The sequence below is a fragment of the Mesorhizobium loti genome, from assembly GCA_014189435.1.
GTDB classification, from domain to species: domain Bacteria; phylum Pseudomonadota; class Alphaproteobacteria; order Rhizobiales; family Rhizobiaceae; genus Mesorhizobium; species Mesorhizobium loti_G.
Map to the genome: position 1 here is coordinate 403699 of CP050295.1, position 57671 is coordinate 461369.

Annotated in this window: 50 protein-coding genes and 8 pseudogenes (2 of these 58 only partly in view); 29 read left to right on the plus strand and 29 right to left on the minus strand. The window is 60.9% G+C overall.

The genetic code is table 11. The features are described 5' to 3' along the window. Positions 1–249 carry the 3' portion of a hypothetical protein gene (locus tag HB777_38915; GenBank protein QND69570.1) on the plus strand. 168 nt of this gene lie to the left of the window's left edge, so only the last 249 of its 417 coding nucleotides appear in the window; its start codon lies off the left edge, out of view; the stop codon is at positions 247–249. Then, entirely contained in the window at positions 246–2573 is a 2328-nt protein-coding gene (locus HB777_38920; GenBank protein QND69571.1) for a relaxase/mobilization nuclease domain-containing protein, read from the plus strand. Before HB777_38915 ends, HB777_38920 begins: the two co-directional genes overlap by 4 nt. 412 nt (positions 2574–2985) lie before the next feature. Here HB777_38920 and HB777_38925 read toward each other — a convergent pair whose 3' ends face one another. Both HB777_38925 and HB777_38930 read right to left on the minus strand, forming a co-directional pair. Then, positions 2986–3387 carry a type II toxin-antitoxin system HicB family antitoxin gene (locus tag HB777_38925; GenBank protein QND69572.1) on the minus strand — a complete coding sequence of 134 codons (402 nt, stop codon included), beginning with the start codon at positions 3385–3387 and terminating at the stop codon, positions 2986–2988. Between the two features lie 5 nt (positions 3388–3392). Beyond that, positions 3393–3581 (minus strand): type II toxin-antitoxin system HicA family toxin, encoded by a 189-nt coding sequence (locus HB777_38930; GenBank protein ID QND69573.1) that lies wholly within the window; start codon positions 3579–3581, stop codon positions 3393–3395. Between the two features lie 355 nt (positions 3582–3936). On the opposite strand from HB777_38930, the gene HB777_38935 reads away from it, so the two are divergent. Both HB777_38935 and HB777_38940 read left to right on the plus strand, forming a co-directional pair. Further along, the gene (locus tag HB777_38935; GenBank protein ID QND69574.1) at positions 3937–4212 is read left to right on the plus strand and encodes a DUF1778 domain-containing protein; all 276 of its coding nucleotides are present in this window, start codon (positions 3937–3939) and stop codon (positions 4210–4212) included. Then, positions 4209–4727, plus strand: a complete 519-nt coding sequence (locus HB777_38940; GenBank protein ID QND69575.1) for a GNAT family N-acetyltransferase — start codon at positions 4209–4211, stop codon at positions 4725–4727. The genes HB777_38935 and HB777_38940 overlap by 4 nt, the downstream gene beginning before the upstream one ends. Positions 4728–4871: 144 nt before the next feature. Here HB777_38940 and HB777_38945 read toward each other — a convergent pair whose 3' ends face one another. The 13 genes and pseudogenes from HB777_38945 to HB777_39005 form a co-directional block, all read right to left on the minus strand. Beyond that, positions 4872–7007, minus strand: a complete 2136-nt coding sequence (locus HB777_38945) for a type IV secretory system conjugative DNA transfer family protein (GenBank protein QND69576.1) — start codon at positions 7005–7007, stop codon at positions 4872–4874. Next, the gene (gene virB11, locus HB777_38950; GenBank protein QND69577.1) at positions 6985–8043 is read right to left on the minus strand and encodes a P-type DNA transfer ATPase VirB11; all 1059 of its coding nucleotides are present in this window, start codon (positions 8041–8043) and stop codon (positions 6985–6987) included. The genes HB777_38945 and virB11 overlap by 23 nt, the downstream gene beginning before the upstream one ends. Next, positions 8003–9362: pseudogene (locus HB777_38955) on the minus strand (TrbI/VirB10 family protein). Before HB777_38955 ends, virB11 begins: the two are co-directional and overlap by 41 nt. 6 nt (positions 9363–9368) lie before the next feature. Next, positions 9369–10184, minus strand: coding sequence for a P-type conjugative transfer protein VirB9 (gene virB9, locus HB777_38960; GenBank protein QND69578.1), 816 nt, complete (start codon positions 10182–10184; stop codon positions 9369–9371). Then, on the minus strand, positions 10181–10900 hold the full coding sequence (locus HB777_38965) for a virB8 family protein (protein ID QND69579.1): 720 nt from the start codon (positions 10898–10900) through the stop codon (positions 10181–10183). The genes virB9 and HB777_38965 overlap by 4 nt, the downstream gene beginning before the upstream one ends. Continuing rightward, positions 10897–12033, minus strand: coding sequence for a conjugal transfer protein TrbL (locus tag HB777_38970; GenBank protein ID QND69580.1), 1137 nt, complete (start codon positions 12031–12033; stop codon positions 10897–10899). Before HB777_38970 ends, HB777_38965 begins: the two co-directional genes overlap by 4 nt. 202 nt (positions 12034–12235) lie before the next feature. Next, positions 12236–12427: a hypothetical protein gene (locus HB777_38975; protein QND69581.1), complete on the minus strand. Its 192-nt coding sequence runs from the start codon at positions 12425–12427 to the stop codon at positions 12236–12238. A 54-nt stretch (positions 12428–12481) separates the two neighbouring features. Further along, positions 12482–13201: a conjugal transfer protein gene (locus HB777_38980; GenBank protein QND69582.1), complete on the minus strand. Its 720-nt coding sequence runs from the start codon at positions 13199–13201 to the stop codon at positions 12482–12484. A 9-nt stretch (positions 13202–13210) separates the two neighbouring features. After that, the gene (locus tag HB777_38985; GenBank protein QND69759.1) at positions 13211–14077 is read right to left on the minus strand and encodes a hypothetical protein; all 867 of its coding nucleotides are present in this window, start codon (positions 14075–14077) and stop codon (positions 13211–13213) included. Between the two features lie 26 nt (positions 14078–14103). Beyond that, positions 14104–16515, minus strand: coding sequence for a VirB4 family type IV secretion/conjugal transfer ATPase (locus HB777_38990; GenBank protein ID QND69583.1), 2412 nt, complete (start codon positions 16513–16515; stop codon positions 14104–14106). A gap of 9 nt (positions 16516–16524) precedes the next feature. Further along, entirely contained in the window at positions 16525–16821 is a 297-nt protein-coding gene (locus HB777_38995; GenBank protein QND69584.1) for a conjugal transfer protein, read from the minus strand. Between the two features lie 10 nt (positions 16822–16831). Next, positions 16832–17143 (minus strand): conjugal transfer protein TrbC, encoded by a 312-nt coding sequence (locus HB777_39000; protein ID QND69585.1) that lies wholly within the window; start codon positions 17141–17143, stop codon positions 16832–16834. Between the two features lie 11 nt (positions 17144–17154). Then, positions 17155–17817 carry a lytic transglycosylase domain-containing protein gene (locus tag HB777_39005; GenBank protein QND69760.1) on the minus strand — a complete coding sequence of 221 codons (663 nt, stop codon included), beginning with the start codon at positions 17815–17817 and terminating at the stop codon, positions 17155–17157. Between the two features lie 194 nt (positions 17818–18011). Here HB777_39005 and HB777_39010 point away from each other — a divergent pair, with 194 nt between their 5' ends. The 8 genes and pseudogenes from HB777_39010 (at position 18012) to HB777_39045 (ending at position 22486) form a co-directional block, all read left to right on the plus strand. After that, the gene (locus tag HB777_39010) at positions 18012–18515 is read left to right on the plus strand and encodes a hypothetical protein (protein ID QND69761.1); all 504 of its coding nucleotides are present in this window, start codon (positions 18012–18014) and stop codon (positions 18513–18515) included. Continuing rightward, a pseudogene (locus HB777_39015) lies at positions 18515–19051 on the plus strand (thermonuclease family protein). The gene HB777_39010 and the pseudogene HB777_39015 overlap by 1 nt, the downstream one beginning before the upstream one ends. Before the next feature lie 55 nt (positions 19052–19106). Further along, positions 19107–19445, plus strand: coding sequence for a single-stranded DNA-binding protein (locus HB777_39020; GenBank protein ID QND69586.1), 339 nt, complete (start codon positions 19107–19109; stop codon positions 19443–19445). After that, the gene (locus HB777_39025) at positions 19429–20028 is read left to right on the plus strand and encodes a nuclease (GenBank protein QND69587.1); all 600 of its coding nucleotides are present in this window, start codon (positions 19429–19431) and stop codon (positions 20026–20028) included. The genes HB777_39020 and HB777_39025 overlap by 17 nt, the downstream gene beginning before the upstream one ends. Continuing rightward, a complete protein-coding gene (locus tag HB777_39030; GenBank protein ID QND69588.1) occupies positions 20028–20582 on the plus strand; it encodes a hypothetical protein in 555 nt (184 codons plus the stop codon). Before HB777_39025 ends, HB777_39030 begins: the two co-directional genes overlap by 1 nt. A gap of 222 nt (positions 20583–20804) precedes the next feature. Then, positions 20805–21269, plus strand: a complete 465-nt coding sequence (locus tag HB777_39035) for a hypothetical protein (protein QND69762.1) — start codon at positions 20805–20807, stop codon at positions 21267–21269. Positions 21270–21368: 99 nt separating this feature from the next. Next, positions 21369–21803, plus strand: coding sequence for a hypothetical protein (locus tag HB777_39040; GenBank protein ID QND69589.1), 435 nt, complete (start codon positions 21369–21371; stop codon positions 21801–21803). After that, the gene (locus HB777_39045; GenBank protein ID QND69590.1) at positions 21800–22486 is read left to right on the plus strand and encodes an acyltransferase; all 687 of its coding nucleotides are present in this window, start codon (positions 21800–21802) and stop codon (positions 22484–22486) included. The genes HB777_39040 and HB777_39045 overlap by 4 nt, the downstream gene beginning before the upstream one ends. Before the next feature lie 22 nt (positions 22487–22508). On the opposite strand, the gene HB777_39050 is transcribed toward HB777_39045, so the two are convergent. The 4 genes from HB777_39050 to HB777_39065 form a co-directional block, all read right to left on the minus strand. Next, positions 22509–22754, minus strand: coding sequence for a hypothetical protein (locus tag HB777_39050; protein ID QND69591.1), 246 nt, complete (start codon positions 22752–22754; stop codon positions 22509–22511). A 286-nt stretch (positions 22755–23040) separates the two neighbouring features. After that, on the minus strand, positions 23041–23913 hold the full coding sequence (locus HB777_39055; protein QND69763.1) for a phosphoenolpyruvate phosphomutase: 873 nt from the start codon (positions 23911–23913) through the stop codon (positions 23041–23043). After that, a complete protein-coding gene (locus tag HB777_39060; protein QND69592.1) occupies positions 23888–25126 on the minus strand; it encodes a pyridoxal phosphate-dependent aminotransferase in 1239 nt (412 codons plus the stop codon). Before HB777_39060 ends, HB777_39055 begins: the two co-directional genes overlap by 26 nt. A gap of 125 nt (positions 25127–25251) precedes the next feature. Then, positions 25252–26163: a LysR family transcriptional regulator gene (locus HB777_39065; protein QND69593.1), complete on the minus strand. Its 912-nt coding sequence runs from the start codon at positions 26161–26163 to the stop codon at positions 25252–25254. A 331-nt stretch (positions 26164–26494) separates the two neighbouring features. On the opposite strand from HB777_39065, the gene HB777_39070 reads away from it, so the two are divergent. The 7 genes from HB777_39070 to HB777_39100 all read left to right on the plus strand — a co-directional run bounded on the left by HB777_39070 (position 26495) and on the right by HB777_39100 (position 34936). Then, entirely contained in the window at positions 26495–27940 is a 1446-nt protein-coding gene (locus HB777_39070) for an oligopeptide ABC transporter substrate-binding protein (GenBank protein ID QND69764.1), read from the plus strand. Continuing rightward, positions 27940–29013, plus strand: a complete 1074-nt coding sequence (locus HB777_39075) for an ABC transporter ATP-binding protein (GenBank protein QND69594.1) — start codon at positions 27940–27942, stop codon at positions 29011–29013. Before HB777_39070 ends, HB777_39075 begins: the two co-directional genes overlap by 1 nt. Further along, positions 29010–30002, plus strand: coding sequence for an ABC transporter ATP-binding protein (locus HB777_39080; protein QND69595.1), 993 nt, complete (start codon positions 29010–29012; stop codon positions 30000–30002). Before HB777_39075 ends, HB777_39080 begins: the two co-directional genes overlap by 4 nt. Next, positions 30002–30937: an ABC transporter permease gene (locus tag HB777_39085; protein QND69596.1), complete on the plus strand. Its 936-nt coding sequence runs from the start codon at positions 30002–30004 to the stop codon at positions 30935–30937. Before HB777_39080 ends, HB777_39085 begins: the two co-directional genes overlap by 1 nt. 9 nt (positions 30938–30946) lie before the next feature. After that, positions 30947–31810, plus strand: a complete 864-nt coding sequence (locus tag HB777_39090) for an ABC transporter permease (protein QND69765.1) — start codon at positions 30947–30949, stop codon at positions 31808–31810. A 293-nt stretch (positions 31811–32103) separates the two neighbouring features. Continuing rightward, the gene (locus HB777_39095; GenBank protein ID QND69597.1) at positions 32104–33570 is read left to right on the plus strand and encodes an alkaline phosphatase family protein; all 1467 of its coding nucleotides are present in this window, start codon (positions 32104–32106) and stop codon (positions 33568–33570) included. A gap of 286 nt (positions 33571–33856) precedes the next feature. Continuing rightward, on the plus strand, positions 33857–34936 hold the full coding sequence (locus tag HB777_39100) for an IS5 family transposase (GenBank protein QND69598.1): 1080 nt from the start codon (positions 33857–33859) through the stop codon (positions 34934–34936). Positions 34937–35804: 868 nt separating this feature from the next. On the opposite strand, the gene HB777_39105 is transcribed toward HB777_39100, so the two are convergent. The 4 genes from HB777_39105 to aepX form a co-directional block, all read right to left on the minus strand. After that, positions 35805–36905 carry a histidinol-phosphate aminotransferase family protein gene (locus HB777_39105; protein QND69599.1) on the minus strand — a complete coding sequence of 367 codons (1101 nt, stop codon included), beginning with the start codon at positions 36903–36905 and terminating at the stop codon, positions 35805–35807. 250 nt (positions 36906–37155) lie between these two features. Then, positions 37156–38046, minus strand: coding sequence for a phosphocholine cytidylyltransferase family protein (locus tag HB777_39110; protein QND69600.1), 891 nt, complete (start codon positions 38044–38046; stop codon positions 37156–37158). A 4-nt stretch (positions 38047–38050) separates the two neighbouring features. Beyond that, complete coding sequence (locus HB777_39115; GenBank protein QND69601.1) at positions 38051–39277, minus strand: aminotransferase class I/II-fold pyridoxal phosphate-dependent enzyme; 1227 nt, start codon at positions 39275–39277, stop codon at positions 38051–38053. Positions 39278–39316: 39 nt separating this feature from the next. Continuing rightward, positions 39317–40279, minus strand: a complete 963-nt coding sequence (gene aepX / locus HB777_39120; protein QND69602.1) for a phosphoenolpyruvate mutase — start codon at positions 40277–40279, stop codon at positions 39317–39319. A gap of 461 nt (positions 40280–40740) precedes the next feature. On the opposite strand from aepX, the pseudogene HB777_39125 reads away from it, so the two are divergent. The 10 genes and pseudogenes from HB777_39125 (at position 40741) to HB777_39170 (ending at position 48783) form a co-directional block, all read left to right on the plus strand. Next, positions 40741–41122: pseudogene (locus tag HB777_39125) on the plus strand (IS6 family transposase). Positions 41123–41264: 142 nt separating this feature from the next. After that, a pseudogene (locus HB777_39130) lies at positions 41265–41372 on the plus strand (phosphoenolpyruvate phosphomutase). Positions 41373–41405: 33 nt separating this feature from the next. Then, positions 41406–42626 carry an aminotransferase class I/II-fold pyridoxal phosphate-dependent enzyme gene (locus HB777_39135; GenBank protein QND69766.1) on the plus strand — a complete coding sequence of 407 codons (1221 nt, stop codon included), beginning with the start codon at positions 41406–41408 and terminating at the stop codon, positions 42624–42626. A 45-nt stretch (positions 42627–42671) separates the two neighbouring features. Continuing rightward, positions 42672–43388 (plus strand): annotated as a pseudogene (locus HB777_39140) (phosphocholine cytidylyltransferase family protein). Between the two features lie 47 nt (positions 43389–43435). After that, the gene (locus tag HB777_39145; GenBank protein ID QND69603.1) at positions 43436–44044 is read left to right on the plus strand and encodes a hypothetical protein; all 609 of its coding nucleotides are present in this window, start codon (positions 43436–43438) and stop codon (positions 44042–44044) included. Positions 44045–44629: 585 nt separating this feature from the next. After that, positions 44630–44909: pseudogene (locus HB777_39150) on the plus strand (IS6 family transposase). 174 nt (positions 44910–45083) lie between these two features. After that, entirely contained in the window at positions 45084–45275 is a 192-nt protein-coding gene (locus HB777_39155) for a hypothetical protein (GenBank protein ID QND69604.1), read from the plus strand. Between the two features lie 1192 nt (positions 45276–46467). Beyond that, complete coding sequence (locus HB777_39160; protein ID QND69605.1) at positions 46468–46764, plus strand: co-chaperone GroES; 297 nt, start codon at positions 46468–46470, stop codon at positions 46762–46764. Between the two features lie 65 nt (positions 46765–46829). Continuing rightward, a complete protein-coding gene (gene groL, locus HB777_39165) occupies positions 46830–48485 on the plus strand; it encodes a chaperonin GroEL (protein QND69606.1) in 1656 nt (551 codons plus the stop codon). 163 nt (positions 48486–48648) lie between these two features. Next, positions 48649–48783, plus strand: a pseudogene (locus tag HB777_39170) (sulfite exporter TauE/SafE family protein). A 371-nt stretch (positions 48784–49154) separates the two neighbouring features. On the opposite strand, the gene HB777_39175 reads toward HB777_39170, so the two are convergent. From HB777_39175 to cadA, 6 genes and pseudogenes are all read right to left on the minus strand, one after another. After that, complete coding sequence (locus tag HB777_39175; GenBank protein ID QND69607.1) at positions 49155–51062, minus strand: EAL domain-containing protein; 1908 nt, start codon at positions 51060–51062, stop codon at positions 49155–49157. A gap of 238 nt (positions 51063–51300) precedes the next feature. After that, positions 51301–52482 carry a 5-demethoxyubiquinol-8 5-hydroxylase UbiM gene (gene ubiM, locus HB777_39180; GenBank protein QND69608.1) on the minus strand — a complete coding sequence of 394 codons (1182 nt, stop codon included), beginning with the start codon at positions 52480–52482 and terminating at the stop codon, positions 51301–51303. A 256-nt stretch (positions 52483–52738) separates the two neighbouring features. Continuing rightward, positions 52739–54636, minus strand: a pseudogene (locus HB777_39185) (glycoside hydrolase family 127 protein). Then, positions 54633–55106 carry a substrate-binding domain-containing protein gene (locus tag HB777_39190; protein ID QND69609.1) on the minus strand — a complete coding sequence of 158 codons (474 nt, stop codon included), beginning with the start codon at positions 55104–55106 and terminating at the stop codon, positions 54633–54635. The pseudogene HB777_39185 and the gene HB777_39190 overlap by 4 nt, the downstream one beginning before the upstream one ends. 297 nt (positions 55107–55403) lie before the next feature. Then, positions 55404–55559 (minus strand): cbb3-type cytochrome oxidase assembly protein CcoS, encoded by a 156-nt coding sequence (gene ccoS / locus HB777_39195; GenBank protein ID QND69610.1) that lies wholly within the window; start codon positions 55557–55559, stop codon positions 55404–55406. After that, positions 55556–57671: the 3' portion of a cadmium-translocating P-type ATPase gene (cadA, locus tag HB777_39200; GenBank protein ID QND69611.1), read on the minus strand. 170 nt of this gene lie beyond the right edge of the window; only the last 2116 of its 2286 coding nucleotides appear in the window; its start codon lies off the right edge, out of view; the stop codon is at positions 55556–55558. The genes ccoS and cadA overlap by 4 nt, the downstream gene beginning before the upstream one ends.

Below are 57671 nucleotides of genomic sequence, written 5' to 3' on the forward strand. Positions count from 1 at the left end.
GCCGAGAACACTGTGGTCATCGTGGATCTCGCCTACCAAGTCCGGATGGTTGGGCGCAATCTCTCCCAGGTCTTGAAAGCGATCCACCGTGGCCAGGCCGTGCGCATCGAGGACACGGAGGCCGTGTGGCGCGGCTTGTACGAGGTGATCGCGACGATCAATGAAGAGCTCACCGAGATGACCGTCGCCTATGGCTCCAAGCTTCGACGTGTTGCGAAGCTTACACTGTCGGAGGAAGTCCGCTCTTGAGCCGGGCCGCTCAAATCGGATGGTGGCTTGAGCAGGTCAATGCTGCGCGGCGGGCCGTCGAAACGGCACGCGAGGAACGCGGGCGGCCACGGGTATCGAGGCCGATTGACGAGGAGCGCCAACCGAAAGCCAAGCGGGTTTCGTCGCTACCAAGTACGTCGTCTCAGGCAGACATTCGTGGCGCGACGATCTCGGGCGGACAGGACGAGGAGCGGCGTCGGTTGCTGCCGGCGGCGGCCAGGGGAGGCGCTGGCGGGCTGGCGGGGAACACCGGATCTGGGTCGCCGACGGCGCCGATCGCTGGAAATCTTTCGAGCAGTGGTGGAGCGCAGGGTGGTGGGGCTATCGGCCGTGCCCGGCAACTGGCGGCGGGCTATCAGCCGGCGGTCATCAAAGTGGTGTCCTACGCCCGGGGCGTCGCGCGCGTCACGGCAACGGGCCAGTATGTGCAGCGCGAGGAGGCGGCGCTTGAGACCCACGATGGGCGCATGCTTGGCGATCGTGAAGCTGTGGCCGACGAAATCAAGGTCTGGTCCACGAGTTTCGCGAAGCGTGCAGAGAGCCAGGACGTCGCTGCCATGCGCTTGAAGCTTCACGGCGTGCGCGACACACCGGCAGGGCGACAGACTTATGAGAAGGCGATGGTTGCCGGATTCGAGGGCCATCGCTATGCCTATCGTCTCGATGCGACACCGTCGGGCGAGCTGGAGGCGCGGCTCGTTGTGGCGATGGCTGGATCCCCCAAGGAGCGGTTGCGAGTCCGGGAGGAACGGGTTGGCAATGCGGAGGTTGGGTTTACTCAGCGCCGGCTCAATATCCGATCGGAGGCGACGGTGAAGGCGCGGATAGAGGCGGCGACCGGCCATCCGAGGCATGCCGTGAGCGTTGATCCAGGCCCCACCACCCACGGTCGAGACGGTGTGACCTATCGACTAAACAAGCTGATCGAGAAGGGCGCCGTGGTCGACGATCGTGGCAAGGTTTTGTCGAATGTCGCCGATGCGCGCGTCGCCGCGCGAGAATGGGGACCGTCGCTGCGGTCGCAGTCCGCGCGCGACACAATGCACCTGATCATCTCGGCGAAGACTGGGGCGGATGTCGCGGCTCTAACCGACGCCGTCCGCGCGTTCTTGCATGACCGGTTCGCCGACCACAAGTTCATGTTTGGCGTTCACACCGACAAGCAAGCCGACGGGCATATCCATGCCCACGCCATCATCACGGTGAGAAATGAATCCGGACAGAAGATCCATCCGGGCCGTGAGACGTTCCGAGAATGGCGCGAGGTGTATGCTCAGCACGCCCAGGCGCATGGGCTGAAAATCGTCGCCACTTCAGCGAAGGAACGGGCATCGTCGCAGAGTTACGGCCCGAAGGACAAGGCGATCGTCGACGTGGCCGAGCGGCCACGGCCGACGCGGGAAGCACGTGACCGCGCTTATGCGGCGGATCCTGCTAACCAGCGACTCATCCACAATGCCAGGAACCGGATCCGTGTCGCTCGGGCGAACCCCATCAAGCTTCCCGCCTCGAAGCCTGATCGTCGCGCTGTCAACGAAAGCGTCGCCGCCTGGCGAACTCTCGCTCGGGAACATCCAGACAATGCGCTGGCGAAGCAAATGTTTGAACGACTGGCGATGGCCCAGACATTAGGCAATGTCCTCGACATGATCGGGAAACGAGTTGACCATTTTACGAAGGAGACTAACGACATGCCGGTCACATCGGCGCAGATGACGAAGGATCTTCGCCTCATGAACGAGGCGGTTTCGCGCACAAGCGATCTCCTCGATGGGGAGACCAAGCAACAGTTTCGAGAGGCATCATCACGGTACCTTGAGACACTCGCAAGCCGAATCGATCTCCAGCGCGCACAGGAGCGCGGCGCGCAGGAGGTCTCTCGTTCCGAAGTCGAGGCCATTGCAGGGGTCAATGCCGATCGCCTGATCGCGCGTGCTCAACAGGTTAGCCTGAAGGAACAGCGGGAGGCCGTCTCTGCGGAACGGATTGTCGATCGCGCCGTCGAGATGGAGCGCCGACAAGAGGCCCGTGGCGGGATCGACCCGGCATCGCATCGCGAGCTTGGTGTAGATCGGGCCATCGTCGCGAACTCGCAACAATCCGCCGCCCGTGAGGCACGCGAAGCTGCGGCCGCCATCGAGGCCTCGCGTGTGCTCGCCGATCATCCCGCACAGCCGCTGCCGCAGTCGCTGCTTCAGACCGATGCGATTGTGGCGCTCCAATTGGAACAGGAAAAGGTGCTTCAAGAAATCGATGCTGACAAAGCCGAAGTGCAGGCAACCAAGGGCCAGAGGATAAGTTGACGATCGCGCGATCTGCTTTGCAAAGGTCGGACGCGGTCCAGATGAGGGATCGCGCGGGCGGCGCAGGATTCAGGAAAACACCTCGAATGGTCGCGTCCGCGCCAAGGCCAATGGCTTCCAGTTCGGCCGCAAACCCAAACATTCGCCACAGGGACGTCGCGAGGCCTAGCCAGATTAGCAGCGCCGAAGAAAGGAGGTGTGCATGAACGGATCGACTTCAGCCCTATGGTACCGAGGCCAAGGCGATCAACAACGAGATTGAGGTTCTTGCTCGTCTCCCTGCCGAGAGGATGCAGACAGTTCACGGCGGCGAGTAACGCATCCATGTTGACCATGAAAGCGAGTTCGTGATGGTGGTGCCGAGGGGGGCGGCAATGACGCCGGCCATGTTCGGGGCGATATTTGGGGGCGGCTAAGCCGCCTCCAACTCCATGACCTTCTGGGTTGCCTGGGCAATAAACCCCGAGCGGGTATATCCATGGGCTTCGGCAAAGGCATCGATCCGATTGAGGACATCTTCGGGAAGCGTGACATTGACACGCACTGCCTTCTTCGCCTCGGTCTTGACCGCCACCAAGATTGCAACACCGCGACGGTTCTCGGCGTCGGCCATGACATTCTCCAAGCTGGAGGGCTCTGGAATAGCCTCACCATCTTCCGCGAGCCCCTCGATATGAAAGGCCAGCGCCTCCTCGGCCATAGCGCGAGCATCATCTAGATCTGTACCGGCCGTGACGACGCCGGGGAAATCGGGAAAGGACACGCCGAAGTCGCTCTCGGCATCCTTATGGATCAGTCCGATATACTGCTTCATTGTCTCTACCTCAGTTTTAGACCGGATTGACGTTCAATGCTCCGCAAAGTTCCCAAAGGGATATCCCTTTTAGGATGCGGGACTGTGACTCGGCCCGGCTTCTTTTCATGTTTGAATTGTGCGTGACTGCCCTTTCGAGCGACTTCATACCAACCATCAGCCTCTAGGGCCTGGATCACTGCTGCACTTTTCATGTGTATAAATACACATCGATCGTGAAACATGCAACAAGAAAGTGGGCCGCGGGTTCTGGCCACCCCGGGTTTGAGATGTCCATGAGTAACGAGCCAGTCGCGGATGATCCGGCGGATGGGCTTCGGCGGCGCATTCGCTGGCGTTAAGATATTCCTCTACACCGCCTCATTTGAAGCTTTGACGGTGAGGCGTAGAACACGGGCTCATCGGCCATGCAGGATGGCGACTGGCGTCACATCGGGACGGTTCGAAAGATTGGGAACAGCCATCTCCCATGCTTATGAAGCGAAGGCGAAAGGATTTACGGTGTACGGATTCAATCCGTACTATATTATCGGGCCAAAGGAGATACCTATGCCCCGCAATGTCAGTGACAATGGCCGAATCGATTTCCGGATTCCGCCAGAAGCAAAAGCCGTGATCGCACGTGCAGCGGCCTTGTCGAATGTCGGTCTAACCGAGTTTGTCACGCGCTCAGCGCTGCGTGACGCCCAGGCCGCGATCGAACGCGCCGAACATCTCGCGCTGTCAGAACGCGACAGCCTGCGCGTCCTCGACCTGCTCGAGAATCCGCCGGCGCCTACCGACCGTCTTATCCGTGCCGCCAAGGCCGGTCAGACCCTCGCGTGAGTTCCGTCATGTGGCAGGAAGTGCCGATCGGTAAACAGCACGATCGTGCCGCCTTCAACTGTGGCGACGCGGACCTCAATACCTATCTACAGCGCTTCGCGCGTCAAAACCACGAAAGCGGCGGCGCAAAAACGTTCGTCGCCGTGACGGCGGAAGATTCTTCGCACATCCTCGGGTTCTATTCCCTGAGTCCCGCCTCGATGGACTATGCCCGCACACCAACGGTCGCCAGGCGTGGCCTCGGCCGCAACAACGCGCCGGTCTACCGTCTCGGTCGCCTCGCAGTGGATCGTAAGATACAAGGCCGCGGGCTCGGTGGCGGTTTGCTACTCGCCGCAGGGAGACGCTGCATAGCAGTCGCGCAGGAAGTCGGCGGCTTCGCCCTGCTTATCGACGCCAAAGGCGACCAGGCCGCACGCTGGTATGAGGGCCTCGGTGCTGTCCGTCTCGATGACGCGCCGCTATCCCTGGTCCTGCCTTTCGCCGCGATCGCCAAGGCGATAGCCGCGATATGAACGCAGCAGCAAATCGTCTGCCATGCATGTCCCAGCGCTCGCTTCGGTCAAGAAGCCCATGGCAGTGTTGGCACCAATGTGGATGAGCTGCGCAGTGGCGGCGGCCGTTGACAACGGCGGACCTCGCATCGACGATAAGGAAATTTAGTCATCCCCAAACTGCTCCTGCAAGGTGGCGAGCGCCGATAAAGCTTCCTCGAGTTTCGGCGCTATGGACGCGGTGCGAGCTGATGCCGCCATTACATCGAAGTCGTCTCGTTGGGTACGCTCGCTAGCGGCCAGCAGGTCACGAATATTGCAGTTCTCGTCTTGCGGGGCGTTGGGCTCCTCGCCGAGCGCCAAAACCTTTCGGGATTGCTTAACAGGGATCTTTTTCGCGACGATTGGTGGCGTGGGAAGGAAAGCAGGCTCGGCCGGAGACTTAACGCTGCCGCGAGCATATTCGTTCTTCGGTGCTGCTTCAGGCGGTGTTTTTTCGGCGTTGCGTTGGAGCTGCGGAGGCTGAGCCTCGTCTTCGGCCGCCTCCAGGTTCGGCGCCGGGCTGATGGCACCGCTGAGAACCTCATCCTGCCATTTACGCAGCGCGGGCAAGCTGGGCGGATGTGCCTTAGCTGTTTGGTAAAGCCGCCGATATGGCTGATCCTGATAGTGCCGGATCTTGGTAAGCTGAAAGGAGCGCGAGTTCTTGACCATCAGGATCGAGGTCCGCGCGGACATCTCGCGCAACTCGAGTGGACTGCACAGCGGTCGCGGGGTGTAGTGTGGGGCCCAGAGGCGCGGCGCGAAGATCCCCTGCCCCGGTCGCATCACCGGCGTCTTGTAGACCTGCGTCGTCTCGCCCAGCATCTCAGATACGAATTCCGAGGTCTCCAGATCGTTGATCTGGATGAAGAGCTTGATCTGCGAACCGGAGACGGTGGTGATGCGCTTGTTCTTGCCATAGAGCTCGTCGAGCTGGGCAATGTCCTGCATAACGATCGCCATGCGAAAACCATATCCCGCGCTGATCGTGATCTTCGAGATCAAGGAATCCATGCGGCCGACGTGGTAGAATTCGTCGAGCATGAGCAGCACCTGATGCGGCTCGTCCTCGCCCGGGATTTTCACCATCATCAAGTCGTGGATTTGCTGGAACAGGATGCGGATCAGCGGTCGGAAGATCGACAACTCGGCGATGGTGCAGCCGATGAAGATCGTCATCGGATGGCGCCTGAGCTCGCGGATGTCGAAATCAGATGTCTCCGTAGCGGCCGAGATCAGACCGTTGTTCCACAGCGACATTGCCATGTTGACGTTGAAGACGGCCGAATTCCTGGTTTCCGGCTCCAGGGCGATATATTGGTTGAAGCTATCGACGACCCATGTCGGCAGGTGCAGGCGCTCGGTCTTCACGATGGCGCGCAGCACGGAGGAGATATCCTTACCCGTCGTCGTCATGCGCGCAACGCTACGCATGTGCTGCGCGCCAGCGATAAGCGGCGAGGAGAGCACGTAGCCGATCAGCGCAGAGAGCAGCAGGCGTCCGGCACCCGCCCAAGTATCGTCCGCCTTCTCCGGGATGACGAAGGAGGCGACGACCAGACAGTCGGTCGCCATCCGCTCGTCGCGCCGCACGAAGTCGAGTGGATTGTAGCGATGTGTGTCGTTCGAGCCAGGCGAAAACATAAAGACCTTGTTGCCCATTGCGCGACGATGGTTCGCGAGCGCCTCAAAATTCTCCCGCTTCGGGTCGAAGAACACGGCCGAGCCTTGCCAGAGATAACCATTCGGTAGAACGAAGCCCGTGCCCTTGCCCGAGCGCGACGGACCGACGACGAGAATGTGAGCGGGCTCGTCGGAGCGGATCGTGGCCCCGGCGAGCTTGCCGAGGATGATCCCTTGCTTTGCTGTCAGGCCCTGTTTCGCCGCTTCCAGCACGGTGCCGAAACGGGCTTCGCCATAGGGCATCTGCTGGCGATTGACAGTCGCGAAAAGCCAGACGGCGAGCCCCAGCACCACGACGCTGCCGACGGCGATGCCGGCGCGGATCAACGCCTCGACCTGCGTCAGCGGAAAGAAGACGCGCGCGTAAAAATGCTTCCAGGCGATCAGGAAGACGCTCGCGGTGCGATCATTGTTCTGCATGCGCAAAAGTGCCCAGCGGGTTGCGCCCTCGCTCGGGAAGCGGGCCGGTGCCCAGCGCGACGCTACGACGATTTCATAAGCCAGGCTCCACAGGAGCCAGAACCCGATGAGCGCCAGAAGGGCAACGCCGATCCTAAAGGCGACGACGCGTGCCATGGACGGCCTTCCTCTCACCCCTGCCTTCGCGCCACTCCGCCATGCGCGCGAAGTAGATGGCCGAGGTGCCGCGCCATCCGCCTATCTTTTGCTGCTGAATGACGATCGGCAGCACCGATTTGATATAGCCGACTATTTCCTCGCGCCTGAGGCCGAGGCCGGCCTGCATGACCATCAGGGCAAGCTGTTCAAACGCGCCGGCCGGGTTGTCGGCATGGACGGTGGTGATGCTGCCGGGATGGCCGGTGTTAATGGCACGCAGGAACGAATAAGCCTCGGCGCCGCGGATCTCGCCGAGGAAGATGCGGTCCGGTCTCAAGCGCAATGAGGCCTGCAGCAGTGTCTCCACGGTGACGCGGGCCTCGCCCTGGTCGCCCTTCGAGGCAACGAGCGGCAGAAAGTTCTTCTGGATCGGTTTAACCTCGCGCGTGTCCTCGATGGTGATGATGCGCTCGTCGACCGGCACCTCCTTCAGGATCGCGTTGAGAAACGTCGTCTTGCCCGAGCTCGTGCCGCCAGAAAGCAGGATCGAATAGCGGTTGACGACAGCGAGGCGGATGAAATCCTCGATGCGGCCTGCGTCGAGATGCGCGCATAGGGCCCGGTCGACCTCGGACAACGCGCCGTCAGTCGTGGTCACAACCTTGTCGAAGGAGCCGAGCTTGCGGTAGTCGACGAGGCGCATTTCTTTGATGACCTGCTTGCGAATGGCGAAGGCCCCTCCCCCGGGGGTCGCCGGCGGCATCACGCCTTGGAACCGCTCGCCTGTGGGAAGTGCTGCCGACAGAAGCGGGTGTTCTTCGTTGATGCTCTGGCCGGAGAACCCCGCGACGCGCTCGGCCAGATGCCGGATCGCCGTTTCGGTCATTTCCGGAACGTCATGACGCTCCATGGCGGATTGGCCGAAGCGCTCCACCCAGACCGCGCCCGGTCCGTTGACACAGATCTCGACCACCTGATCGTCGTCAAGCCAGGGCCGGATGGGGCCGAGCGCCCTATCGAGAAAGATCGTCTGGTTTCGAGCCGGAACGTTCACGTTTGAGCTCCTGAAGCGCTTCCTTCACCGGATCGGGATAGAGTGCGGAGAAATCGAGGTCGCGCCTGACGAAGACGATGATCCGCGTTCCCTGGTCGAGGTAGATTGTCGGGGGGGATGTTGATCGAGTTTTTCAGCGCCTCCTGCGCGATGTTGGTGAGGGTCTGCGAGACATTCTGCGCGGCGATTTGGCGGGCCTGGAGCGCCTGCTGGTTCTGATTGGCGCCGGTTTGCGTCGTGGTGACCAGACCGGTCACCGGATCAGTGGTGGTGATCGTCGTGCCGCCGGCGTTGCCGGAGTTTTGGCCAAGGCCGCTCAGGAACTGGGAAAAACCGCCGACGACCGACAGCATGATCGCCGAACCAAACCGCTCGACATAATGGTTGTCGACAAATCCGGCATTGCCGGCGCCGCCGAGGTCGTCGGTGCCGGTCGATCCGAGCTGCACGGACACCCCGTCCGATCGCAGCATCCGCGTCCAGACGATGAAGACGCGGGTCTGGCCTTGGGTGATGCCGGATTTGTATTCGCCGACGAGATGACTGCCGGCTGGAATCAGGATCCGCCGACCGTCGAAGGACCAGACATTCTCGGTGGTCACCGCGCGCACCATGCCAGGAAGGTCGCTTTGCACCGCGGTCTCGAGGACGCCGCGGATGAGGGTCCCCTGCGCCACGAGTGCGTCGATGCGGTCGTTCTTGATTGCTTTCGCCACTTCGACACCCGCGTTCGCTACGGAGGCCAGGAACCGCCGGTTCGGATCGTCCTCCTGCTGCCCCGCGCCGTCGCGCGCGCTGTCGCCCGGATTTGCTGTCCCGTCGCTCGCAGCCGCATTGTCGGCGATCACCTGCGGCGCCCGCAGCCGTTCCCATTTGCGCCGCTCCGCCTCCTGGCGCTGACGCTCGAGTTCGGCCAGGCGACGGGCTTCGTCATCGTCTGGTGGCGCCTCGACCAGCGGCGGCTCGGGAGGTGGCGGTGCCGGTAGGGCGATTGGTGGCGCGACCGGCGGCGGAGGCACAGTCGGTTCCGGGGCGGCCGGGGCCGCCGGAACAACAATTGTGCCCTGGTTGGTCCGTGTCTGCGGCGCTGCGAGCGACGGCGCGGGAAACTGTGTCGTGGTGAACTCCTCCTTGTCCGGCGACGTCATGTTCTTCGGCGTTCGCTGGAGCGACCCGTAGATCAGCCAGCCGGCGATCACGAGCGCGCCGACCGGCACGGCGAATTTCAAGATCCGGCCAAAGCCGGTCGAACCGCTCGCGACCGTCGTGGCGGCTGCGGCATCGAGCTCAAGCGAGCGATAGTCCTGCGGGCTCGGCATGGCGCCTCAGCCTCCCGTCGCGGGCGACGGCATTCCGACGCGCTGGGGAGCATAGGGCTCCAATCCGTTCGGCTCATGCACATTGGTGAGCCGCCGGTTGAAGATGCAGGTCGCTACGCTCCCGTTGCGTAGGGTCCATTGCCGGCTGACCTTGTCGACGACGACATAGGGACCCTCGGTCCGGAAATTTGCCAGGCTCTCGTTGCGACCGCTGTCGACGATGTAGATCGCCGGCGTCTCGCCCTCGAAGCGGAACCACGTCTTGGTGCCGTCGTCGAAGACGGCGATCGGCTTGTTTGCCGACGAGCCCTTGTAACCGTAGTCGCTGTTGGCATTGGCGATGTTGAGGGCCTTGAGGTTCGGGTTCGCCGCTCGTTCCTTAGCAGTCGCCAGGAGCTGCGCAGTCGCCTCGTCCTCGGGGTAACGGAAGCGCACGACAAAGATCTGTGTCGCCGGTGGGCGGGTATTTGATCGCAGCAGGAAGGAATAGATGCGCTTGTCGGTCACGACATTGAGGTTCGACAGCGCCTCCTTCTCGATCGGTTTGACGAAAATGATGTCGCCCTTGTGGTTGGGTTCGACCTTCCAGGCGGTCGAGTCGCCCAGCGCCAGCGTCTCGATCTTCTCATCGCCCTGCAACTCGATCATGGTCGAAGTGCCGAAAGTGGCGTCGATCGCGGTGACATTGTCCTTGTTGTAGACGACATCGCGGACGCGACTGTCGACGCGCCCGGGCTTCGGGATAGCCTCCGAGACGGCCGGTCCGACCCCGAGCCAAAGGATCAAGCCGACGACGATGCTGTCAGGGACAAAACGATTCATTGCTGCGCCCCCATGGTTCCCGGGGACGGCGCTGTTTCCTGGTCGCGTCGGTACTCCAACGCTTGAAAGCCGAGAGGATTGTCGAAGCGCCATTCATTGCGCATCGGCGCCGAGGTGTAGCGGAATCGCACAAGCGAGACCCAGTTCGCCGTGACGATGTTGGTGGCGGACTTGGTGTCGGTCGAGAAGCGTACCAATGCCGTCCGGTTGTTCGGGAAGGTTACCGATTTGATTGATACGGACACCACCGTGTTCGTGCCATTGATCTTGATCGGGTTCTGCGGGTTCGCGGGGGAATAGATCTCTGTCAGCTCGCGGGCGGCGTCGCCCGCGGCCAGCAGTTGCGCAAGGTCGAAATTGTCCTTGAGCGCCTTGGGGTCGTACGTCTCGCGCGCCTTGACGTAGCGTACCACATTGAAGGTGGTGACGGCCTCGTCCTGCGTCAGCGGCCCTTCCGCCATCGGCCGCTTGACCTCGACGAAGCCCGTCGCCTTGTCGACGACGACCATATAGGGCTCATAGGTCTTGAGCGGCACGAGCAGCGCCAACGTTGCGAGCGAACCGATCGCGACCACGGTCATCACCGCCGCGACGATCCAGGCGAGCGCTCGTGAATTGCGATTGCGACGCGCGATGTCCTGTTCCCAGGTCATCCCTTCCGAATAATAGCGCGGGTCGACGCGTCGCTCCGCTATGGCTGCACTTGCCTGCGTCATGATGATGAAGATGTCCTGTTGTCACGGGCCGTTGGCGTCACGGCGGGATTTCTGATCTGGGCTGCAAGGCGCCGGAACTCCGGTGTCTCGGCCCAAGCGGCGGCCCTGAGGCCAACGCGTGCCCGCTGTCTCGCGGCGAGCTCCTCGCGCCGTGAGACCGAGGCCGGATTGAAAGGATTGCGGAACGCCAGCCGGCCGCGGTTCGCAACAAGCGCGGCCCGGGCGCCGGTGACGCTGGCGTAGAACCGACCTATCCGCGGTGAGCCTATCGGCACGCCACCTGCGATCGCTGCCGCCACATTGTTGATCTGCGCGAGCAGGAGAATGCCGATGATGGCAAGCAGCACGACCGGGCCAATCGTTGCCCAGGTCGGGCTCTTGGTGTTGGCGACGCCGTTTAGCGTGTCGATCGTCTGCTGGATGAGCGAGACGTAGAAGGCGAGGAACGCATAGACGAGGACCTGCACCAGAAAATACTGAACCAATGCGCTGAGCCAGCCCGAGAAGAAGCGTGTTGTGACCCCGAACAGCAGGAGGATGATGAAGATCGGCGCTAAGGCGAGCAGCAGCCACATGAACATCTTCGACAGCATGATGAGGAACAGCGCAAAGCCGATCAGCACCGCCATCACGACGTAAAAGACGGCGGCAAAGATATAAGGTCCCCAATTGGTGATGCCGGCGTTCTGGAGGAAGGCCTCTGTCGCATTGTTCGTCGTGTCCCACATGTTCTGAAGCGCGTTCTGAACACCGTTTACGGAGGTAAGGTTCACCGCGGTGCCGGTGTTGTTGGCTGTGGTGACAGCGCTCAAGAGCGCATTGCCAATTGCGGAAGGCCCGTCGTTCATCAGGTTATAGACGAGCGTCTGGAAATCGTTCCAACTCGTCGCAAGGGCATAGATGGTGAAGGCCCGCAACAACCGAAAGGCATGATCGGCCGGCCCGCCGCTCGCCGTTCCCTGCCAGATGCCGACACCCCAGAAGATGACGTAGAGGGTGAGAAGCAGCCCGGCGACGCCCGTGCCACCGCCCGATGTCGCCGCGTTCGCGAGCGCCCGATAAGCCGTCGAGACGTAGTTTTGCCCGAGCTGATCGACCGATTGGAGCAACGTGGTGATGCTGAACGACCCCATCCGCGCGCTCAGATCGGTTTCATCGGGCCGCAGCTGTCGGGCAACCGCAGCGGTGGCGGGAGCGCCGGCGCGGCGACCGGGTCGCCATATGCGAGCGGCGCGCCACTTTCATCCGAGGAGCACGGCGCCTTCAGAGGCTTATAAGCGCAGCCTGAGAGAGCTGCCGCCAGCGTGAGTGTGAGGGTCAAACCGATCGCAGCCTTCACTTTTTTGGCTCTTTCGGCTGGCTGAACGTCATGGCGCGCGAGGCGGCTTTCGCCGCATCATCCTGCGAGACCGGCCCGGCCGCCATCGACGATGGGTTCGGCTGCTCGCGCGGCCTCCACACCGCCAGATATATAGTTTCGGCGATAAGGATTCCGGCAACGAGGAAGCCAATGGCTTGTTTTGACACATGTCCTCCGGTCGTTCTCTTGGAATTCAGGGTCGGGGAATTCAGGGTCGGGCTTTACTGCGTGAACTTCATCGCCCGCGCCGCGGCGGATTCGGCGGCGATACGGTCGAGGTTGGCCTGGTTGGCTGCCGCGGCGGCGTTGTTCACGACGCCATTCAGTTCATTGATCGTCTGGCCCGTCTGAACCTGGACCTGGGTGTTCTGGTCAACGCTGCCCTTGAGATCGGGGGCCTGGCCGATTTGCTGGCCACCTTGTGTGAAGGCCGCCGACCTCGTTTGCACTGCGGTCTGCGTCGACGTGATCAGCCCGGAGAGCGTCGCGGCAACATTGACGGAATTCTGGTAAGCCGTGTCGACCGGATGGGTCTGGCCTGCGGTGAGACCAGTGATGGTCTTTACCAGCTGCAGCCCATTGATCAGCGTCGAGACGATGTTCTGGGACCCCGGGCTCATCCCTGCAAACGATAGAGCACCGCCGGAGATGACGGAGCCGAGCGAGGGCGCCTGCGCCATCGAGAACCCGCCACCGAGCGCCATTTGAGCGAGGCTGCCCTGGGCGACGGAAGCGCGATCACCGGTGACGGCCTGCAGTGTCTTCTGGGTGAATTGGAGGATCTGCTGATCTGCGGTGAGGATCTGCCGCGTGCTGGTCGCGATCTCCTGCGCCTTAGCAAGATTGGTATTGTCGATGACGGGCACTTGCGCACGGGCCTCGGCACAAATGAGACCGAAGAGTGCAGTGAGGACAAAGGCGAACGAGCGGGATATCGACATGGCGGGGTCCTAGCGTGCGTTTGCTTGCATGGCCGCGAGAGCGGCATTGACGTCGGTGGCGGAGAGAGCGCTCGGGGCGGGAGTGGCCGATTGGGCCGCGTCCTGGTTGCGTGCCAGGAAGAAGGCAACGTTGCCGGTGCTATCGGTGGCGCGTGCAGAGACGCAGGCCGGGTCGGGCGGGGTCCCGGGCGGTGTGGTCGAGCAGGATGCCGGCTGACGGCAGGGGTCGGCTGCGGTACCCGATCCGGCCATTCCGGCTGGGCACAGGAGCCCGCTGACCGGCATCGATGTCCCTGGGCTCGAGCGCATGCCCATAGCTGCCCGGCTCATGTCGCTGGTTTGCGCGAGATTGGGCGCATTCAGCGCCGTCACCCAGAGATTGGCCGAGCCGATGGCGCTGTTCCAGGCGAGGTTGTTTTGCAGGCGCGCGGCGCTGTTCATGTCAAACGCGCCCATCACTGTTGGCGCCGTGCCGACCTGTTGACCTGCCGCCTGGAACATGGTTCGCGCGGCGCTGAGCGACTGACCGCTGGCATCAAGACCGGCGACCACATCGCCGCTCGATTTGAACAGCGACTGGCTGTTCAAGGCCGCGCCTCGCGCCGTCGCGTCGGGCGTTGCTGGCATATCCGGCGCATAGCCCTGGATCGCCTTGGCACCGGCGCCCATCTGCGGCTGTAGGGTTGGGTCGCTGACATTGGCCTTCTTGCCGGTGGTCATGGCGCATTTGACGCCGCTGTTGGCGTCCTGGCGCTGCGTCGTGATCGGCGCGAGATTTACCGTCGCGCTCGCGGTCTGCGAGTGTTCGGTAAGCTGCGCGGCATCGATGGTCGGAATATCCGCGCAAGCCGGCGCGGTGAAACTGCAGGTGGTTATAAGAGCGAAGGCGGCGAAAACTGCTTTCATCGCGTGGTCCTTCCCAGGAAGATCGGCAGCCAGACGGCTGGATCATCGCCGACGCGCGCCCGCAGCGCCTCGAGCTCGGCCACGGTCTCCGTGCGTCCCGATAGAACCTTGATCAGGTCCGGCATGCCGGCGAGATTGAGCTTGGCGATGACGCTGTCGCGTCCGTGCTTGATTAGGAAGGATCGGCTTTCCGGAACCGTGCCGCGAATCCAGGCGACCTCGCGCTCCGATAGACGGAATGCGCGCGCGTAGCTCTCATCATCGGCCTTAGGATTGGGAAAGAACACGTTGGTGGCGGTCTGCTCGATCAACGTGCTCGCCGAGCTCGAGCGCACGATGTCGGCGGCCGACTGCGTACCGAAGCCAATGATGCCGTTCTGCTTGCGGATCGTCTTGAGCTTGTCTTTGATGAAGAAGGCGAAGACGGGGTCGTCGAGCAGGCGCCATCCTTCGTCGAGAAAGATCATCACCGGGTCTCCGGTAAGAAGCTCTTGCGTGCGATGGAAGATGTACATGAGCGCGGCGGTGCGTATGACCGGGTCGTCGAGCACCCGCGTCATGTCGAAACCGAAAATGCTGGAGAGCGAGAACTGATCCGTTTCGTTGTTGAAGAGCCAGCCGCGCTGGTCCGGCCGCATCCAGCTTTCGAGACGGGCGAGCAGATCTCCCTCGCCCGCCCGGATGCGGCCGCGGAGCAATGTTGAGAATGCTTGCAATGTCCGACCGTCCGGACCGGCACTGAGTGCTGCCGCAATCGCGTTGCGGATGACTTGCTCCTCGGAGGCCGTGAGGTCGCCGCCATTCGCCGGCCGCAGCATGAAACCGAAGAGCTGGAACAGGAACTCCCGGTTCGGCGCTGTGTCGGGCATGGAGAGCGGATTGAACCCGGTCGGTTCTCCAGGCACCAGGACCTCGTATTGCCCACCCATGGCACGGATGAAGATCTCCGCTCCGCGATCCTTGTCGACAAAGAGAAGTTTGGGACGCGGCGTGACGCGCTGTGACTGCGCCGAGATGAAAGACAGGAACACGGTCTTGCCGCTGCCCGAAGGGCCGACAACCGTGAAGTTGCCGAGGTCGCGGACGTGATGATTGTAGTAGTAGGCGGTCTGCGACGTCGTCTCGAACACGGAGATCGCCAGGCCCCAGTGATTGTTGTCCGGACGGCCGCTCGGATAGTTATGCAGAGAAACAAAACCGGCAAAATTCTTTGAGGAAATCACCGCCTTGCGGGCTATGTAGGCAAAGTTACCGGGCAGCTGCGACCAGAACGCGGGTTCGCAGTTGAGATCCTCTCGCGTCCAGATCACGGAGCGGTCGGTGAGCGCTGCGCCAACGGCCGTGACAGTCGCGTCGACCTCGGACATGCTGCGTCCAAGGCACATCACCGTCATATGATGTTCGCCATAGATCGCCTCGGAGGCCAGGAGCTCGTCGCGGGCGTCGTCCAGGTGCTCGGCGACGATTGAACCCGCCTCGTCCGACATGTCGACCTGGCGGGCGACACGGTCCACCTGTTTGGCCGCCTCGGGGCGATCGATGATAGCAAAACTTTGGCTGGCGATGAATTCGTGCGGGACGCGCAAGAGATTGTCGAAGGATCCGGGCCCGGTCTGCGCGGGATATTCACGAATTGAGATCATGGCGCCAAACCGCGTGTCGTGCGCGCCGGCGCCGCGGATCTCGATGGCGTTCTTGCCGAAGAAGACCCGTTTCATCGACAGCGCGTCGCTCAGCGCCATGCGCGGCAGCAGCATCGGGCGAGGCAGGCCGCCGTTGACGATTTGCACGAGGAATTCCAATGGTTCCGAATGCCAGACGCCATCGCGCGAGACCACGCCAAGCTGACGGGCGCCGTAGGCGGCGAGGTTCTCCCGCACGGCGGTCGCGGCGTCGCGCAGTTCGGTCAAAGCCGTCTGCGCGGCGACAGTTTGGCCGGTCGCATCCGTTCGGCCGAGGAGTTTCGTCAACAAGGCGTCGAAGGTTCCGGCCTGGCCCTGAAGCGGCCTGCGGACGATCGTCAGATAAATGTCGTTGACGAACATCCGCCGCTGCGACAACGCCGCGTCGTAGCGTTCGTCGATCTCGCGGCAGAGCGCATTGTCGAAGGTGGATGCGATCCGCGGTTTGACCTCGCGCCGGATGATGTGGCCGACCAGGGCGAAGCGGGAATTCGCGAGCGTGCGGACAATGTCGTTACGGGCCAGAAGGCGAGCGTTGATCTCCGACATGTCAGCGGTCTCGAAGGAATAGCCTTCGAGCTTGAGCACCGTCAGGACCAGGCCATCGCGTGTCTTGAGAACGTGATCGTCAACGTGGCGGGTAAACGGGATGTGCGACGCGACCGGACGCTCGCGCCGCGATACCGCGCCAAAGGTCAATTCATCAAGCAGCGCCCGCGCGACCATGCTGCCTCCTCATGCCGAATAGCTATCGGCGCCCCAGAAGGCGCGCGAACGTGGGGGACATCTGGTCGACTTGACGAAAAGGATTTCGAAGATCCGATCATCCCTCAGCGTCATCACATAGCCAAAGAGATGCAGCGGGATCGCAACCAGCAGCATCATGAGATCGTGCGAGAGGAGAAAGCAGACGGACGAGGCGACGCCGTTGAACATGAAATACATGTAAGGCACGCCCATAAGCGTCGGCGCGCGCGTCAAGGCCTTGACGAGCGGCGTGATCAGCGGTTCCTCGAGCTGGCGTTCGTCCATTGGATTTTCCTCACTGCCCGACGGCGGACTGGAAGAAGTCGACGATCTGGGCCGAGCCGAAGACGAGCACGATACCGAAGATCACGCTGCCGGCGATGCCCCAGGTGAGGCGGCCCGACCAGGCGAAGAAGCCGCAAGCAATCACGGCCAGGGTCGCCAGCGCAGTGGCAATCGGTCCGGTCAGCGCGGAGACGAGCTGCGTCAGCGTCGATTGAACCGGCTGCAATGTGCCGCCCGACTGGGCGACCGCCTGATTGGCCTGGACCAGGAGAAGTGCGCCGGCTGGAATGGCTCGCTGGCCCAGCGTGTGTCGTAGTCGCATTTGTTGCTCCTTCATTGGACGTGCATCACGAAACCGTCGCTCCATTCGGAGGCGGCGGGTTGCTCGGCCTCCGCCGCTACCGGAGGCGCGAAATTTCTGGCTGGTTCGATCAGGTCGGGTGTGCTTGCCGGGCTTTTGCGCGCGGGCGGGCGGGTGCTGCCTGCCGGATCGGGCCAGGCATAGAAATCGTTCATGACGTCGGCGACGAAGCGCACCGTTTCCGGATAGGGCGGTACGCCACGGCTTTTCTCAACTGCGTCCTCGCCTCCGTTGTAGGCGGCCAAAATGAACAATGGATTCCGATAGCGCTCATGCAGCGCACGCAGAAAGCGAACGCCGCCGCGCACATTGGCTTCAGGATCGCAAAGGTCGACCTTGAACCGGCGCGCCGTGTCCGACGTCAACTGCATCAGGCCGTAGGCGCCCTTTTGCGAGAGCGCCGTCGAAACGTCACGGCTTTCGACCTTGGCGACCGATTGGACAAATTCTGGAGAGAAGGCTTCCTCGTTGGCGACCCGCAGCACAAGCGCCTTCGCCGCATCGATCGGCATCGCCACCGTGTTTTGACATGGGGACTGCGGCGCACCCGTGGAAGACTGCCCAACGACCTCGACCGGACGATCCAGGGGTGCGATGGGTTTGACGCGACCGTCGGCGTCCACGATCACGGTCATCGGCACCGTGGGTGAAGTGACGGTAACGGTCTGCGCCAGGGCAGAAACAGCGCTGGCCACTAGCGCACCCCCAACACACATGCTTCTGCGCCGCATTTCGCCTCCGGCATCGATTCACTATGGACAATATAATAGATATTGTTATGTTGGCAACAGCGAAACGAAAATTGAGCAAACTTGTTATGAGAGCCTTCATGCAGGGAATCGGGGTTCACTTTGCGACCATCGCGGCGGGGCTCGTTTGCCTCGTCCCACCTCAGGCACGAGCCCAAGACGCCTCTTTCGGCTGCAAGGTCCTGCTGTGTGCCGCCGCCAGTGCGCCGAGTTGGTCGGGAATTCCCTACTGCGTCCCTGTCATGCATGAACTCTTCCGCAGTCTTGCCCATGGCGGCTCCTGGCCAACTTGCCCGGAAGGCAACGCCGGTGGCCTTGGCCACGAGCCCTACTATCCCTGCCCGGCCGGCATGACGGCGATGCGATCGGGATTAGATGGCAATGCCGGCTTGATTGCCTCGCCCAACGGCAACCTCTGCGCCGACACGAAGAAACCGAGCAACGTCTGCACATGGGGACGTGACAGCTCCTGCCAGGCGACTTATCCGACAATTCCCCGCCAGCCGCGCAGCGTATCCGACTACGTCGACATATCTACCGGCAACGGCGTGCAGCGCTTCTATTTTTCGCTGAGGGGGTATTGATGCGCGGCGCGGCGGCAGCGCTTCTCATTGGCATAGTCATGGCTACATCGGCGATCGCTCAGCCGGCGGCGAATGGTTGGTTTCCGGTGCCACCGACCGCCGTCTATCAGACTGGCGACAGCTGGACCGATGGCGAGACAACCTTTCGCCTGTACGGCGTGCAATCCTGCCTACGTGGCACGAGCTTCACCAATGCCCACGGTCTGAATCGCGATTGCGGTGAAGCCTCGCTCGCCATGCTCATCGCTCTCACCCGGGATCTGCGGCCGCAGTGCTACGATGCGGCGGAGGCGCCGCAGATGAAGACGATATTCGTCTTCTGTGTCGCGACGCGCGCGACCGGCGCGGGTGCTGGATCACGCATCGATCTCGGCACCGCGCTGATCTCGACCGGCTATGCCTTCGCGGCATTAAATCCGCAGGGACAGCCGGTGCACGCGCCCTACTTCGTGGCGCAACTCGTTGCCGAGCGAGCCAAGGCAGGCCTCTGGGCCTTTGCCGATCTGCCGGATCCGAACGTGATTATTCTGCGCGCCCAACCAGCCCGCCCCCGCGGTAACATCGACCTCGAGCCCACCAAGGAGACCTGCTTTGAGAACGACGAACCTGTTCATCCTGCGCGGCCGCGTCGGCCAGGCGCCGAAGGCCTTCGGCAAAGCCGCGAAAATCAATGTTGCAACCGATCGGGCGTGGACCGACAGCAAGGGCAAGCGCCAGGAAGAGACTGAATGGGTCACGGTGACGCTGCTCAACGAAAAGGTCGCGGAGTGGGCGCTGGCCAATGTCGGCAAAGGCGACGCGGTCTACGCCGAATGCCGTATTGCCGACGGCTCCTACAAAAAGGACGGCGAGACCGTCTACACGACGGACATCATCGCCAACGCCTTCCACAAGCTCGATCTGGGCCATCGCGATGACGCAGAGATTTGATGTTGGCGCACGCATGACGTTGCTCGCGATGGCGATCGCGGTGTCCCCACAGGCGAGCGCCCAGTCGCCCTCGATCGGTTCGCCGGGCCTGTATCGTCCCAACCAGGCCCTCCAATCGCCACCGTTGCGGGTCGAGGTGCTCGACGGCACGCGGTTCCGCGATATCGAGACGACGGCGATCTATCGCCTCATTGGCATCGATACCTGTGCTCCCGATCAGACCGCACTGCTCGGCCGCCAGCCGTGGCCCTGCGGAACCATGGCAGCGGCTTGGCTGGTAAGGGCTACTTTGAACAAATGGGTTGCCTGCAACATCCTGCGCGACGAGAACGGGGAGCATCTGGCCCGCTGCGCTGCTGCCGATCACGCCGATATCGGCGCCGACATGGTGCGCGACGGGGTCGCCGTCACGTCGCCGCCGACGAACCGCGATCCAGCAATCCGCGCCTACGCTTCAGCAGAGCAGGAAGCGCGAAAAGCCTACCGCGGATTGTGGTCGAGCACATTCCAGATGCCATGGGAGTTTCGCGCCAGTCCCGAGCGCCACGCCATAGCGGCAGTCAGCCGACGGGGCGCGCCGTGATGTCCCCGTCGGCTTTCCTCCCTTTCTGGATCGCGCTCATCCTGGCGGGGTGCGCCCAACCAATCGCGACGCCCGTCGCCGACGCGACGCTGCTTCCGGCGTCGGATCCATTGTATCGACCTGAATGGATTCAGCCCGGGCGGCTCGAATACGCCCCGGATCGTTCGGCCTTCGCGCCGGTTCTGACGGAGCGCTTTGCCTATCCGACACAGCCGCAAGCCAACGACGCCTATCGTCGGCTCGTCGTCCTGGCGCCAGGCGCCTCGCGCCCCTATCCCGCCTCGATATGGCTCTTCGGCTGCAAGCCTGGCGCTCTCGACGCACAGACAGCGCGCGTGACACGCTATCGCGGTCCAGTCGTCCACTGTGCCACGGATTTTCTCGACCCATCGGGGCGACGTGTCAGTCGCGAGACAGTGAACTTCTACTATTACCGCTCGGCCTGGAACATGCAGCCGGTCTACCCGCCGGTCACCGCCGTTCCCTGGCAAACTGGAGAGCACTCGCCCAAGGACAGGTGGTGGTGGGTGCCCGGCCGAAGCCGCTACGAATAGCAACGACGCGATCAAGCCGGATGCTGCATGATGGCAGGCAACCGAGAATATATTATATTAGATGTCAAAATGAAAACATATGAAACTCGCCCGAGGACCTTCGACCGCTTTGCCGTGACGATCGCCGCCGCTGCGCTGGTCTCGCTTGCGTCAACATCATCAAGTAGCGCCCAGGAGCGAACGCCCGACCCCTCCGCCTGGCGCAACGTTTCCTATGCGGACATGCAACGGCCATCCGTCGATACCGCAACCTATGCTGATATCTGGAAGGATGCGATCGAAGCAAACAACCGCGCCTATGTCGCTCGCGGCGATACGAGATTTGCGAGCGCCAATGCGCCGGCGGTCGAGGCGCATTTTGTCATCTGGAGCACCAAACGGTCCGTGGTCTTTAGTGTCCTCGATACCGCGACGGGTTGCACACCCAAGGGCGTGCCCGCCGCCGGCGTGGTCGTAAAGCTCTGCCCGCTGCGCATCGCGATCTATGATGGTCTGCTGGTCCGCACGCTGGACGGCGGGCGCGCCTGCTTCCTTGAGATCGAGCCAAAGGTTGTAGGCGGCAATCCCGTCGGTTCGGGCTCTTACGTCTCCTATGACACCAAGACCAAGACGCTGAAGACCGGCACGATCGTCGCCCATCAAGCTGTCGAGGGCTGCTCGCTCACCCTCCCGCTCCCCCCTCTGTGAATTGGCCATGGTTCATCTCTCTCCACCCCTAGCTTGAGGAGTATCGCATGACCCTCCCCCCCCATCATCGGACTTGCCCTGGCATGCGCGGTCGCACTCATGCCCACCGCACCGGCCAAGGCCGCCGATGCCACGTTCGCCTACAAGATCTCCTACCGAAACATCGCCAAGGATCCTGACGGCATTTGGGCCGGGCCCGCTTTGTCGCCGTCACCGACCGGGACCGTCACCATCCATGAATACACGTTGAAGTCAGCACAAGGCGACTGGCTGATATCCCAAATCTGGAACGCTGATTGTGGCTCGGCGACCTGTCCGACACGGCTGGTTCGGACGTCAACCGACGGGAAAAAGACTGTCGTGGTCGACGACATGATGCATCAGGTGATCCCGCCGGATGATCCACGTTTTGCGGCTTTGCCAAAATCGGATGCGCAAGCGGCCTTCGCATGGGCTCCCTTTCATCTGAGCTCAGACGGCAAGGAGCTTTTGAACGGCGATTTCAGGTTCGAGATAGGCGGAGAAAAGCCATGAGCACGCGAACCGCTCTCCGGCAAATCCTGTTCGACGCCGGCCTCATTCTCTCGCTGTCGGCCGCGGCCGCCTTCGCCGGGCAATCGGCCGCGAGCCTCATCGACGCGGGGATGCCTGCGAATTGCGCGAAGTTCGCCGCCAGGGTCTCCGGCAGCGAGGGCAATTTCGGGACGACCAACCAATACGGCTGCCTTGGCGCCTTCCAGTTCTGCCCCGGTACGTTCGAACGCTACTACAGCGGTAGCGCACAGAGCTTTCTGGACAATCCATCGGCGCAGACAGCGGCGTGGACGAAATACGAACAGGATTCCTGGGCTCAGGCGCAGAAGAATGGCCTCGTCTCCCTCGTCGGCCAGCAGGTTTGTGCGGGCGGCCAATGCGCAACGATTGACCAATCGGCGATCCTGATGGCCTGCCAATTCGGCTGCGGCGCCAAGGGCAAGCTTGCCAACTATGCGGCGGGCGGCGACTGTAATGCCCGCAATGTCAAAGACGGCAATGGCGTCAGCGTCTGTTCCTATCTGGTCCGAGGCTCGGGTTACGATGTGTCCTGTTTTACCGGTCAACAACTGTGCGCTCAACCGCAGATCGGTCCTGGCGACTTCCCGACCTCGACGGGTATCGCGGCCAATGCGCCGACCCCCGCCAGCGCGTCGATCGTCGTCGCGCCGAGCGATGTCTGACAACGAGTTGAGGTAATTTTCGTCAGTTCGACTCGGATTCATCGCGCAGGATGAATTCCGAGAACGCTGCAAGCTGCTCTTCCACCGGTGCGCAGAGGTCGCCGCCGCGATAGTGGGCATGGACCAGAGCCCAGAAGACGACTTCGTCAGAAAGTCCGGCAAACAGGGCCTTTAACAGAAGGCGGCCCATGATCGTCACCGCCCGCGGGGGATCGTAACGGGATCTAAGTTCGCCGGCGAGGGTTTTCGTATCGGCAATTCGGATCAAAGCCAGTTCTCCTCTTGCACTATTCTTGGGTTACGCTGCCGCCGGCAGCGGTGCACCCTGGCCGAGGTCGTTCTCTCGAAGCAGTTCTCATGGATCGCACGGATGCCGCCTCTCCTACATTCTCCGGGTGTCAAAATCAGGCTCGCCCAAGCTAAGAGCGACGACATCCCGTCCGGCTTTCCGTAGCGAAACGGCGCGGGCTGTCAGGGTATCAGTTTCGGAAGGCCGAACCTGGGAAAGGCGCCTTGAAACAAACATCTCGGCAATTTCTGTATATTGTGGACGGTCAGCGCAGGAAGCGCTTTTCGTCCCCCTTGACCTTGTCCATTTTCTGTAGCCGGAAGATTTCCTCGACGGGCACGATGTCCTTATGGACGTTCTGCACCCCGCCATCAGCAATGATCCGTCGGAAGGCAGCCTGCATTGCGGTGGTTGCGGCGCGGATCCCGTAGTTGCCATAGATCGTCATTTGGATGTTGGCGAGCGCGCGGATCCGAGTCCCGTCGAGTTCCGGATAGGCGTTGGGCACGATCACAAGCGGGATGATGCCCTTCCAGGCGCGGGAAAAGCTTTCGATCTCTGCCGGGTCCTTTTTCTTAGAATGGATCAGGATCATATCAGCACCTGCCTCGACATAGGCCATGCCGCGCTTCAGGGCCTCCGCTTCGCCCAACCCGGCAATCAGGGCTTCCGTGCGGGCAATGACGAGGAAATCCGGGTCGCTGCGGGTGGAGACCGCAGCTTCGATCTTGCCCTGGAATTCCTCAATACGCAGAAGTTCTTGGCGCCCATCGGCGGCAAGGCTGGTGACTTTGGGGAAAGTCTTGTCCTCGATCACGACGGCAGTTGTTCCCGCCTTTTCGTATTCCCGGATGGCATGGATGACGTTCACGGCGTTGCCGTAGCCGGTATCGATATCGGCGACGATCGGCAGCGAGGACTGACCGGCGATCGCCCGCAGCATATCGAGATGCTGGGTCATCGTGATCAGGCTCATATCGGCAAGACCGTAAAGCGCCGAAAGCTCGAAGCCGGAAGCCCAGAGGCCGTCGAAGCCGGCCTCTTCGGCCAAGATGGCGGACAGCGGGCTGTGTGCCGCCATAATGTGAACAAGGCCGTGTTCGGCCATGCGGTCACGCAGTTGCTTTGCTTTGCTCATAGAGACTCTCACTTTCTGACAGGGCTTCGCAAGCTGCAAGAATGCGGTCGCAGGCGTGCTGCAGGTCCTCGATCGACGAGGCGTAGGAAATACGGATATAGGGCGAGGCCATGAAGCCGCTGCCCGGCACAACGGCGACGCCGAAATGCTCGAGAAGATACATGGCGAAATCCATGTCGGTCTCGATCACCTTGCCCTGAGGCGTGGTGCTGCCGATCATGCCGGCGCAATTCACGAAGACGTAGAAAGCGCCGTCGGGGGTGCGGCATTTAAGTCCTTGTGCCTCGTTGATCTTTTCGACGACGAGATCGCGGCGCTTGCGGAAGCTGGAGACGAAATCGTCGATGTAGTCCTGGTTGCCGCCGATCGCTTCGATCGCCGCATATTGCGAGATCGAGCTGGTGTGGGACGACGTCTGCCCCTGGATCGTATTCATCGCCTTGATCAGATCCTTCGGCCCGGCGCCGTAGCCGAGGCGCCATCCGGTCATGGCGCTAGACTTGGAAACGCCGTTGACGGTCAGCGTCCGGCCGATGAGGTCTGGCGCGGCTTCGGCCATCGTCGCGAAACGCACGCCATAAACGAGTTTTTCGTAGATATCGTCTGCGAGCACATGAACTTGAGGATGGCGGCGCAGAACGACGGCGAGCGCCGCAAGCTCGGCCTTGGAATAGACCGCACCGGTCGGATTGTTGGGTGAATTCAGCATCAGCCACTTGGTGCGCGGCGTCATCGCCGCCTCCAGATCTTGCGGCTTCAGCTTGAAGCCGAAACGTTCGTGGCAGGCGACGAGAACCAACTCGCCGCCGGCAAGCCTCACCATGTCCGGATAGGACACCCAGCAGGGTGTCGGGATGATGACCTCATCCCCCGGATCGAGACTGGCGAAGAGCGCATTGAAGACCACCTGTTTGGCGCCGCAGCCGACCGTGATCGCGTCGATGTCGTAGTCGAGGCTGTTGTCGCGCAGCAGCTTTTGACGGATCGCCTCACGCAGCGGCTTGACGCCGGCGACAGGCGTGTAGCGTGTCTTGCCTTCACGGATGGCAGCTATTCCAGCTCTTTGCACCACGTCGGGCGTATCGAAATCCGGTTCGCCCTGGCTGAGCGTAATGACATCAATGCCCTTCTCCCGCAAAGCGGCGGCAGCGGCAGTCATAGCCTTGGTTTGAGAGGGACGGACGGCTTGCAGTCTTTTGGCGATGAGTGACATACCACTCTCCTCGAAATTCCGGGTTTATCCCAGAACTAGCCAAAGTAACTGCAACTCGCCAATTACGGCATCGCGTAAAACGAGGATAATGATCGCATTTACAGATGGCATCAGAAGCGCGCGACCTATTTGGCTGGGACGTCTTCCTCCGTCATCTTCCGGCAAAGTCGGGTCAGCCAACGGCAAAAGGCGCGGGCGACATCCGGCTTGTCGCTGCGATCGATTGCATAGGCACGGTACTGCATGCCGCTTGGCGCGCGTGACCCGGCAAGCACTTCCAGAAGGCCCTGCCTGATCAGCTCCGCAACCACGATATGCGGCGTCACCAGCAGGCTCTGCCCGGTCGTTACCGCCGGCAGTGCGAGATAGTGCTGATCGTAACGGGCGCCTGAGGCGATATCGGATGTCTTCAGGTTCATTCCGCGCAGCCAGGTGGGCAGAATGTCGGGCCGGGACGTCACCGTAATAATCGGGGTGCTCCGCAAGGCCTTGAGGCCGCGGCCAGCGACACAATCCGGCGCCCCGACACAGACGAGTTGCTCGTCATAGACGTCCCAGCAGTCAGCCGGCTCGGTCAACATCAAATCTCGAGTCAACAGTACGTCGAAGCTGTCGGTCGAAGCGGGTGCAGACAAGGTGCTGATGACGTCGACCGTGACGCCGCCCATTTCTTTCGAGAATTCGCGTAGATTGGGGATGAGGACCGTATAGGCGAAGGTGGAAAGCGACGTCCGCACGACGAGACGATTGGCGTCCTTCCTGTCGCTGCGACGCATCCGCTTTGCGGTGAAAAGGATCGTATCGAGCGGCTCGGCGACGGCATCGGCGAACAGTCGCCCGAAGTCCGTCAACTGGCTCTGTCGGCCGAACCGTTCGAGCAGCTTTGCCCCGAAGTATTCCTCAAGCACCGCAAGATGGCGGCTCACCGAGCTCTGGGTGATGCCCAGCGTTTTCGAGGCGCGGGTGACGCTGTTGTCGCGTGCGACCTGCACGAAAGCCCGAACAGCATTGAGCGAAAGATTTTTGCTATCTGCCATGGCCGGTTTAGTCGCCTTTCTGTGATTCATCCAAAAGAGCGCGTTTGTTATCGCATTATTCGATGATTGTCATGCTTTTGTAGCATATGAGGGTGAGTAATCCCGCTCGTTCTCGCCGGGCACCGAGAAGTGCCCACGGACAGAGAAAAGAGATCCCACAGCCCGAAGCAACATCGTTGCTTCGCGAAGTTACACAGGAGCCAAGTACGCCATGTTTTCGATAACGCGACGTAATCTATTGGTAGCCGGGGCGGCAAGCAGTCTTCTGGCAATGACTGGAGTACCTTCGGCGAAGGCCCAGGGCGCCGCTCGCCGCACCCTTAGAATCGGCATGTCCGGCTTCCCGCCCGCCGTCGAGCCTGTTTTGTATGCTCACACCGCGACACGGCGCATAGCACCGCAAATGTTCGACACTCTGATCGCTTTCGACCAGACACCCGACATGGCGTTGCGCCCAGCCCTGGCAGAACGTTGGGAACGGGTGAACGCCAAGTCAGTTCGCCTTTTCCTGCGCAAGGGTGTAACGTTCCATGACGGCGGCCCATTTACCGCGGACGATGTCGCTTTCAGCTTTAGCCCGGAGCACCTGCTTGGCCCCGACATGGCAGGGAAGGCCACCGCCATGGAGACTCTGGACACGATCGAAAAGGTCGACATCGTCGATAGCCACACCGTTATCGTTCATGCCAAGGGCGACGATGCATTGCTTGAGAAGCGGCTGGCGTCGTGGGGCGCCGAAATCGTCAGCAAACGCGCTTTCGAAACTGCGGGTTCCTGGGACGCCTGGACGGCAGCGCCGGTCGGAACAGGCCCGTATCGGATCGTCAGCCAATCTCTTGATGTCGAAGTCGTTCTGGCTGCACACGATGGCTACTGGGGTGGGCTGCCGCCTTTAGAAGGGATTCATTTTAGGATCATCCCGGAACTGGCTTCACGGATGAACGCGCTCATCGCAGGCGAAGTGGACTTCATCACGGATCTCTCTCCGGACATGTTCTCGGAAATCGAGAAGCACCCCAAACTCGAAGTCTCCGGCGGCCCCGTTCAGAATATCCGCGCACTGAATATCGATACGACCGGTCCGATCCTCGGCAAGGTAGGCGTCCGCCGCGCCCTCAGCCTCGCCCTCGATCGCAAGGCTATCGTTCAGGCGCTCTGGCAGGACAGGCTGCTCATTCCCAACGGCTACCAACTCCCCAGCTTCGGCGAAGCCTATATCGAGGACTTCCCAGCCTTGGCCTACGATCCCGACTTGGCGCGCAAGCTCCTCGCCGAAAGCGGGTATAAGGGCGAAACCATCAGCTACCGATTGCTCAACAACTATTATCCCAACCAGGTTGCCAGTGCGCAGATAATGGTCGAAATGTGGCGAGCGGTCGGCATTAATGTCGAAATCCAGATGATGGAGAACTGGGCCCTGATCGAAAGCAAGCCGATCAACGCAATCTACGACGATTCAAACACCGCTACCTTCCCGGACCCGCTCGGCCACGCTTGGCGCGTCTTCGGATCATCTGGGGCGAACGTCAAAGAGGGTATCTGGAGCAACGAAGAATATTTTGGACTTGGCGAAAAGCTGAAGGAAACCGTCGATCCACAGGCGCGCCGGTCGATCATCCGCCGGATGCTCGAGATCGTCGACCGGGAGGATCCGCCTTGCGTGATCCTCCACGGTTCCGGTCAGTTCTATGGCAAGCGCAAGGATATCGCCTGGGTCCCGGGTCAGACACTCGACCTGAACTTCGGTCCTTTCAACGCCGCCTATACGCAGAACTGATGACCACGCCAGCAGGGACGGCGATGGCAAATCTCGTCGGCACCGCTCCAGCATCCGCGTTCCCGGCGACTTCGTCGTCGCAACCATTGCTCTTGGTCGAAGGCCTGACCGTCGACTTCAGCGGCGTCCGGGTAATTCGGGGGATCGACCTCACGCTTTCACGGGGCGAGTCACTTGGTATTGTGGGCGAATCAGGTAGCGGCAAGTCCGTCACCTGGCTTGCCGCGCTCGGGCTGCTGCCGCGCACGGCCACCGTGTTGGGAAGCGTCCGTCTGGACGGGGAGGAATTGCTGGGTGCAGCAGCCTCGCGGCTCGACCGGATCAGGGGCGGGCGCGTGGCGATGATCTTTCAGGATCCGTCGAGCGCACTCAATCCTGTCATCCGGATTGGGAGACAGGTTGGCGAAGTTCTCGCGCGACATCAGGGGGTGTCGGGATCGAGCATTCGGGCCGAAACGAAACGTCTTTTGGACCTCGTGGGCCTGCCGGACACGGGGCGTCGGCTCGACGCCTATCCCCATGAGCTGTCTGGCGGCCAGAACCAGCGGGTCATGATTGCCATGGCGCTCGCCGGAAAACCGGACGTCCTGGTTGCCGACGAGCCGACCACCGCGCTCGACGCCACGATCCAGGCACAAATACTCGACCTCCTGAACACCATCAGGCGGGAGACGGGCATGGCCCTTGTTCTCATCAGCCACGATCTCGGCGTCGTTTCCGAAACCTGCGAGCGCATCATGGTCATGTATGGCGGCCGTGTCGTCGAGACGGCGCCGTCAGACTCCATCTTTGCAAACCCGCTGCATCCCTATACGCAAGGTCTCCTTGCGGCTGTACCGCCTTTCGACGGCGCGTTGCATCGGCTCATTCCCATTGAAGGGCAGGTGCCCGAGCCGACAAACATGCCTCCAGGATGCCCGTTTGCGCCCCGTTGTGCGCACCGTATGGCGGTTTGTGAAGAAACCATCCCGCCACTCGCGCAAACCGAAGCCGGCCATTTCTCCGCCTGCGTTGCAGGGGCCGCCACAGAGGCCCAGCAATCCCCGAACGTCAACAAAAGCGTGCTGGCATGACTGCAAACATTCTTGAACTGCACGGCATTTCCCGAAGCTATTCGACGCGGCAGGGTCTCTTCGCAAGAAAGGTGCCTGTCCATGCCGTCGATGAAGTATCGCTGTCGCTGCAACAGGGGGAGACGCTGGGGCTCGTCGGCGAATCCGGTTCAGGAAAATCAACCACAGGACGGATCGCGCTTGGTCTTGAACGGTCGAACAGCGGATATGTGCTCTTCCGCGGGTCTGAACTGCCGACCACTGATACACCAGCGTGGCGCCGCATGCGCACGCAAATGCAGATGATCTACCAGGATACACTCGCCGCGCTGGACCGCCGGCTGTCCATCCTCGACCAGGTCCGCGAACCACTCGACATTCACGACATCGGATCTGCATCGGAGCGGAACGACAAGTCTCTGGCGATGCTCGACGCGGTTGGCCTGAATCCAAGTCATGCCGCAAGTCTGCCGCATCAGCTGTCGGGTGGGCAGCGTCAGCGGGCTGTTCTTGCCCGGGCGCTGATCATGCAACCGGCGTTGCTGGTCTGCGACGAGCCGGTATCGGCTCTGGACGTATCGATCCAGGCCCAGGTGGTGGACCTTCTCATGGACCTCCAAAAGGAACTGCGTCTCAGTCTTCTCTTTATCAGTCACGATTTGAAAGTGGTTCGCCAGGTCAGTCAGCGTATTGCTGTGATGTATCTTGGGCGCATCGTCGAATATGGCGAGACAAATCTTGTGCTCTCGAACCCTACGCACCCTTACACCAGGGCCTTGGTATCGGCAGTCCCTGTTGCTGGCCGGCGCACACGAGAGCGCATCATACTCAAAGGCGAACCACCCAATCCAGCGGCCCGTCCGACCGGCTGCGCGTTCCACCCTCGTTGTCCCGTCGTGCGGCCGGAGTGCATGAGCGTTTCCCCCACATTCTCAACTCTGCCGGACGGACGCTCCGTCGCTTGTCATGCCGTCGATGCCGCCCAACCGACCAAGGAGGTTGGAATCTGATGCTTCGGTTCGCTGCTACCCGTATCCTCCGCGCCGTTCTGACAGTCGTGCTGGTGATCACATTCGCCTTCATCGTCCTCAGGCTTTCCGGAGATCCAGCCCGCAGTATCATGGGCGACGATGCGTCGCCCGAGGCCATGGCCGCCTTTCGCCGGGAGTGGGGTCTCGATCAGCCTCTCTGGATGCAATATCTCCACTACTTCGCAGCGATTTTCCAGGGCGAACTCGGCCGCTCGATGCGTGGAGGCGGGCCAGCGCTTGACCTTGTCCTGGGACGTATCCCGGCAACGCTCATGCTGACCCTGCCTGCACTTGTGATGAAATTGGCGATCGGCATTCCAGCCGGTATCTATGCCGCTTTGCACCGGGACAGCGCCATCGACCGCGCCGTTATGGTCACGGCGGTCGCCGGCTATACGGTACCAAGCTTTGTCCTCGGACTCGTCTTGGTTCAAGTCCTGTCAATCTGGTTTGCCTGGCTGCCGACCGGCGGCAAGGGCAGTCTACAGCATCTCATCCTGCCGATTATCACTCTCGGCGTTGGCGGCGCCGCCGTACTCGCCCGCTTCGTGCGAAGCGCGATGTTGGAAGTGCTGGGGCAACCCTACATCCGCACTGCCAGTGCCAAGGGAATCCCTTGGGCTGCGGTTGTGCGTGGTCACGCCCTGCCGAACGCCGCAATTCCAACTGTTACCGTAGTCGGCTTCATGGTTGGCAACCTGATCGCGGGTGCGGTCGTGGTCGAAAGCGTGTTCTCTTGGCCGGGTCTTGGCAATCTGCTGGTCGTATCGGTAACTGCGCGGGACCTGGCGGTCGTGCAATGCATTCTCCTGCTGGTCGCTGTCGCAATGGTGCTTTCCAATCTCGTCGTGGACTTTCTCTACGGCTTCCTCGATCCACGCCTGGCCGAAGCCAATTCGACCGGAGGACGCTGAGACATGAACATGATAGAAAACGTGACCGAAACAGCAGCTGGCAAGCGGAAGAACACTAAACATCGTCGGATCCCATTCTCCGTCATCGCCAGCGTGCTCTGGGTTGTTTTTGTCGTCGCCGTAGCGCTGCTCGCCGATGAAATCACCCCTTACCAGTACACTGCACTTGATCTACCCAACCGGCTGGCCTCGCCATTCCACCCGCAGCATCTGCTCGGAACAGACGAACTGGGACGCGATATTCTGTCGCGATTGATCGTGTCCGTTCGTATCTCGGTTCTGGTCGCGCTGGGGGCGACGCTGATTTCGGCTTGCTTTGGCACGACGATGGGATTTGCTGCGGCCCACTTTCGTGGTCGCGTCGGGCAATTCATCCTGATGCTAGCTGACTTCCAGGCGGCCATGCCTTTCCTCATTCTTTCGCTCTCGGTGCTTGCGTTTTTCGGGAACGCTTTGCCGTTGTTCATTGGACTGATGGGGCTTTACGGCTGGGAGCGCTATGCACGTATCGCACGCGGGCTTGCGATCGCCGCCAGTGCGCAAGGCTACGCCGGCGCCGTCCGTCAATTGGGTGCGAGCCCAACGCAGGTATATCTGCGGCACATCCTCCCGAATATTTCATCAACGCTCATTGTTTCCATGACGCTGACCTTCCCGGAGATCATCCTCATGGAAAGCAGCCTGTCCTTTCTGGGCCTTGGCGTTCAGCCCCCGATGACGAGCCTCGGAAACATGCTCGGCTATGGCCGGGAGTATATGACACGTGCGCCATGGATCATGTTTGCGCCAGCTGCGCTGATCGTTACGACGACGCTCTCCATCAGCCTGTTGGGCGACTGGCTGCGCGACCGGTTGGACAACGGACTGCAGTAACGTGGGAGCGAAGGCTGCGGCCTGCCAGGCGCAAGAGGATCCAACAGATCGCAGGGTTTCACGAATGAGAACGATTGTTATTGGAGCGGGGCGATCGGTTGCTCCGTTGCTTATCACTTGGCCAAAGAGGACGACCGCATATGAGTTGCCCTGGTATGTCCGCGGTCTCGGAGCGTTCATGCTAATCGGCGCCGACGCTTCCGACCCATGCTAGTCTTTGTCGCGTGATCTCGCGATATGCGACTGCTAGCGAAATGGCGTATTTGTCAAACGTGAACTGCGAGATACACGGCATGCACTTCCTCATCGTCAGCTTCGACGGCCTGCGTCCTGACCTGGTCGAACCCGACCTGACTCCGAACCTCTGCCGTCTACAGGCCCATGGCATCACCCTGTCGAACCATCGCACGGTCTATCCAAGCGAAACCCGCTCGGCCTTTCCCAGCTTCGTCACCGGTTCGACCACGAGCCGGCACGGCATGGTTGGGAACCAATATGTCGACCGTTCAGTCACTCCGTCCCGCTACATCGACACAGCAGACGCCGCTCTCCTGCGCAAGCTTGACCTGGAAAGTGGTGGGCGGCTGATGTCCACACAGACACTAGGGGAAGTCCTCGCTTCGGCCGGTCGGAGTCTTGCCGTCTTGGCCACCAACTCGCCGGGCACGACGCGCTTTTTCCACCACAAGGCGGAGGATTTCGGGCAGGTTCGGCTCTCGGGGCATTTCCGCGAGGCCTGCACGCCGGACGATCTGCTGGCTGAAGCCGAAGAGCTTGTCGGGCCGTTGCCGCCAAGACCGCCCAGCAATGAGCCTGACAAGGCCGGGCAAGACTGGATCACTTCAGCATTTCTCGATGTCATCTGGCCGAAATACCGGCCGGACGTCACGGTCCTCTCCTACGGCGAGCCAGACATCACCTCGCACTTCCATGGCACAGGCGCTGAGGCGACTCGCGCCATCATCGCGCATTGCGACCGGCAGTTTGGCCGGGTGCTCGACTGGTGGGAAGCGGAGGGACGTGCTGAAGGCGTGCAGATCATCGCGATCTCCGACCACGGACACATTACGGGTCATACCCAGGTTTCGGTCGTCGAGTGCCTGCGTGATGCGGGCTACCGACCGGGTACCGCACCCACACCGGATGTCGATGTCGTGGTGGTGCCCGGGCAAGTCGGCGCGCTCTACCTCGCTGAGCCAAGCGACGAACGGATCGCCCGGATCGTGGCGACGATCACCGGCGAGCCGTGGTGCGGGCCGGTCTTTACCCGCGCTAAGAATGATATCGAGGGGATCGCCCTCGGCAGTCTCGGCAGCCACCTTGTTTTCATCGATCATGTCCGCGCTCCGGACGTGTCCTTTTCGTTCCGCGCGAATGACAGTGTCGATCCATTCGGCCTTGTCGGCGGCACGTTCTACGAAAACAACCGTTGTCTAAGCGTCCATGGTGGCTTGCATCCGAAGGAGTTGACTGCTCTCGGAATTGTCGCCGGTTCAGCTTTCCCGGCCCAACGTTCCGTCTCCACGATCCCTTCCGGTATCTGCGATTTTGCACCGACCATTCTGCATCTACTTGGAATAGCGCCGCCTGAAAGGATGACCGGCCGCGTTCTGACCGAAGTTGTGGAGCCAGGACAGAAGGCCGCCCCCGAAAGTCGCAGTGAAGCTTTTGATGCCGGGCTTGGCCGTTTCAGGCAGGTTCTTCGGCGTGTCCAGGTCAGAGCATCGACCTACATCGAGAGCGGAACTGCAGAAGGGTAGGGCCGCATGTTTGCGCAGAGGCAGCCTTCGACGAAGGAAAAGGCGACCATGAACGTGATGCGCCGATGCTTGTTGCGCCTTTCCCCCGCGCGTTGGCACGCACGACTTCACGCTCAAGTCACGGTGCGGATCTGAACAGGATCCCAGAGAGATTATCAAAATACATGTCTAACCTGCTTAACAAGTTCGCTTGAATCCGCCATTCGAAGCTGGACAGTTCGAAATACCTCGCCTTTGGAACCGGATTTTGATTCACTCGACGCGTTGATTTGCACGGAGGCAGTGGATGCGGGGACAGGCTGGTTTCTGGGACATTGACGAGCGATATGTCCGGCTGAGCGAGGCCGGCGATCCGCTGGAGAAGCTGAATGCGGTGGTGCCGTGGGAGGTTTTCCGCAAGCCGCTGGGCAAGGCGCTGAAGCGCTCCGATGGCGCGAAGGGTGGTCGGCCGCCTTGCGATCCGGTGATGATGTTCAAGATCATGGTTCTGCAGGCGCTCTACGGCCTGTCTGACGACCAGGCCGAGTTCCAGATCCAGGACCGACTATCCTTCATGCGCTTCCTCGGGCTGGGTCTCGGAGACAGGGTGCCGGACGCCAAGACGATCTGGCTGTTCCGGGAGCATCTCACACAGGCCGGCGCGGTGGATAACCTGTTCGCCCGTTTCGACAAGCACCTCGGCAAGGCCGGCTACCTGGCGATGGGCGGGCAGATCGTCGATGCCACCATCGTGGCGGCGCCCAAGCAGCGCAACACCGACGCCGAGAAGACTGACATCAAGGCGGGCAAGGTTCCGGACGAGTGGAAAGACAAGCCCGCCAAGCTGCGCCAGAAGGACCGGGACGCGCGTTGGACGGTGAAGTTCTCGAAGGCCAAGATGGCCGAGGATGGAAAGGTGCAGCAGCGCGACATCGCCATTCCCGCCTTCGGCTACAAGAACCACGCCGCGATCGATCGTCGGCACGGCTTCATCCGCGGCTGGAACGTCACGAGCGCGGCGGCCTATGACGGCGCGCAGCTTCGCAATGTCCTCAACCGCGGCAACACCGGCTCGACGGTGTGGGCCGACACGGCCTATCGCTCGAAAAAGAACGAGGAGTGGCTAGAGAAGAACGGCTACGTCTCTGACATCCACCAGAAGAAGCCGAAGGGTCGGCCGATGAGCGAGGCGACGTCGCGGGCCAATGGGCGGAGATCGAAAACCCGCGCATTCGTCGAACACGTCTTCGCGCAGCAGAAATCCAGGATGGGCCTGTTCGTGCGCACCATCGGCATCGCCCGCGCCAGGACGAAGATCGGCATGGCCAACCTTGCCTACAATCTCACCCGCTTCGTCTGGCACGAGGGGCAAACTGCGTCCGCATAACGGCGAGTGCGGCGAAAACCGCCGACGCAACGCCGAAATCGATCAGCCATCCCCACCCAGGCAAGGGACGAAAACCTTGTCATAGTGTCAGATTCGGCCAACCGCACCCGTTTGTCCGCCTTGCCGTTCAAAAACCGCGGTAAATCGATCTGTCCAGCTGACAGTTGGAATTCGATCGCACGTAACGGTGGTTGCACCCTCCCCAGCCATCTTAACTGCTCGCGGCGCAGGTTTTGATTTTGATACTGCTCCCGCAAGCAAATGCGTCAGATGCCATTCGACGCTTTGCAGGAGTTGCAGAAAGATTGGGAGAGGCATTCATGGCTGATTCCCCGGGGGCGTCGGCGGTGAAGTCGATTCTCGAATCTGCGTGCTCAGGTCGCCCAGCGCCATCGCGATCTCGATGCTCGGGTTCCTTTAAGAATAGTAGAGTCAATTCTGACCTCCTCAACCGCAAATTTGATCGATTGCCTATTCGACAGGCCGCGACGCGACGGCCACGACCTCCACTCGTATGCCATGTTCCAGCTCGGCCTGGACGCATGCGCGCTGAGGCAATAGGCAGAGTTTCCGGACCAATCCCACTCCACCCAGATATCGTCGAAAACAGGCTTCTCTTTGAGGTCGCTGAGATAGATTGGGATGGAAAGGAGATTCTGCTTGCCAGTCCCTTGTTCCTGCAACAATCGATCCAGCTCAAGAAGTGTCGATTTCTTTCTCGGCGATGTCGCCGTCGTAAACGCCGGCGGTCCCGACCGACCACGTCAGCGGGCCAAAAGCCGATCCCGAGCTTCTCCGCGGGGCCACACCTGAGATACGCTGGATTTTCCATTGGTTTTCCAATTTTCTTTCTCGTTTCGTACCGACACTATGTTTCGGCGACCTCCTGAAGGCGCTCTACAAGAAGCCTGTTTTCGTCGAACGTCCGCGCAGCAATACGCAGGTACCGAGTTCCCTTGCTGAGCGTTTTAGCCCCACTGTGGCGGATCAGGACTCGATGGTGCGCGAGGAGCTTTTCCGCGAGCGCGGCTCCATCTGGCCAATCATCTGGAAGGCGGCAGAAGACGAAGTTTGCATCGGGCCGTAGTACATGCATATCAGGGATCTTCGCGAGTTCTGAATAGAGCTGGTCGCGATCCCGGCGCACCTGAGTCCAGCTTTCCTCTGCTTCGCGCTGATAGCTCGGCAGAGCGTGGAGGAAAAACTCTCCTAAGGTATTTACATTCCAAGCCGGCAAATTTCTTCGCACGGACGATATCAGCTTGTGATCGCTTGCGAGCATGTAGCCGAGACGTAGCCCACAAACGCCGAATATCTTCCCAAGACTTTTGAATATCACAAGATTTGGATATTCGTGGATTGTGCCCTCGATACTTCCGGAAGCACCCTCGGGGGTGAATTCGACGAACGATTCATCGACGATTAGTCGGATATTTCGCGCTAAGAGTATTTTTGTGAGATGGAGAAGCTCCTGCCGTGACACTCCCCTAGAGGTTGGATTGTTCGGCGAAATGACAACGACCGCGTCGGCGTTATGCGCTATCGCATGCCAGGCGAACTTCTCGACATCGAGCTCGAAGTCCGGAGCAGGTAAAGGAAACCGCGCCAGCCGTTCGGGCGACACCACCTGCTCGTATGGATTGAAGGACGGTGTCGGAACGGCCAAGCGCCAGTTTAGCGCTTGGATGCTCGCATGAATCAGTTCCGCAACGCCGTTGCCAACAGCGAGGTTCTGCGGATTTTGGGAAATCAAGCTGCCCAACTGCTCAGCAATATGAGGCTGCGGTGACGGATAGCAACTGATGAGCTCCGGAAGCCGCTCGCCAAGCGCGGTATAAAAACCATGGGGTGGAAAGTATAGATTTACCAGCAGAACATGATCGGTGACACCATAGCGCCAATATCCGCCGGGAAAATCATGAACGAGTGAACGACTAAGCGGCTCGCTAGGCAACGGTGTAGGTTTCATGATCTAGGCCCCCATATCTATCCACTATTGGTCCGGTTCAGATTGACCGAACCGTGCCTGCATGAGTGTGATGACCTCGGTTTTCCCAGCTACGCGATCAGCAATCAGGTTTAAGATTTAACCCCAGCGTTCGGAGCCGATTTGGCTCCGGACGTTGTGGTAGGATCTCCACATGTCCAAGCAGGTGGCTGCCATCATCGCCTCGGAATGCGGCATGGCAATCGAAAAGCACTCGCCGAATCCGCCCGGTTCAGTGAGCACCATCTCGATTTGGCCAAAACAATTTGTAGATGTTTTTTTGAACCCGTTGGAGGCCCGGGGCGCGCCTCTCAATCTCCGCTTCGATTTCTTTCATCTTGATGCCGGAAAGGGTATCCGCATAAGGTGAGAATATGTTCTCTGCAGTTCTTAGATCGGCCTCGGTGTCTATCTCGTACCATCGCAGCTCATCGCAGCGGGCAGCCGCAAGCCGGAGGCCGCGGCTTTTGATGAGATGAGCAAGAAGCTCCTCCATGTAAGCCTCGATCGCACCGGAACCGATGAGATCATCAAGGGCAGGCACGATTATCGTGCGGAGCGTGGCGTCGGAGAAGCGAATGAGGTTCATTGTCTTGAAGAGAGCCGGGCCGCCGGAAAGTAGGTCCGCAGCTGTTTGTTTAAGCCGAATCTCCGAAATAAATCCGCCTTCGGATAAGATTACTGCAGAGCCCTCCATCGACGGATTGAAAGGCGCTACTGCGGCTGAATTCGCCGCGTCATCTATCGTCAAGCGCCGAAGCGCGTCCCCCTCAAAGAAGACGTCGCCTTCGAGCAGATAGGTGTCCCCGGCCAAAAGCGCATCGCGCGCCAGCCATAGCGAGTAGGCGCTGCCCGTCCGGTCGAAGACCGTCGACTGGACATAATTGATATCGAGCCCACCGAAGCGTCGGCCGCAGGAATATTGGATCGCGTCTTTGAGATAGCCGACGACGATCGTCACCTCCCGCACGCCGACTGCCTCGAGGTTCTGCAAGGCGTTGTGAAGGATCGGCGTGCCATTGACTTCGACCAGCGGCTTCGGCCGCAGATCGGTGAGCGGACGCAGGCGCGAGCCAAACCCGGCGGCAAGAATCACCGCCTTTCTCGGAGCAATTGCACCCATGGGTCTAAGCCCCTCTTATTTTGGTTGTTGCGACGGTTCCTTCGGTCCAGGCGTTAAGGACGCCGACCACACGCTCTAGGCCCGCCTCGAGTTGCCCCGGCAGAATGCCATAGGAGAGCCTGAGCCCCATGGGATCGCCGAAGGCAGTGCCTGACACGCCGGCCACGCCGGCCTGCGCGAGCAGCGCGGCCACGATGTCGTCGGCTGTCCTGGCGTCATCATTGGCGAGCGTCGGCCGCAACAGGCCCGACAGATCGAGATAGAAATAGAACCCGCCCTGTGCTTCAAGCATCGGCGCGCGCTGCAGCCCGGATAGGGCGGAAAGCCCACCCTGCCGCGCCGCCGTCAATTGACCCTTGAGCCGGGCTTCAAAGGCGCCATCTCCCTCACGGAGGTGGTGCAGCACGGCGTGCTGGGCAACGACATTCGGGTTCGATGTCGTGTGCGACTGCAGCGCCTTGACAGCCGAGATCAGTTCCTTCGGCGCAGCGAGATACCCGATGCGCCAGCCGGTGAGGGCCAGGCTTTTGGAGAAGGCATTGACGATCACCGTCCGGGCCCGGACCTCCGGGACGAGCGACACAACCGGATGATGCCGATGGCCATCATGGGTGAAGGGGTAGTAACATTCATCGAAGATGATCCAGAGGTCCCGATCCATCGCCAAATAGGCGATGCCCGCAAGGGTCTCCGCGTCGTAGACGGCGCCGCTGGGGTTGGCGGGCGTGTTGACGACGATGGCCCGGGTCAGCGGCGTGATGACGCGTTGGATGTCGTCGATCCGTGGAACGTAGCCGTTTCCTCGCGTGTCGATATGGACTGGGGTGCCGCCGGCGATCTGGACCTGCGCTGGGAATGTCGTCCAGTAGGGTGCGGGAATGATGACCTGGTCGCCGGGACTGATCAGCGTCATCGCCACGTTGAAAAGAGCCTGCTTGACGCCGTTCGTCACGGCGATCTCGTCTGCCCGCCAGAGCTGCCCCGTCTCGACCGATACCTTCCGTCCCAGCGCCTCGCGCAACTCCATCAAGCCGATCGTGTCAGTGTAGCGGTTCAGGCCTTGTCGGATCGCCTCGATCGCTCCGTCCCGGATCGTCGGTGCCAGGTCGCTCCAAATCTCGCCGGCCGTGAGATCAACAATCTCCATCCCGGCATCAGCGGCAGCCTTCGCCGCGGCGCGGGCGGCCGCGGTCCCCGACGAGTTGAACAAGTTTGTCCGTTGCGCCAACATGCGCGTCCCCATCTTTTTCGGCAAAACCGCCTGCCGCGGCTATCCTTTGTCGTTCACTGCCCGAGGAAGGTATTTCTCTTCTGCCGCTGAGAGCTCGCCGTAGTTCATCAATTCGAACAGCTCGTCGAGCGTCGCTACCTCATCTTCGATACCGGTAATGCTCTCTTCCTGGATGATACGGTCGCACACCTGACGCATCGCCGAGATCGCCGCGCGCATGTTGTGGTTGGCCCAGATGACCGTGGAAATACCGACCGCCCGATAATCGGCGACGGGCGTGCGGTGGTATTTTGTCGGTACGATCACGACGGGCAGTCGGTTCTGCCAGGCTCGCGCGAAGGCGAAGATCTCCTCCGCGTCGGACTTGCGGGAGTGGATCAGGATCGCATCGGCGCCGGCGTCCGCATAGGCGTGCGCTCGTGCAAGCGCCTCCTGCTGACCGTATCCGGCGATCAGCGCCTCGATTCGAGCGACGAGAACGAACTCCGGATCCGGAACCTGGTCCTTGACGGCCTTAAGGCGACCGCAGAACTCGCCGATCTCCGCCAGCGGATGGCGGTCGCCGACGAAGGAGTTCATCTTCGGGAACGCGGTGTCTTCGAGGCAAACGCCGCTCGCACCGTGCTGCCGCAGCTTGCGAGCGACCAGACGGGCATTGTTGAAATTGCCGAATCCGTTCTCTCCATCGACGAGGATTGGAATTTCCGCTGCGTCCGCCATCCGTTCCACGACCTCGACAACCTGGGTCCAAGAGGCCTCGTTCGCATCGCGGTAGCCGAGGCTGGAGGAGATCGAGAGGCCGGACGCCCAAAGCCCCTTGAAACCGGCCCGCTGCGCGATCGCCGCGGAGAGCGCGTCATGGGCTTCCATAAGGAATGACGGTCGGTCACGGATGCAAATGAGGTCACGAAGCGTAGATATACCTTCGCTTGCATTGCCGCCTGGATTCCGCAGGTGACGCCCTTTTTCCGATAGTTTACGCAACCGAAGCAGATCTGACATGGTGCTTTCCTCCCTTCGTTCCATAATCGCGATATCAATGAAATCAGTCAGCAGCGCCTGCCGCCTTTCTAGGAGGAAGTCTCAAAAGTCGTGCCAACTGCGCAGGAAAAGCCTCAAAAAGGCGCTCTCGATATTTATCAATGACTTGAATGATGATGGGAGCAGGAGCCAAGCCGAACAGCCCGTGTCGCTCACTCGACAAACCCGGCAGTAGTGTCGGCCCACCGTCTTCCCTGGAATGGCGGACAGAATTCCTCCGCGAGAAGCGGAGTTCACGCGTCATTCGACTGCTATCCGCGCTGTCCGATGTACGACGATGTCGTGGCGTCTTCTAAAATCGCTGTGAACAGTCAGGTTGTAGAGACTGCATCCGCATCGGCTGTTTTCTGCGCCGGCGACGTTCTGATATACCCGCATCGGAATCGCTTCTGCTCGGAAGGAGTCTGGCGTTGCGCGACCGCATGCATAACCAATCAGTGATCCTGCTGTGCGTACGCTGAAACCTGGCCTACCATCTGAGCCTGCGCGATCTTGAGGAGATGATGGCCGAGCGGGGCATTGCGGCACGACCATCCACCGCTGGACCGTTCGTTTCTCGCCCTTGTTGCTGGAGCGTTTCAACCGGCGCAAGCGGGCCGTCACCGGCAGGTGGCACGTCGGCGACACCTACATAAAGGTCCGGGCCAGTGGATATATCTCTATCGCGCTAACGACAGTGTCGGCGACACGGTCGAATTCTATTTCAGCGAACGGCGTGACTTGCCGGCGGCCGAGCGCTTCTTCAGAAAATCGCTGCACCGTCATGGCCAGCCCGCTCGGGTCGTTATCGACGGGAAGCGATCGCCTTCCGGTTGGTCTGGCTTAGATGACGGCATCCGACTATGTCGGACATGCGACACAGCCGCGTTCGAGCTATCGTATTGTTCCGAAAAGATTTCTCCTTTGGCACGGCATATGCTTGGTCATCCGCAGATGAGAGCGGTAACTTCTCCTTGTCCACTCCAAACAGAAGACGCCGGACGAAGTCGAGAGCTTCGTGCGCGCCTGGAGCGGAAATGTGCCGATCGTGATCGTGCCCACGGCCTATCCGGAGATGAACGAGGAACGCGATTGCCAGGAGGCGCAAATGCTCGCGCACAGGACAGCTTTATTCAAAGGGTCGGGAACCGCAGCGGCCCGCGCTGCGGCGAAAGAAGCAGCCGATGCGGGCATTGAAATCGTCGATCTAACTGCCGGCGAAATCTGGTCCGACCTCGCGCCAACGATCCGTGACGGGGCAATCGACGCCATCAGCAAGGGCGCAAACCGGTATACCGACACAGTTGGCATTGTGGAATTACGTGAGGCGTTGGCCAAAAAGGTTGCAGTTGAGACCGGCCTGGCGTGGTCTGCCAACGAGATCGCGGTCACGACCGGTGCCAAACAGGCTCTCTTCAACGCCGCCATGGTGCTGTTCAATCCGGGCGACGAGGTCATCATCCCGGCGCCCTACTGGACGACATTTCCCGCCCAAGTGCGGATCGCTGGCGGTACTCCTGTTCATGTCGATACTCGGTCCAATGGCTACGCGCTGCGCATCGAGGACATTGAATCAGCGCTCACCGCGCACAGCCGTGCGATTGTAATCAACACGCCAAATAATCCTACCGGCACCGTTTACAACGCCAATATTCTGCGCGGGATCGGGGAGCTTGCGATAGAACATGACCTCTGGATCATTTTCGATGAATGCTACGCAGATTTCGTCCATGCCGACGTGCACCATCATCCGATCGTCTCGGTGCTTCCGGAAGTGCGATCCCGGACGCTGATCGTCAACGCTTTCAGCAAGTCGCTTGCTCTGACGGGTTGGAGGATCGGTTACCTTGCGGGTCCGGAATACGTTATCAGTGCCGTGAAAGCGCTCCAGTCGCATACGACATCGAACCCGAACGTGATCGCCCAGCACGCCGCGCTTTTCCATCTCCAAAACACCGACGGCAGCTATGAACACCAGCTTCGGTCACAGCTCACCTCTTCCCGACAGGTGGGGCTGAGAGCACTTTCGGATCTTTCGAGGATTCCAGCGCCGACGGCCATGGGTGGATTCTATTTCTATCTCGACATCAAAAGCCTTCTGGCTCCGGAACCTTGGAACCTGGTGATTGGCGACGGCGACGCGGACAAGCTGGTTCGGGAACTGATCGCTAAGGCCGGAGTCGCGGCGGTGTCCGGCACGGCGTTCGGCGACCCGTTCGGTCTTCGCCTCTCTTACGGCGTTCCGCCGGACAAGCTCGAGATGGGCCTTAGCCGGCTCGTCAAATTCCTCAACGCCTGGGACTACGGGGAGACGCGTCAGCGTCAATAGGAAGAAGGGAAATGCTATGACAACGAATTCTCCGACGAGAGCTTCATGGCTGCAGGCTTCGGCTCTCGCCTTCGACCGCTCACCGACCTTGGCCGAAACGCTTGGTCGAGGTAAATGGAACACCTATCCTTCACAACGCTCTGCACAACCTTGAGACCGTTGGCGTCGAGGATGTTACCATCGTCGTCGGCTATCGTAGGGACGCGATCCAGTATTCGTGCGGCAGTCGGTTCGGGAACATCGACATCAACTATGTCGAGTCTCCGGTCTTCGACAAGACCCGCAGCGCATACTCGCTTTAGCTGCTCGCCACGCCTTGTCGTCATGCGATACCTATCTGCTCGAAGGCGATGTGTTCTTTGAGCTCGACGCCCTTCGCAACCTGACGCTGTGCGTGCGGGGAATGTCGCCGCGGATGCTCCATTTGAACGATCGATGGAAGGTTCTGGGGTCGTTCTTAATGACAATGGCTACATTGCCGTGGTCCGGATGAAGCAGACTGCGGCAGATCTCAACGACGCGTCGCAACCGCTCTTCAAGATGATGAATCTCATCCGTTTCTCCGGCGAAGACCTGCGACAGACCATCGTTCCGTATCTCGACGGTCTCATCGGCTGCGGAGGCGTGGCCTCCTATACCGAAGAGCTGCTGTCGCAGCTTATCGAGCGCAAGGGCCTCCAGATCGCCGCCGCCAGACGCGATGAAGTCAGGTGGTATGAGATCGACACCAAGGCCGACCTGCGCATCGCAGAGGCGATGTTCATCACCGCCCGCGAAATTTGCTCGCCGTTCGAGCCTGGAGACCGATTATGCTTCGCTACCTCGTCGACCCTGCCAATGCGATAACCACAGTCGGTTTGCTGTGCTCATCGGTCTCCTTATACCTCGCGCTCGATGGCCATATTGAGATAGCGGTCGCGGTCGCTTTGTGGGCCGTTCTTGCGGATCATTTGGATGGGGTGGTGGCCGGACGCACATTGAATCGCCATCCGGATGTGGCGAAAATGGGTAAGAGTCTCGACGGGTTCGGCGATATAATTTATGGCGCGATCCTTCCTGCCGTGCTGATCCTGCAGTTGAACGAGGTCTCGCTGCTCTCTCTATTTATCGCGTCTGCACTTATTCTGGCTGGTGCGATCCGGTTAAGCTACTTCGCAAACTTCGGAAAATCCGAGGACGGCTGCTTTGCAGGGGTACCGCTGTCTTATGACATTCCCTTGCTGGCGGCGCTGGTCCTAGTCCAGCCTTTCATGGCCCTGGAAATATTCGTTGCCGTCATGAATGTCGTTTTCGTCCTTCTTAGCATTGCCCACGTTGCTTCAATTCGTGTGCCTTCACCCAACCGGGCGATGTATCTGGCGATCACGGTCTTCGCGATCTGCGCTTCGGCGATCCTGCTTCAGCGGGGAGTATCGTAATGCGGTCGCACCCTCACCATCGGGCTATGCATCGACCTTCGGCTTCCACGCCGACCACACGGCAGGGAACATCTACCGTTCTCTTGGAGTAGAGCCACTCATCAACTGTGCGGGCGTGCGTACGATTACGGGGCAAGCAATCCAGCTTCAGCGGTAATCTCGCGGCGAATGCCGCTGTGGTGGCATTCGTCGACCTTGATGCATTATCCGAGGCTATCGGAAAAAGGCTTGACCGGCGCGGAATGGGGGCTGGTCACAGCTGGGACCGCGGCGAGCACTCGCCAGCGGCCTGTATCGCGGGGAACAACCCAGAGAGACTGGTAATTTCGCTGGGTCAGGCGGCGCGTAGGAGTGGCGGTTTGGGGTTGAACAGGGGAGGCACGTTCGGTTCTGGCTGTCGGAACGGTGCCCGCAATCGACCGCGAAGCTCACCGTTCAGATCTGCCGTCCGGACCTGCATGAGCATGTGAGCGCCGTGAAGCGACCAGCGCATCTGCTGTTTCCTGACCATCCGCTTGCCGACGAGTGAATTCACTGCCGATTCGGCGAGGCTGCTGGCGACCCGAAGCCGGGCTCGGTAGCGCTCTCCGTAATGGGGCGGCAAGGCGGCAGGTGATGCCGGAAGTCGAGCACTGGTCGCACAAAGGATTGAACAACCCCGCTGAGAATTCCCATGTGCCGTTGCGAAAACGGGAGCGAACGATGCAGGGCTTCCGATCAGCGGAAACCCTTCAGCGCTTCGTCTCGATCTTCTCCGCCCTGCGCTACCTCTTCGTTCCACCTAGCTCAAGACATTGCGCGTTTCCGATCCATCTTCACCGTCTACGCAATGGCGGAGTGGAAGGCCGTGACTGCGCTCTGGTGACAGCAGCGCACACCGCTTCAGCGCGTTCATCGCAGACAACGTGACAGCGTCAGCCGGTGTCCGGCTACTCACCTCGATTATCGCCGATTTAAATCAAATCCGTCTGTGGATATTGACGATTGCGCGACCCTCACCTCGTAGACGGCTAATGCGGGCGGCTACTGAGAGGGTCATATGACAAGCGATTTTTCCGCCGCCCGAGTGCATTTAGATCGAGCGTATCACTACCTTCGTGGCGATGATCCGATGAGCCGAAGGGGGCGCGAAGCCTTGGACCTGTTAATTGAGGCGGTTGCCGCCGAAGAGTTCAAGCAGCCACGCCAAAACGCGAAGGTGCTAACGTTTCCGATTGGGCGCCGCCTCTGAGGCGAGCTCCATGGCCTCCACTCTGAACCATGGTGAGCAAATTCTCCCAGAACGCAAAGAAGCCCGCCCCGGCATGAGCCGAGACGGGCAATAGAAATGGGAGTCCCAAGCGCGCGTCCACGAAACAGCGCCGGCAGGTGAAATTCAGCAGAATGTCCATCCTGGCGCAACGTCATGTTCCCCGAACTGAGAAATTGACCGATGCCGTAAAAAAACTCGATTGCGATCCCTGTCTGCCTGTCTGGAGGAGGAACGGCGGTCGGTTGAATGGCGCGTGTATCTTGGCTCATTGACGAGAATTCTACGGATTGGCCTCCATCGTGTTTGTGCCGGCACCGTTGGCGTGGTCAGCCGCACCAGGCGTCGCAGGCGTGATGGCGGCCACAAGGAACTCGTCACAAGCTCCGCTCAGGCCGCGTAATCTCCTGCGTTCGAAGCGGAGCGCGGTCTTCAGGTGTACGAAGAGCATCTCGACTTTTTGCGTTCGTTGCGCGACCGTCCGAACATGGGCGTATCCGCTTTGACGGGCGTCTCGCGTGCCTCCTCGTGGACGCAGCGCAGCACATCGCGCACCGGCGTCTTTGGATAGCAGCGGCGCTTGAGTTTACACCTCTGGCAGCCTCGTTTGCTGGCCCGGGATCCGGTTTCCAACGCTGACACTGCGTGTGCGCGGGACCGCGAAGTTGCGACGATACTGCCTTGTCGGCGGGAAAGATGAACTTGTTCTGGACCGCATCGAAGATGAAGTCCGCGCGGCTGAAGGTTACGTCATCACGCTGGCTCTTGTCCCACACCGGAATGTGCGGCGCGATGTTCTGACCGACGAGCCATCCGAGGAACTTGCCGGTGCCCTATCCGCGCGCTCTTCGCCAAAAAAGCACACTGGGCGAACTGCCGTTCTGGCCCTTCCCCGCCGGCCACACCAGGCAGGCGCCGCAGGCGGAGATGTTTGAGCCGGTGGGGACGAGCGACTGGCAACAAAGATGCGGAAGAGCTTTCTCCTCACGTAAAGGGGGCGGCACTTCCGCGCCGATTCCGAAATCTTTTGCTCTTCGCCCGTCCCCTCTTCCGTCTTGACTAGTGCCAGCCGACGGCCTATCTCACCGCCATGTTAGCACTCGCCTCTGGTGAGTGCTAACAACTCTCCGGCGACGGAGAACCGTTCAACATCCGAACCAGGGACATCCAAAAAATGGCAAAGTCGAATTTCCGGCCGCTTCATGACCGCGTGGTCGTTCGTCGCGTCGAGTCCGAAGCGAAGACCGCCGGCGGGATCATCATCCCGGACACGGCAAAGGAAAAGCCGCAGGAAGGCGAGATCATCGCCGTCGGCTCCGGCGCCCGCGACGAAGCCGGCAAGCTCGTCCCGCTGGACGTCAAGGCCGGCGACCGCATCCTGTTCGGCAAGTGGTCGGGCACCGAAGTCAAGCTCAACGGCGAAGACCTTCTGGTCATGAAGGAAGCCGACATCATGGGCATCATCGGCTGACACGCCGCCGCCTTTCATCCGCACCATCCAATCTGAATTTCGGGCGAAATGCCCAGGAGTAAAAAATGGCTGTCAAAGACGTAAAATTCTCCCGTGATGCCCGCGAGCGCATGCTGCGCGGCATCAACATCCTCGCTGACGCGGTGAAGGTCACGCTCGGCCCCAAGGGCCGCAACGTCGTTATCGACAAGTCGTTCGGCGCGCCGCGCATCACCAAGGACGGCGTCACCGTCGCCAAGGAAATCGAACTTTCCGACAAGTTCGAGAACATGGGCGCGCAAATGATCCGCGAAGTCGCGTCCAAGACCAACGACATCGCCGGCGACGGCACCACGACCGCGACCGTTCTGGCGCAGTCGATCGTCCAGGAAGGCCACAAGGCCGTTGCCGCCGGCATGAACCCGATGGACCTGAAGCGCGGCATCGATCTGGCCGTGACCGAAGTCGTCGCTCACCTCGTCAAGAACGCCAAGAAGATCAAGACCTCGGAAGAAGTTGCCCAGGTCGGCACGATCGCCGGCAATGGCGACGAGTCGGTCGGCAAGATGATCGCGGAAGCGATGCAGAAGGTCGGCAACGAAGGCGTCATCACGGTTGAAGAAGCCAAGACCGCCGAGACCGAACTCGAAGTCGTCGAAGGCATGCAGTTCGACCGCGGTTACCAGTCGCCCTACTTCGTCACCAACGCCGATAAGATGGTTGCCGAACTCGAGGACGTCTACATCCTCCTGCACGAGAAGAAGCTCTCCAACCTCCAGGCCATGCTGCCGGTTCTCGAAGCCGTCGTGCAGACCTCGAAGCCGCTGCTGATCATCTCGGAAGACGTCGAAGGCGAGGCCCTGGCCACGCTGGTCGTCAACAAGCTGCGTGGCGGCCTGAAGATCGCCGCCGTCAAGGCGCCGGGCTTCGGTGATCGCCGCAAGGCCATGCTGGAAGACATCGCCATCCTCACCGGTGGCCAGGTCATTTCGGAAGACCTCGGCATCAAGCTCGAAAACGTCGGCCTCAACATGCTCGGCCGCGCCAAGAAGGTGTCGATCTCCAAGGAGAACACCACCATCGTCGACGGCGCAGGCAAGAAGGCCGAGATCCAGGGCCGCGTTGCCCAGATCAAGCAGCAGATCGAAGAGACCACCTCGGACTACGACAAGGAGAAGCTGCAGGAACGTCTCGCCAAGCTGGCGGGCGGCGTTGCGGTCATCCGCGTCGGCGGTGCGACCGAGATCGAAGTCAAGGAAAAGAAGGACCGCGTCGATGACGCCCTCAACGCGACCCGCGCGGCCGTCGAAGAAGGCATCGTTCCCGGCGGCGGCGTCGCGCTGCTGCGCGCTTCGCTGGCCATCACCGTCACCGGCGCCAATGCCGATCAGACGGCCGGCATCAACATCGTGCGCCGCGCCCTGCAGGCTCCGGCCCGCCAGATCGCCGCGAATGCAGGCGCAGAAGCTTCGATCGTCGCCGGCAAGATCCTCGACAACAAGGATGCAACCTTCGGCTACAACGCCCAGACCGGCGACTATGGCGACATGATCGCCATGGGCATCGTCGATCCGGTCAAGGTTGTCCGTACCGCTCTCCAGGACGCGGCCTCGGTCGCCGGCCTGCTCGTCACCACCGAAGCCATGATCGCGGAGGCTCCCAAGAAGGAGTCGGCTGGCGGCGGCATGCCTGGCGGCATGGGCGGCGGCGGCATGGGCGGCATGGGCGGCATGGATTTCTAATCCACGCTTCCATCTGCTTTCAGAATACGGAAAGGGCGGCAGCAGTGCCGCCCTTTTTCTTTGGGCGAACCTTTTTGCCCACAGGGGGGCGGCGTCTTCTAGAATGCGGAGGGGCAGGCCCGATCACGGGCATCATACGGCGGCACTTTCATGGCGGACACCAATGACTGAATTCATTCTGTTCGCCATAGGCGGCTTTCTTGCCCAAGCGGTGGACGGCGCGCTCGGCATGGCCTACGGCGCGGTCTTGTCGACGGTGCTGCTTTCGTTCGGCGTTCCGCCACCACGCTATCACGCCTGATCTGCGAGCATGGCGATCAGCCACAATTACTAGCCCATGCTCGACGAGACGGGATCACTTCTCCCCGATATCTCGTGCTCAATGCGCTCGGGGCGGCGGACGGCATGTCGGTCGGCATCATCGCGTGCATGCTGGCGCTGGAATCGAGCGCGGTGATACCTCTGGTCGGATGGAACAGGCTGGCCTGGTCATCCGCCAGCTCGGTTCCGCGACGAACGCCAGGTGCAGTTCACCTTTCCGTCGCCGGCCGGGCGCTGCTTGCCCAGTGCAACTCGGCTTGGCGACACGCTGATCGAGCTCTCGCGAATGAGCCTTGCTGAGATCAAAGCCTCACCCGGCAGATCCTGGTGTTGCGCGACGCGTGCCGGTCACAACTCCTTTGCGTGCTCTTTTACTGCCAAATCGATCGCCTGGTTCAGAGGCACCGCCTTGGAGAACAGGAAGCCCTGAGCGGTTCTGCAGCCAAGCTTGAGCAGAGTTTGCCGATCCGCCTCTGTTTCGACGCCCTCGGCCATGACGTCGATCCCGAGCGTCCTGCCAAGATCGATGACCGTTTTGACAAGCAGCCGGTCCTCTCGGGACTTGGCCAAGCCGCGAATGAAGCCTTGGTCTATTTTCACCTTGCGTATCCGGCTGTCCTTGAGCGATGCCAAGGTGGAAAAGCCGGTGCCGAAGTCATCGAGCGCGATGGAAATGCCGGCATGGGAAAGCCGTCCGAGCTTTTCATCCACTCTGTCCGGGTCCACCGGGGATTCTTCAGTAATCTCGATTTCGAACATCGTTGCAGGGAGATCTTTTGCCGCCAGACCATCCAGAACCATGTCGTCGATATCGCCGGCTTCCAGTTCGCGCGGTGATACATTCATCGCCACACGAAGATCACGACAGTCAGCTTTCACCATGCCGTCGATAAGTGCACAACAGTCAGCGAAGACCGTTTGGGTCAGCAGCTGAAGCATTCCGGTTTGGCGTGCGGCTGTGACGATTTCGGGTGGAGAGATAGAACCATGAATCGGATGGGACCACCTTAGCAAGGCTTCAAAACCGACCACGGCCTCGGTGTCGAGTTTCACGATGGGCTGGAACCAGGGTGCCAAGCTTCTCGTCTTTATCGCTGAATGAAGGTCGCGTTCGATGGACTGGCGGCGTTGCAGGTCCCTGTCGAGGTCGGCATCGAACAGGCAAAACTCGTTCCTGCCACGACGCTTGGCTGTGTAAAGGGCGATATCCGCCCGCAACAACATTTCTGTCAGTCCCGGGCTCTCCGCCAAGTATATTCCTATCGATGCCCCGACCCGGACGGACGCGACCTCAGGATAGGGGCGGGCAATTTTGGCTATGATATTGGAGGCGAGATCGCTGGCAGAAAGCGAATCCCCCAGTGAGGGAAAAAACAGCACGAATTCATCGCCGCCGATTCGGGCGAGCGTTGAGCCTTCCGGTGCTTCCTGCTCTATCCGGCGGGCGATCCTGACAAGCAGATCATCACCGGTCCTGTGACCGTACGTATCGTTGACGGATTTGAACCCGTCTAGATCAATCAGCATTGCAACGAAGGGGCCGTCTGCAGTCTCGAACCGACCGATAGCGTGTTCGAGGCCACGCCTGTTGAGAAGGGCCGTCAGGTGGTCCTGCCTGGAATTGGCCTCCATTTCGGCCGCAAGCCGCTCGGCCTCATGCCTCAGGCGGCTCGCTTCGCGGAAGCGCGCTTGTCCAACAAACGCGGCTCGAACCAGGCCGCCCAGGAAGAGCAGAACGGCGAAAGAAAGAACGTACCCTTCAAAGTTGCCTTTCGCCAGCAAGCACCCCGCTGTGATGAGGAGCGGGGGTGTGATGAAGTTGGTCGCTGCCGCGGAATATGAACTGCCGTATGTAACAGCACCAGCTGAGATGCCCGCCAGAATAATCAGATGCAGCGGTGCGTGAGGTGTCGTGTATCCAACCGTAAGGACGGCAAGAAAGGACCAGGCAAACCCTGCCAGAAGAGCAAGGATGCCAAACCAGCGAAGCCGCGGCGAAATCCCTGTCAGATCGTCCTGGTGTCCCGTTTGCTTTAGCTGATAACGGGCGAGTGCAAGGCGGCCGACATTTATCGCATTGATGACCAGGAACCAGATCGCGGCGCCAAAGCCGCCGCCAGAAAGGGCCTGCACCGTCAAAATAAGGCTTGAGAGGACGGTGCTGATAGGCATTGACACGAAGAGACCAGCCCTCAGGTCAGCAAGCTGATCCTGACGGATTTTGGCCTCCAGCGTGTCTTCTTTCTTCAGGTCCATGGACGGCTAGCTTGCTTCCCAGGCTTCTTCGCAGCGCAAGCCTATGCAAGCCCACTGAAGGACGGGTTAACTAATAAGCGTGGTAACTGGTGCGGCGGCTCGTATGCCTCCTCTTAACATTGCCGGCTGATCATTGAGGTCTTGCGCCGCGCCGCGCGTGATCCGCATCATTCCGAGCATTCGCAACGACACATGGACGCAGCATTGCTAACGGCAGGAGTCGAGACTGTCTGTGATTTCATCGCCTAAGCATGGCCGAAATGCCATGGCGGACAAAGGGAAGATATTGGGCAAAGCGAAGCCCCGCATGTCTTGCAAGCCGTGCCGCCGGGTGCTCGCCTGAGTAGAGCCCGACGAGGATGTTCGTAGCATGATAGAGCGGTGCCGCTGACCGGCGCAGGCAGCTTTCGTATCTGTGGAGCATGTCGGGATCGGCAATGTCGCGCCGGTCGCGACATGCTGTCAGGATTCTATGGGCGAGTTGCTTCTGGCCACTGAGGGCGATGTTAAAGCCATGCGCGGTCACCGGGTGCATGCCAATGGCAGCGTCGCCGATGAGTGCGGCGCTCGGTGCCCAGAACTTGTGCGCCCACGTCGTGACCAGCGGATAGCTATGGTGGGTGCTTGCCAAGGTCATTTCTCCGAGGCGCCCTCGACACCGGTTCGTCAATTCCATCAGGAACAAATCGTCGTCGAAAGCAAGCAGTCTATCGGCTTCGTTTAACGGCAAAGTGAGTAGCAGCGACGACACGCCTTCCGTGAGCGGCAATATCGCTATCGTCTGATGGTGATCGAACCATTCGACTGCGATCTGCTGATGGACGCGCTCGTGCCTTACCCGGCAAATCAGCATCGCCTTGCCGAGCCGATTGATATCGGCGCCGATGCCGAGCAGGTCGCGCGTGGGGGAAAAACGCGAGTCCGCTGCAACGAGAAGCCGAGCGGTCAATTGCCTGCCATCGGAGAGCGTTATGACTGCTCCTTTGTGGCTGTTTGTTGCACCGACGACCGAGTGGCCGCATATCAGCCGGGCATGATCCTGCAACCGGATGATCTTGAACAGGGCATCACGGATGCGACAATTTGGGACCAGAAACCCGAGTGGTTCCCCAGATCCCCTGGGAGGATCGAAACACAGAGCGAAAGGGCTCGATCCGTTGAGCACGCGCGCGCCTTGCAGTGGTGATTTGTGCGAAGCGGGGATGGCATCCCAGGCGCCGAGCTCGCGAAGGATTCTAATCGAGGCGTAGGTCAGCGCGATCTCGCGACCGTCGAAAGCTGGACTCGCCAGCCGTTCCAAGGACTGCTGTTCAACAACTGCCACCTTCAGATCGCTCTGCCCCAGCGACGCGGCGAAGGAAAGACCGACCGGCCCGCCTCCGACGATAACGATGTCGAAACTCTCGTCGGAGCCGGCCATCAGGGTGCCGCCATCGCGTCGGCTATCTGCGTGAGATGCTGGTGGAGTTGAGCCGCAAACTGTGGACGGATTGCGCGGGGTTCCAGTGCCCGCCGCGTCGCCTCAAGCCACTGTGCATGAACGTCCGCAACCAAGGCACGGATCGCTGGACCGCGCCCGAGATGAGGGAAAATGCTATCCGAGACTTTTCTTGACTGCATCTTGACGGCATTCTTGATTTGAGACGAGGGCTCTTCATGCGGCGACAGCGCCGAATTCAGCTTTCCAGCAGCCACACTTGCATCGAGCCTTTCGCCCGATTGTTCCAAAGATAGTATGGCAGGGCGATTAGCCTGCAGTCGGAAACGACGGGCGGCGCATTCCTATACAGGCTGTCTCCCCAACCTTGGTCTACGACGCGCTTCGCGGGGGCGGTCAGCGTGACCACGCCATCGAAGAGGTCGCCCCGTTCCTCCGTTTCGATCCAGGCGTCTCGCGGCAATTTGAGCTGCTGCACTCGCCCCCGGGGTCGTCTACGTGTTCGACGCAATAGACCAACGGTCCCCGCTTGAGCGCCACCCGGCCGATGTCCTGACTGACCTTGGGATTAGCATAGATGCGCTCGGGAGGCATCGGCAGCTCGAGGGTGATCGTGTCTCCGGCATTCCATAGCCGCGAGATCGAAAGATAGCCGTTGCTGGTGCATGCCTGCACGTCGATCGGATGTCCCTCGACCGAGGCTTCGGCTTCGTGCGCCCATCCGGGAATGCGAAGCTTCACGGCGAACTCGGCCGGGGCGTCAGGGCTGACCTCGATCCTGATCGAGCCGAACCATGGATAGGCGCTGGTTTCCCGCAGGAACACATTTCCCGTAGCAAGCCGGATGTTCGTCGAAATGCCGCCATAGAGATGGAAGGCGATTGCGTCTTCGCTGGCCGAGACGAAATAGCCTCCGACCGAAGCGATGAGACGCGACGAATTCATCGTGCAGCATGGGCATGTGTGCCAGGCCCATCGGCTGTGTCGCCCATCGCTGTCCAGCGGATTGGAGTAAAAATAGTGCTCGCCATCGCGCGACAGGCCGGTCAGCGCGCCGTTGAACAACGCCTGTTCCATTACGTCGGCATAGCGGCCGTCGAGATCGAGATGCAGCATCCGATGCGCCCAGAAGATCAGCGCTACCGAGGCGCAGGTCTCCGCATAGGCCGTATCGTTCGGCAGGTCGTGGTCTTCAGTAAAGCCTTCATTCGCGGCAGCCGAACCCAAGCCGGAGGTGATGTAGATCTTCGAGGTCATGACATCGGCCCAGAGCACCTCGCATGCTTTCTTGAGGCCGTCGTCGTTCAGTTCCGCCGCGAGGTCGGCCATTGCGGAAAACATGTACATAGCCCGAACGGCATGGCCGACCACCTTGGTCTGCTCGCGCACTGGCCTGTGCGATTGGTTGTACTCATACCTCTTCGCCCAGAACTCACTAGGGTTCTCCCCGCGCGCGACCGCTTCCTGATCGAAGTAGTGCGGCTGGCGGCCGCGCTCGTTGATGAAATAGGCCGCGAGTTCGAGGTGCTTTCTCGCTCCCGTCAAGCGATAGAGCTTAACGAGGGCAAGCTCGATCTCCTGATGGCCACAATAGCCGTGCTTCTGGCCGGGGTTCGGACTGAACGTCTTGCGCACATGGTCGACATAGCGCTCAAGGATGTCAAGGAGTCGGCGGCGGCCCGTCGCAAGGAAGTAGGCGATGCCGCCCTCGAGCAGATGTCCCAGATTGTAGAGTTCGTGATAGTCGCGCATGTTGGTCCAGCGCTTGTCCGGCTCGCGCTGCAGGTGCCAGCAGTTCAGATAACCGTCGGCAGCCTGTGCATTTTCGAGGTCGTCGACGATCTTTTCGATCCTGGCCTCGATGTCGGCGTCGGGCCTGTGTGACAGCGCATAGGATGCCGCCTCGATCCACTTGCCGGCGTCGGAATCCCAGCACACCTGCACGAAATTGTGCTGGTTGGGCGCGGAGCTCAGCGGCGGCGGGTTCGGCAGTGTCAGGGACTGCAGGATACCGTGCTTGCCAAGCTGGACGTGCTGGGTGGGGATGGTCCGCGTCAGCACAGTCTCAAGCCGCTCGCGCCAGAATTGCCCCTCCAGCGCGACATCGACGAACTGAACCGGCTCGAACTCGTTCATTGGAACGCATCCGTTCCTGCAATGAAGTGCATTGGCGTGCTCACGGCTTCGACGATGCCCGCACGACCAGTGAACACGGCCGACGCCTGACGCACGCGCTCGGCGATCATCTCCAGCACGCTGTCACCAGCGTCGCGTCCGAGCGCGTTCAGGTTCTCATCGAGGCTGGCCAGCCGCGGCCGCGTCGCAAGCACCATCACGTCCCAGTTGTTAAATCCGACGATGGCCACGTCGACAGGTGCTGCCAGGCCAATCTCGCGCAGCGTGTCGCACGCGCGGCCGGCGATCTGATCGTTGCCGCAGAAGATCGCGTTCGGCGTTTGCGGTCCCGAGAACAATCTGGCCGCCGTGTCGCGCCCCAACGCCTCGGCTGACTTTTGGCTTTGGCCGTTCTTCGTGTCGGTCTTGATCCAGACCGGTCGCCGAGGTGTTGGGCGGCGCGATCCATTGAAGGAGTCGACCACTATCATGAAAAGACCCAAAAACCGCCAAAACGCTGATGGTGACGACTAAACTGTCCGTTAGACATGCGTTCTCCCTTGAAAGGCTAGCCGACGAAACCACGCCGATGAGGAGATAACCTTGATCTGGATCAGCCAGACACGACAAATCCGGGCGACGCAGTCCTTCGAGCGACAGGGCTTTTCACAAATCTACGTCAAGCGCGGCTTAGCCAAGCTAGCTGTGGAGCCTCAGCACTTTGTTCCCGAACAAGCCGTCTCGGCTGACGACCGGCATCCGCACAGTCGTCCACACAGCGATCTGGGTCAGCGTTCCGGCTTGTCGTCCCGGTCGATGAGGATGCGCTCGGCGGCCCCGTGAAGATCCTCATATTGACCACTCCTTAAGGCCCACAGAAAACCGGACAGCCCCAGCGCGCCAAGGAACAGAGCTGCTGGTATGAGGTAGACGAGCGTCGTCATGACGGCTGCACCGATGCGCGAATGCCCGAACGCGTTGCCGAGGGAGCCCCCGTCACCTCGGCGAGCACAAAACCCTGCAGGCGCAACGCATTTCCGATGACAAGCAGCGACGAAGCAGACATCGCGATTGCCGCGATCAGCGGCGTGACGTGCCCCAGAATGGCGATCGGCACAGCAATGGTGTTGTAGACGATCGCGATGGCGATGTTCTGGCGGATCAGCCGTCCGGCCTTCCGGGAGACGTCCAGGGCAAGGGGTACGGCCAAAAGGCTTTCGCGCAGGAACACGAAGTCCGCGGCGTTGCGGCCAATATCGGCAGCGGTGGCCGGCGCGATCGAGACATGTGCTGCGCTCAGCGCAGGCGTGTCGTTCAGGCCGTCGCCAACCATTAGAACCTTGTGGCCAGCTCTCGCCAGCGCTTCGATGCACTCGACTTTGCCGGACGGAACCAGGACTGGAACAAAGCGGTCGATGCCCAATGCTTTTGCGACATCGGCACAAGCGGCTGCTGTATCGCCCGACAGCATCTCCATGGACACCCGGGCATCGTTCAACTGCACAATGGCTGCCCTGGCGTCGGCACGCAGTGCGTCCTCGAAAACGAAGGACGCGACAATGATCCCGTCTTTCGTCAGAACCGTTCCGCCATAGCCATGATTGCCTTCGCCACCGGTTCGGGCCCTCCATCCAGCCCATCCGCGCCGGCCCAGTCGCCAAGTGCTGCCCGCCGCGGTGGCTTCGATCCCGAAGCCCGGATGCTCGCTGACGGATTCGAGTTTCGGCTGACCGGCAAAGCCCGCGAAGCCGGCTATGGCCCTTGAAAATGGATGGCGGGAATGCGCGGCCATTTCGGCCGCGATTGCCAGCATGGCCGGCTCGATCGATGGCGCATTGACGAGATGGGGCTGTCCGAGCGTGAGCGTTCCGGTCTTGTCGAACACCGCCGTATCGATTGCCGCCAACCGCTCCATAGCGGAGCCGTCCTTGACCATGATCCCACTTTCGAACAGGCGCCGCGCGGCGACCACCTGCACGATCGGCACGGCGAGGCCGAGCGCACATGGGCATGTGATGATGAGGACGGCGATGGCGATCGTCATCGCCCTGTGCCAGTCGCCAGTCGCCGCCATCCAGCCCGCGAACGTTACGAAGGCGGCAAGGTGAACCACTGGCGCATAAAGCGCTGAAACGCGGTCGGCAATCCGGCGATAATGCGCGCGACCGCCCTCGGCGGCTTCCATCAGCCGAACCATTTCTTCCAGGAAGGAATCTTTTGCGGCGGCTGTCGCCTGGACGGTCAGCGGGCCGGTGAGATTGAGAATGCCGGCCTGTACCGCCTCCCCTGACGCCACGGTTCTGGGAGTGCTCTCACCGGAAACCAGCGAACAGTCGAGATCCGAAGATCCCCGAATGATCTTGCCGTCGACGGGGATCCTTTCGCCGGCCGCGATCAGCAGCTGCATGCCAGGTTCGATCTCGCCAACCGGCAGATAGTCGCGCGCGCCATCGCCGCGCAGCACCATGGCGCCACGCGCCGCCAGCTGCGACAGGCCCTTCACGGCGGTTCGGGCTCGTTCGCGCATCACATGATCCAGCGTGCGGCCGATCAACAGGAAGAACAGCAAGGATACCGACGCGTCGAAATAGGCGTGGTCGCCATGGTTGATGGTCTCGTAAAGGCTCATGGCGTAGGCGAGCGACACCCCGACCGCGATGGGCACATCCATGTTCATGCGGCCGTGGCGCAGCGCATTCCACGCCGAACGGAAGAAGATGCCGCCGGCGAAGGCAAGTGCGGGAATAGCGATTAGCGCCGAGACCCAGTGGAACAGATCGCGGGTCGCGCCTGCGGCGCCCGACCAGACCGACACCGAAAGCAGCATGATGTTGCCGGCCGCAAAGCCGGCAACCGCGACGGCGCGGATCAGCTCCGACAGCGTCTTGTCCTTGCCGTAAGCCTCGGGTTCGAACAGGTGTGCGTCATAGCCCAGCCGTCCAAGTGTGGCGACGAATGGCGGAACCTCGTCGCCGCGCCACCGGACCGAAACCCGTTTCGTCGACAGGTTGACGCGGGCGCCCTCGACCCGGTCCAGCTTTCCAAGCGCCGTTTCG

Excerpts from the sequence above, each read along its gene's own strand:
- aepX (QND69602.1), bottom strand. The coding sequence starts at position 40,279 with ATGTCAGATCTGCTTCGGTTGCGTAAACTATCGGAAAAAGGGCGTCAC.
- HB777_38930 (QND69573.1), bottom strand. The coding sequence starts at position 3,581 with ATGAAAAGTGCAGCAGTGATCCAGGCCCTAGAGGCTGATGGTTGGTAT.
- HB777_39075 (QND69594.1), top strand. The coding sequence starts at position 27,940 with ATGACCACGCCAGCAGGGACGGCGATGGCAAATCTCGTCGGCACCGCT.
- groL (QND69606.1), top strand. The coding sequence starts at position 46,830 with ATGGCTGTCAAAGACGTAAAATTCTCCCGTGATGCCCGCGAGCGCATG.
- HB777_38965 (QND69579.1), bottom strand. The coding sequence starts at position 10,900 with ATGACGCAGGCAAGTGCAGCCATAGCGGAGCGACGCGTCGACCCGCGC.
- HB777_39135 (QND69766.1), top strand. The coding sequence starts at position 41,406 with ATGCTCGCGCACAGGACAGCTTTATTCAAAGGGTCGGGAACCGCAGCG.
- HB777_38990 (QND69583.1), bottom strand. The coding sequence starts at position 16,515 with ATGGTCGCGCGGGCGCTGCTTGATGAATTGACCTTTGGCGCGGTATCG.
- HB777_39065 (QND69593.1), bottom strand. The coding sequence starts at position 26,163 with ATGGCAGATAGCAAAAATCTTTCGCTCAATGCTGTTCGGGCTTTCGTG.
- HB777_38970 (QND69580.1), bottom strand. The coding sequence starts at position 12,033 with ATGGGGTCGTTCAGCATCACCACGTTGCTCCAATCGGTCGATCAGCTC.
- HB777_39160 (QND69605.1), top strand. The coding sequence starts at position 46,468 with ATGGCAAAGTCGAATTTCCGGCCGCTTCATGACCGCGTGGTCGTTCGT.
- HB777_39010 (QND69761.1), top strand. The coding sequence starts at position 18,012 with ATGCAGGGAATCGGGGTTCACTTTGCGACCATCGCGGCGGGGCTCGTT.
- HB777_38980 (QND69582.1), bottom strand. The coding sequence starts at position 13,201 with ATGTCGATATCCCGCTCGTTCGCCTTTGTCCTCACTGCACTCTTCGGT.
- ubiM (QND69608.1), bottom strand. The coding sequence starts at position 52,482 with ATGGCCGGCTCCGACGAGAGTTTCGACATCGTTATCGTCGGAGGCGGG.
- HB777_39060 (QND69592.1), bottom strand. The coding sequence starts at position 25,126 with ATGTCACTCATCGCCAAAAGACTGCAAGCCGTCCGTCCCTCTCAAACC.
- HB777_39070 (QND69764.1), top strand. The coding sequence starts at position 26,495 with ATGTCCGGCTTCCCGCCCGCCGTCGAGCCTGTTTTGTATGCTCACACC.
- HB777_39100 (QND69598.1), top strand. The coding sequence starts at position 33,857 with ATGCGGGGACAGGCTGGTTTCTGGGACATTGACGAGCGATATGTCCGG.
- HB777_39035 (QND69762.1), top strand. The coding sequence starts at position 20,805 with ATGCAACGGCCATCCGTCGATACCGCAACCTATGCTGATATCTGGAAG.
- ccoS (QND69610.1), bottom strand. The coding sequence starts at position 55,559 with ATGACGACGCTCGTCTACCTCATACCAGCAGCTCTGTTCCTTGGCGCG.
- HB777_38945 (QND69576.1), bottom strand. The coding sequence starts at position 7,007 with ATGGCACGCGTCGTCGCCTTTAGGATCGGCGTTGCCCTTCTGGCGCTC.
- virB9 (QND69578.1), bottom strand. The coding sequence starts at position 10,184 with ATGAATCGTTTTGTCCCTGACAGCATCGTCGTCGGCTTGATCCTTTGG.
- HB777_39110 (QND69600.1), bottom strand. The coding sequence starts at position 38,046 with ATGGGTGCAATTGCTCCGAGAAAGGCGGTGATTCTTGCCGCCGGGTTT.
- HB777_39085 (QND69596.1), top strand. The coding sequence starts at position 30,002 with ATGCTTCGGTTCGCTGCTACCCGTATCCTCCGCGCCGTTCTGACAGTC.
- HB777_39005 (QND69760.1), bottom strand. The coding sequence starts at position 17,817 with ATGACCGTGATCGTGGACGCCGACGGTCGCGTCAAACCCATCGCACCC.
- HB777_39040 (QND69589.1), top strand. The coding sequence starts at position 21,369 with ATGCCCACCGCACCGGCCAAGGCCGCCGATGCCACGTTCGCCTACAAG.
- HB777_39090 (QND69765.1), top strand. The coding sequence starts at position 30,947 with ATGATAGAAAACGTGACCGAAACAGCAGCTGGCAAGCGGAAGAACACT.
- HB777_38995 (QND69584.1), bottom strand. The coding sequence starts at position 16,821 with ATGGACGAACGCCAGCTCGAGGAACCGCTGATCACGCCGCTCGTCAAG.
- HB777_39145 (QND69603.1), top strand. The coding sequence starts at position 43,436 with ATGCTTCGCTACCTCGTCGACCCTGCCAATGCGATAACCACAGTCGGT.
- HB777_39095 (QND69597.1), top strand. The coding sequence starts at position 32,104 with ATGCACTTCCTCATCGTCAGCTTCGACGGCCTGCGTCCTGACCTGGTC.
- HB777_39190 (QND69609.1), bottom strand. The coding sequence starts at position 55,106 with ATGATAGTGGTCGACTCCTTCAATGGATCGCGCCGCCCAACACCTCGG.
- HB777_39000 (QND69585.1), bottom strand. The coding sequence starts at position 17,143 with ATGCGACTACGACACACGCTGGGCCAGCGAGCCATTCCAGCCGGCGCA.
- HB777_39030 (QND69588.1), top strand. The coding sequence starts at position 20,028 with ATGTCCCCGTCGGCTTTCCTCCCTTTCTGGATCGCGCTCATCCTGGCG.
- HB777_39045 (QND69590.1), top strand. The coding sequence starts at position 21,800 with ATGAGCACGCGAACCGCTCTCCGGCAAATCCTGTTCGACGCCGGCCTC.
- HB777_39155 (QND69604.1), top strand. The coding sequence starts at position 45,084 with ATGACAAGCGATTTTTCCGCCGCCCGAGTGCATTTAGATCGAGCGTAT.
- HB777_39115 (QND69601.1), bottom strand. The coding sequence starts at position 39,277 with ATGTTGGCGCAACGGACAAACTTGTTCAACTCGTCGGGGACCGCGGCC.
- HB777_38935 (QND69574.1), top strand. The coding sequence starts at position 3,937 with ATGCCCCGCAATGTCAGTGACAATGGCCGAATCGATTTCCGGATTCCG.
- HB777_39055 (QND69763.1), bottom strand. The coding sequence starts at position 23,913 with ATGAGCAAAGCAAAGCAACTGCGTGACCGCATGGCCGAACACGGCCTT.
- HB777_39080 (QND69595.1), top strand. The coding sequence starts at position 29,010 with ATGACTGCAAACATTCTTGAACTGCACGGCATTTCCCGAAGCTATTCG.
- HB777_39175 (QND69607.1), bottom strand. The coding sequence starts at position 51,062 with ATGGACCTGAAGAAAGAAGACACGCTGGAGGCCAAAATCCGTCAGGAT.
- HB777_38925 (QND69572.1), bottom strand. The coding sequence starts at position 3,387 with ATGAAGCAGTATATCGGACTGATCCATAAGGATGCCGAGAGCGACTTC.
- HB777_39105 (QND69599.1), bottom strand. The coding sequence starts at position 36,905 with ATGAAACCTACACCGTTGCCTAGCGAGCCGCTTAGTCGTTCACTCGTT.
- HB777_39025 (QND69587.1), top strand. The coding sequence starts at position 19,429 with ATGACGCAGAGATTTGATGTTGGCGCACGCATGACGTTGCTCGCGATG.